The sequence below is a fragment of the Bacilli bacterium genome, from assembly GCA_035326105.1.
Lineage (GTDB): Bacteria > Bacillota_I > Bacilli_A > RFN20 > CAG-826 > UBA7706.
This window is the reverse complement of record DAOKYO010000002.1, coordinates 1-57,671: the sequence shown is the minus strand read 5'-3', so window position 1 is coordinate 57,671 and position 57,671 is coordinate 1. Positions and strand designations below refer to the sequence as shown.

Genomic DNA, 57,671 nt, shown 5'->3' with positions numbered 1-57,671 from the left:
TTGAACAAAATATCGTTGCATCAGCGCAAAAGCTCCTCTTCGGCATCCTTAACGCCGGATGCAAATAAAAAATATAATCCAAAACCAATGTTTACGCAATAAACAATTCCCATCACAATGAGAATATATAGCCACGCGGGATGATCTTGTGTTTGGTAGACAATTCCTAATACCGAGAGACCGACAATAAATAAAAGCGAACCTAAAAGCCATATCGTTCCCTTGATTTTATTTCCTAAATAAAAGAAACCTGCGCCCGTCCAGCCCGCCAAGCAAAATAAGAGACAGGTGGTCTTTCTCGTTCGCATCCGATATAACTCGTACTCGGGTAAAACCGGATCAAGTCGAGTCGTAAAGTCATCGCCAATTTCCTTCGATAATCCGCCGGGATATGAGATGCCACAATGAGGGCAAATACGCGCATCATCATTAATTTCCCCTCCGCAGTTTCGACATTTTGACATACGTAATCTCCTTGCCTTTAATTATATCAACAAATATCGATAAGTGAAAAAAAAGTAAGGGAATAAATCCCTTACCATTTAAATTTCTTTTTAAACCTTTCAAAGAAACTCTCATCTCCGCTATCGGCATTTTTTAACTGCTCCAACAGGTCTTTCTGTTTCTTGCTGAGGTTGGTCGGAGTTTTGACTTCCAATTCAACATATTGGTCGCCAACCGAACCGCGCAGATCCTTGACCCCTTTGCCCTTCAGGCGCAGAACAGTTCCCGGCTGCGTTCCCGCAGGAATCTTCATTTTCACATCTCCGTAGACAGTCGGAACATCAATTTCCGTTCCTAAAGCGGCCTCCATGAAACTGAGGGGTACTTTAAGATGGATATTGCTTCCATCCCGGACAAAGAACTCGTGCTCGGCAACGACCACCTCGATGAAAAGATCACCATTAGTCCCGCCGTTTAATCCGCGGTTACCCTTACCCGGAATTCGGATTTGTTGACCGTTATTGATTCCGGCCGGAATCTTCACCTTCAAATCCGTCTTAACACGGGAATAACCGCTGCCGCCGCAAACATGACACTTGGTGGTAACTTCTTTACCCGTGCCACCGCAGGTCGGGCAGGGGGATTGCGTTTCCATCGTCCCTAAAATTGTCTGACGTTGACTACGAACATAACCACTGCCACCGCAGGTATGGCAAGTATGGATATCACTCGGGCTATCGGCTCCCGTTCCATGGCAATGCGCGCATGGTTCATCGTAGGTTACCTTCAAAGTAATATCCTTACCATTGATAGCATCCATAAAAGATATCTTCACCCGCGTTAAAGAGTCATCGCCCCTTTGGGGACCATTGGCTGAGCGAGTTCGCCGCGAAGACCCGCCACCAAAGAAGGAACTAAAAATATCTCCGAGATCGACATCTTGGAAACCACCGCTAAATCCGCCGCCGAATCCTCCATTAAAAGGATTTTGACCTGCGGTTTGATCGAAAGCAGCATGACCAAAACGATCGTAAGCGGCCCGTTTTTGATCGTCTTTTAAAACATCATAGGCCTCTTGTACTTCTTTAAACTTTTCTTCCGCTCCCGCCTCTTTATTAACATCTGGATGATATTTTTTGGCAAGTTTTCGATAGGCTTGGCGAATTTCGTCAGCCGAAGCTGTCTTACTTACGCCTAACACCTCATAATAATCACGCTTTTCAGCCATATCGTCCTTCCTTTCCAGCAAGGGCTGAGGGTTAACTCCCCTCAGCCCGAAAAATTAATTCAATCGTTTACTTTTTCTTGTCTTCAGTAAAGTCGGCATCGACGACATCATCGCCCTTACTATCAGAATTATCTTTACCGCCCGAGGCGTTTTCTTCCGGCTTACCGCCTTGATCGGCTTGCATTTGCGCCATCATTTCGGCTGCCTTTTCCAATTCGTTAATCTTGCTGCGCAATGTATCCATATCGTTAGCATCAAGTGCCTTCTTCAATTCATCGCGGAGCTTTTCCGTTTCTTCTTTTTGCTTAGCATCCATCGAAGCGCCTTTTTCTTTAAGCCCTTCATCAATCGAGTTGATGAAACTTTCGGCTTTGTTCTTGAGTTCGACTTCTTCTTTCCGCTTTTCATCGGCATCCTTGTTTGCTTCGGCTTCCTTCACCATCCGATCAATCTCATCCTTGCTCAAACCGGATGATCCGGTAATAGTGATTTGTTGTTCCTTAGCCGTATCAAGATCCTTTGCCGTCACCTTAACAATACCATTGACATCAATGGAGAAAGTAACTTCAATACGGGGTTGACCACGGCGAGCCGGTTTAATTCCATCCAGCCGGAAATGACCTAGAAGTTTATTGTCCCGAGCCATCGGTCTTTCGCCCTGGTAGACCATAATATCAACACTGGGTTGATTATCGGCCGCCGTGGAGAAGATTTGGCTCTTCGTTGTCGGAATGGTTGTATTCCGCTGGATGAGCGGAGTCATAACTTCACCCATCGTCTCGATACCTAAGGTCAATGGCGTAACGTCGAGAAGGACTACGTCCTTGACATCGCCACTGACAATACCGCCTTGTACTGAGGCGCCAATTGAAACAGCTTCATCCGGATTAATTGAGAGGTTAGGATTCTTGCCCGTTAATTGTTTGACAAGTTCTTGAACTGCCGGCATCCGAATGGAACCGCCGATTAAGAGGACTTCATCAAGATCGCTGGCGCTCATTTTGGCGTCGGCCAGGGCTCTACGAACCGGCTCTTCCGTCCGCCGGAGTAAATCCTTCGTCATCTCCTGGAATTTTGCTCTCGTCAGCGTTGTTTCAAAACTGATTGGTCCGTCTTTTCCCATCCCGATAAAGGGGAGAGAAATCGTCGTTGATAATTGCGCGCTTAATTCAATTTTTGCTTTTTCGGCCGCGTCCCGGAAACGTTGGATAGCCATCTTATCGTTAAGATCAACGCCATATTGTGAACGAATCTGATCATGAATCCAATCCGCCACCACTTTATCCCAGTCATCGCCGCCTAAACGGTTGTCGCCTGAAGTAGCAATAACTTCAAATGTACCATCGCCAATCTCCAAGATAGAAACATCAAACGTGCCTCCACCTAAGTCAAAAACCAGAATTTTTTCTTCTTTTTTATTTTCTAATCCATAGGCCAAACTGGCAGCTGTCGGTTCGTTGATAATCCGAACGACATCAAGCCCGGCAATTTGACCGGCGTCTTTGGTGGCCTGCCGTTGGGCATCGTTAAAATATGCCGGAACGGTAATAACTGCTTTTGAAACTTTCTGACCAAGATTTTCCTCGGCGTACTTTTTCATATAGGCTAAAACTTTAGCCGAAATTTCCTGCGGGGTGAAGTCTTTATTTAAGCAGCTGACGCGGACTTTTTCATTGGTTCCCATCTTCCGCTTAATACTCATAACCGTGTCCGGATTAGTAATGGCCTGCCGTTTAGCCGCATCCCCGACAATTTCCTCGCCATTGCTCTTAAAAGCAACCACCGATGGAGTCGTGTTGTGTCCCTCGGGGTTGGGAATAACTTTTACTGAACCGTCGGCTTGCATATAACTAACGACGGAATTGGTTGTTCCTAAGTCAATACCTAAAATAATTTCCTTTGCCATAATAAATAATCTCCTTTTTTAATTAAGATTTTGCTCTTCTTTCTTTTCTTGTTTATTTTCATCTGCTTGTTCGGTTGGTTGAACGACCTTCTCTTTTGAAACTCGAACTTGAGCCGGTCGAACTAACCGATCAACCAAAATGTAACCATTTGTAAAGACGTGTACCACCTGATTGGGCGGGAGATCATCATGCTCTTCCGTATCCACTGCATGCATTTTACGCTCATCAAATTGATCGCCAATTTTCGGCGCAATCTCCTTAACTCCTTCCGAATCAAGAACCTCGACCATCTGCCGATAGATATATTGGAAGCCCGTCAAATAATTCTTTAAAACCGGATCGGCAACTTCCTTACCCAAAACCATATGGAAATTGTCGAGTATCGGCAGAAGTTTGTCGACAAATCCCATCGCCCGATACTTAATGAACTCCCGTTGGTCTTTTTCATATTGCTTGCGAAGATTCTCGGTATCGGCAAAAGCCAAATAGTACTTATTCTTCCACTCTTCAATTTGCTTTTCCAACTCCCCGACTTGTTCCTCGAATGTCGGCTTTTTCTCTTCTTTCGGATTTGATGCGGCCTCCGCATCTTGCTTTGGATTCAAATTTTTGTCTTGCTTCTCTTTCACAGTCACTCATCCTCACTTTCACTGTCGAAATCTTCAAAATAATCTTCAAGTTCTTTGACAACATACTCCAAGGTCGAAACTATTCGATCATAGTCCATTCGAGTTGGCCCCATGACCGCTATCGTTCCCGGCTGATGACCAGGAATCCGAACTTTAGCGGTTACAACCGATATGTCTTTGTCCTCATCGGCATCGCCAATTTTAACGCTGACTTGATCTTTACTAGACAAGAGTTCGGACAGTTGTTTCTTATTGTCAAGTAACGAGATTAGACGTTTTAACTTGTCGGCATCATTCTTGTATTCCGGCTGATTAAGCAGCGATGATTTGCCATACATTGATAAGCGATCTTGAGCGAACCGCAAAAACGCATCCGCAAAAGCCTGATATATTACTGTGTGCTCAATCACATAATCGCTCACCATCGGCTTTAGACTGTCCATTTTATCGATAACATCCGAAATCGGTGTCCCGGTTAAACGATCATTGAGAATTACAAGGCATTTTTTGACTTCATCGACATTAGTTTTTTCAGGAATAACGAAGGTTTTATTCTCCACATACCCCTGGTCAGTAACAAATATCGCGGTAGCCGTATTCGCATTAATCGGAATAATTTGAATTGAAAGCAGTTTTTCTTCACTGGCATTCGGCCCTAAAACCACGCTTGCTAAATTGGTCATATGCGCCAAAATTTCGCAACTTGATTTTATAACTTCTTCCGCCGTGGCCGTTTTTTCCTCTAGCACCGTCTGAATCTGCATTTTGACGCTTTCCTCAACCGAATGACCGCGAAGGTGATCGACATAATAGCGATATCCCTTAGAAGAAGGTACCCGTCCAGAAGAAGTGTGGGTTTTCTCAAGAAAACCATCGCTCTCTAGCATATTCATCTCATTGCGAATCGTCGCTGACGAATAGGAAAGATCATACTCATCCAACAGAGTTTGACTCCCAACCGGAGTGGCAGTTTTTATAAAGTATTCAACAATGTACTTCAGAATCAATTCACGTCTTGAAAGATCCATAATTCCACTCCTTTAGCACTCGCATTTTCAAAGTGCTAACTATATTATAAACATTCACTTAGCACTGTCAACAACAAAGTGCTAAAAACTATAAAATTGTTATTAATGACAATAATACGTAGTTTAGCTTTTCCGTTCCCTCATCGGTCGCAAAAAGACGATTATCATCGATAACTACTAACTTATTGCTTATTAAGTTATCTAGTGGCTTGGCAAATTTTTCCAGAAAATCAAAGCAAAAAAGCTGCTGAAATTCATCCAGCGAGAAGCCTTTTTGTAGACGTAAATTAGTTAGCAAATAGTATTCAATTTCATCCTTTGAAGTAATCATTTCTACCTCGTCCAAGTATGCACCGCTTAAATACTTTTTAAAATTTCGCGTGTTTTGATAACGGCTATTATCAACGTAACCGGATGCGCCTAACCCTACCCCGTAATAATGTTGATTACGCCAATAAGCAAGATTGTGCCGGCTATAGTATCCCTCTTTAGCAAAATTACTCACTTCGTACCGTTCATATCCATTTGCGCGCAAAAAAGAGGTGGCAAGGCGGTAAAAGGATAATGAATCATCCTCGCTTATTTCCTTCACTTGGCGATAGCTAAATAACGTCCCCGGATTTACCGTCAGTGAGTAAAGCGAAACATGCGGGGGAGACAGGGCAATCACCTTTTGTAAATCGCGCCAAAAAGAATCCGGCGTTTGCTCGGGTAACCCATAGATCAAATCTAAACTGAAATTTGTAAAACCGATATCTTTTATAAGTTTTAAAGCCGTTAATGCGTCTTCTCCGGTATGCTTTCGGTCACATGCTTTAAGAACATTGTCATCAAAAGACTGGACACCGACGGAAAGGCGATTAATCCCCTTCGTTTTAAATAATTCCAATTTTGACAAATCCGTATTTTCAACATTCAATTCAATTGTCTTTTCATCAGCAAAAGCCATATATGGGGCCAAAATAACAAAAAGGCGCTCCAATTGTTTCAAATTAAGCGCACTCGGAGTCCCACCGCCAATATAAACTGTCCTAATATCGCCCGGATTAATCGCCCGGGCGACGATTTCTTGCTTTAGGGCCGAAAGATAATCCTCCACCCAGGCAGAGTTATAAATCATCTTTGTAAAATCACAGTAGCCACAGATATGTTCACAAAAAGGAATATGCACATATAACGCATGTGCTGAGTTAGACATCTTTATTTATTCCTCGTCACTATTGTCGTCTTTTTTCTTTTCTTCCTTGTACTCGACTAGAACCCGATCGAGCTCTTCTTGAACTTGTTTCGCTTCATCAGTCGGCTTGATATCATCCCGAAAGGCGGGAACCTTTTTTCGGATAATATAGACCAAAAGAGCAATCAATCCAAAGAATAGCAGCAGGATTAATAATACAAACAGCGAATTGTCGAGAATGGAATAAACTGTATAATTCATAATTACCTCATTAACGCCGCGGAATCGGCGTATAAATAAACTTGTTTTTTAATTGCTCCTTGCGATAGTATCCGTTCATCGCCAGATGATCCATCGCGGTACGGGCCGTCTCATAAGCGCATTTTAGAAGCCGCTTATACTGAGCAATCGTATAAAACTTTCCTATCGTGCAATGACGAGCATAGAAGGAAGCCTCACCGCGTTTCAAATTGGGATCGAGTTCCAACAGATGTTGCTCAAGTTTTTGCGCATCACTTTCATCGAGGCCGACCGGCAGGTGCTCCAGAGCCAGTCGAACATCATTTTCTATTCCGCTATGCTCGGTAAGTCGCTCGGTAAAATTAATGTCGTCCCGATTAATAAACCGCTCACGGGGAAGAATAGATGCCTGGTCTTGCGAAGGCAAGGCAACATCATCCCGCGCTTGATTATGCACTTCTATAGATAATTCGTCAACTGCATAACTTTCATCAGCCACCATTTGCCGTTCATCTTTTAAAATGAATGTCGATAATGAAGCGATAATTTCATCGAAAATCGGATTTAGCAAAGAAATTACATAAGTCAAATCGCCATTTTTCTTTGTCTGTAAAGAAGCCTCTTCAAATTTGGCTTTATAAGCACCAAAAACCTTTTCGAGATTAATGAGGCTCGCGATATCATCAAATTCTTCACTGGCTAAAACCATTTTTCCTAAAATAACCGCCATTATTTCAGAATGATAGGAAAAAGGCGCAATATAGGACGAATAAAAAATTGCCGTCGCCAGTTTGATCATCACCGGTTGCGAACCATCGGATAAAAGGGCAAAAAGGCCCTCCATCATATCCTCAATTCTCGTTGTCGGCGCGTGAATATAGATGCGATTAACTTGGGCTTGCTCCCGTGAATCGGCAATTTCATCTTTTCGATAAAAAGTCGAACTGGGTTGACTGCCATCTAAAATAAAAAATAAATTAGCAAAGAAAGAGGCCGATGGTAAAAGGGAGCCTTGTTTCTGAATTTCATCAATAACCGAGTTGTAGCGTAAAAGAATTAAATCTTCACTTTTAAGCGTCGATATATTGTTTTCCGCTATTAAGTATAGGAGGTTGACATCCGTTTTTAATCCATAAGCCATGGCAACTTGAGATAAAATATCGACTTTAGCCATCTGCCGAAAACGGGAATATGCTTCAATGGAGCGCCCCAAACGCGATGTTCTGCGCGCAAGGGAAGTTAAACGCAAAGTGATACGATTCATATCGTCAACAAGACGAGGCGTTAAAACTACTTTTATCGGCTCTCTTGTAACCATACGTAAAGGGAGCTCATGCGTATATGGAGCCCGATAGTTTATTATTTTTTCCCACACTCCATCGACAAGAGTTGTATTAAGTTCACGTTGAACTTCACTTTTACTAGCGTAAATCTCATCGGTGAAATGGCTCGCCATTTTATCATTGTCCATGAGCCATAACCTCTTATTTATCTTAACAAATGAAACTCAAAAAATAAATTGGAACCGTAATTTGTTAGTTATTTTTCATCGTCGAGGGAAAGAACACTCATAAACGCCTCTTGAGGAAGCTCAACTGAACCGACCGCTTTCATGCGCTTTTTGCCGGCTTTTTGCTTTTCAAGCAACTTCTTTTTGCGGCTGATGTCACCCCCATAACATTTGGCCAAAACATCCTTCCGCACCGCCTTAACATCCGCCCGAGCAATAATTTTATTGTTGATGGCAGCTTGGATTGGAACCTCAAATAACTGCCGAGGAATAATGTCCTTCAACTTGCTAACTATCGCTAATCCCCGCCGGTAAGCATCCGGCTTATATACGACCACCGAAAGAGCATCGACAATTTCGCCGTTCAGCAATATGTCCATTTTGACCAGATTGGCGGCATGGTAGCCAGCAAGATGGTAATCGAAACTAGCATATCCTTTCGAATAGCTTTTAAGTTTATCAAAGAAATTATAAATAATCTCACTGAGCGGCAGTTCATAATGCAATATCATCCGTGTTTCATCAAAGTAATCGAGATTCAGATAGGTTCCTCTCCGTTCTTGGCAGAGTTCCATAATCGGCCCGACGTAGTCTTTGGGAGTCATTATTTCCGCTTCGACAAACGGTTCTTCAATTGACTTAATGGTCGTAGGATCGGGATAATCAAAAGGATTATCCAAGCGAATTTGCGTGCCGTCACTTAGATTGATGTGATAAATGACACTGGGAGCGGTTAAAATCAGATTTAAACCATATTCCCGTTCCAGCCGTTCTTGAATAACGTCCATATGCAGTAATCCAAGGAAACCGCAGCGAAAACCAAAACCAAGAGCTTGGGACGCTTCCGGCTCATAACGGAGACTTGAATCGTTAAGACTCAGTTTCTCAAGAGCATCTTTTAAATCCGCATAATTTTTACTATCGACGGGATAAAGTCCGCAATATACCATCGGATTAATCTCCCGATATCCCGGTAAGGCTACACTGGCTTTGTTATTAGCCAAAGTAATGGTATCACCGGTATGAATATCGTGAATATCCTTAATTTGCGCGCAGATATATCCTACTTCGCCAGCGTATAGTTCATCTTGCCTTATTTCACTTGGCGCCCGATAGCCAACTTCCGTTACCAAATATTCTTTTTCATTGGACATCAATTGAATTTGATCGCCAACTTTTACCATACCTTCCTTAATTCTAACTAATACCACCACGCCTCGATATGAGTCATAGTAACTATCAAAAATCAAGGCTTGGAGGGGCTTGGCTTTATTACCATTCGGACAAGGAATCTGCGTAACGATAGCTTCCAAAACTTGCTCGACATTCAATCCTGTCTTTGCCGAAATAGGAATAGCCTCACTACCGTCCAGTCCGATTCTTTTTTCAATTTCATCCCGCGCCAAATCGACATTTGCACTGGGCAAATCTATCTTGTTAATTACTGGTAAAATCGCCAGATCGTTATCGATGGCCAAATACACATTAGCTAAAGTTTGAGCTTCAACTCCCTGCGTGGCATCGACGACCAAAATGGCGCCTTCACAGGCAGCAAGCGAACGCGATACTTCATAAGTAAAATCAACATGCCCAGGAGTATCAATGAGATTGAAAAGATAATCCTCGCCATTTTGCGCATGGTAAATAAGGCTTACCGCATTTAACTTAATGGTAATGCCCCGTTCACGCTCAAGATCCATATTGTCCAATATTTGCTCTTTCATCAGTCGTTTTTCAACGGTACCGGTCATTTCAATGAGCCGATCAGCCAAAGTTGACTTTCCGTGATCAATGTGGGCAATTATTGAAAAGTTTCGAATGTGTTGGTTATCAAAATTCATCAAAGCGCTCCTAACTATTGGCTGGTAAATTATACCAAATTTGCACTAAATTCGTTAATCTATTTTCCAAAAATCCGCACAAATATTCTTAACATCGTCGGGGCTAGTAACGACTTCATAGTCATCCCATTCGGTTTTAAACAGGTGCCGATATCGCTCTTGGAGATAACGCTCATCCAAAAGCAAGGCGATCCCGCGATCATTTTCACTTCTGATAAGGCGACCAACGGCCTGCATAACCCGATTCATACCCGGATTAACATAACTATATTCAAAGCCAGAGATTTCTTTTTCGTCATAGAATTTTCTAATTAGATTCCGTTCAAAAGAAATCTGGGGCAAGCCAACACCCACGATTACAACTCCAATTAAGCGGTCATCGACGAGATCGATACCCTCACTAAATGCCCCGCCTAAAACGGCAAGTCCGATGCGTGTTTTTTGTGGTTTAGGAACAAATTTTGAAAGAAAAACTTCCTGCTCGTCACGGCTCATTTCCTTATCCTGGGCCATTAAAATAAAATCGTCTTTCTCCTTGAGATCATCCAAAAAAGGTTTTACGTTATTTAAGTATTCATAAGAAGGAAAAAAACAGATGTAATTACCAATTTGCTTTGAGTATAAAGCTTGAATATAGTCGGCAATCAATCCATAACTAGTATCCCTTTTGCGATATGTAGTCCGAACATCGGGAGCAATTAATAATCGCCGATTTTTACGTGGAAAGGGATTAGGCAAAATTAAACGAGGGGAATCTTTGCTTCCTCCAAGCAGATTAACATAGTAATCAATCGGTGAAAGAGTAGCTGAAAAGATTACCGAGCCAAAAACATTTCCAAGACAATTTCTAATTAAGTTGCTTGGATTTAAGTTGTAGTTTTTAAGAATTAAATTACTTTTCCCTTGTTTATAGATGAATAGACGAAATTCACTTGAGTAGTAATCCCAAATTTTCATAAAGCGATTGACATTAAAAAACAATTCCTTGAAAGGTTCATCGGCAAACTGAACATGATTTTTCATTACATCTTGACCCGCCAACAGAAACAAATTTAAATTGTTTAGTAGAGGGCTTGGAATCGTATCGATAACTGTCGGTGAATCATTATCGGCAATTAAACCATTTAGATCACGCAGGTTTTTTATAAGTCGGCGAAGTGCCGTTTTAATGTGCGGATGAGCGAGTTTTCGCAAGTGTTTTTGCATACTGATAAACTGCTCCAGGCTTAATTCCGAACTATACATATCGCGTACTCGCTCAATTAAATTATGGGCTTCGTCAATCAATGCAAAATAGGAACTACCTCCGGTCTCAAAGTATCTTCTTAAATAGACGAGTGGATCAAACAAATAGTTGTAGTCGCAAATGATGACGTCACAAAATAGGGATAAATCAAGCTGAAACTCAAAAGGACAAATTTCATTTTCTAACGCCAATTTTATAATTGTTTCCTTTGAAAAATCATCTTCGTGCAAAAGAGCATTTAAAAGGGCATCTTGAATTTTATTGTAGTAGTTGCGGGCGTAAGGACATTCATCTGGATTGCATCCCTTTCCGGGGTTAAAACATATGCGGTCCTTGGCGGTTATGACAATTGGGAAAACATCCGCACCGCTTTTTTTAAGTATCTCCATTGCCCCATGAGCAGAATCCTGGCCACTTGTCTTGGCTGTTAAATAAAATATCTTGTTTATTTTTTCGCGAGCAAATGCGGATATCGCCGGATATAGGGTAGACATTGTTTTACCGATTCCCGTTGGTGCTTCGGCATAAAGCACTCCTCCCTGGGCAGTCATCGCGTAGGTATATTGGGCAAGTTTTTTCTGTCCTTTTCGAAATGATGAAAAGGGGAAATGAAAATTTTGCATGCTGGCATTACGACTTATCTCATGACGATAAACCGTGTTGTAGAAATTCAAATAGCGACTAATCAATGTCGCGACAAAGTCTTCCAAATCATGAGTCGAAAAACTATATTCCTTAATTTTCTGCTCATCGGTAGTCTGGTGTATGTAGGTTAGCCGTATTTTTACCCGATCGATTTTCCGCTCGTGAGCAAGCATCAAGGCATAACATTGGGCCTGACCTAGATGCCATTTCTCATTTTCGCGATGGAACTCATCAATGTCAACTACAGTCGATTTTATCTCATCGATAATATACTCATCGTCGGTAACAATGATGCCATCCGCTCTTCCCTCTAAGGTAAGATTATATTCATCAACAAGAAATGTTTCCCGTAAAAAATATTCAGATAAATACTCATTGCCCTGACGGCTCTGGTAAAAGGCATGGAGACGAACTCCCTCGCTCATGGAGGCCTTATTAAAAACCCGCGTATCAATACTGCCGCTACGTAGCAAAAAATCAACCAACTGATGGACCGACAGCGTCAATTCTTTCTTCATTCTATTTTAAAACTGTTCCTTTGAATTGAGGTTCACCATTTACGAAATCCCGAAAACCGACAATTTTCTTTCCCGGTTTTTGCAGTTTCAAAAGATTAATCTGACCATCCGCCAGTTGAAGAATAACGCCATTTTTATCAGCGGAAACAATTGTTCCCGGTAAAGCTTCTATGGCTTCGCTATAGTCTTCCGCCTCAAATATTTTTATCATCTGATTATCATCACGATATAGGTAAGCTCCAGGTTCCGCACTTAAAGCGCGAATCCAGCCGATAATCTTTGCTTTAGGCAAAGAAAGATCCAGGTGCTCTTGCTCTTTCTTTATCAGTCCCGCATAGGTAACCAGTCGATCGTCTTGTTCCTCTTTGACTAATTTGCCGGCGATATACAAAGGTAGCTTATCAAGGGCCAATTTAAGCGCGGCTAAAGCCATTTTTTGCGAAAGCGACGAATAGTTATCTTCTGGACTTATCGGGACGACTATTTTGCCGAACATGGCGCCGGCATCCATCTTATCAATCATCTCCATGAGCGTTATTCCCGTTTCTTTTTCACCATTGATTAAAGCATATTGCATCGGAGCCGCCCCCCGATACTTCGGCAGTAATGAACCGTGAAGATTTATCGCCCCTAACGGGGGAATATCAAGCAGTTGCTGGGGAATGATTTGACCATAGGCAAAGCAAAGAATAAGATCCGGATGCAAATTCTTAACAAATTCGTAATCAAGACGAATTTTTAATGGTTGAAAAACCGGTATGCCAAACTCTTCTGCCACAACTTTTGTCGGCACAAGTTCAATTTTCTTTCCCCGACCAATCGGTTTATCCGGTTGAGCGACCACCCCAACAATATTATAACCGGCCAAAATCAATCCCCGTAAAACATGAGCGCTAATTTCGGGGGTTCCTAGATATAAAATTCGGGTTTTATTGCTTTGCATATCGATTGATCCTCACTTCTTTATTTATTATACAATAGCCGTGATTATAAATTGAAAAAAACCGCGTTTTTTTGATTGCGCTAATAAGGAAAAAGTTGTTGCCGTTATATTACTATTTTGCTATAATGCAAAGCGTATCGAAAGAGGTGAAGACAATGGCAAATATTAAATCCCAAATTAAACGGGTTGGAACCAATGAAAAAGCGCGCTTAAGAAATGTTAACTATAAAACACAAATTAAGACCGCAAGCAAAAAAGTTGTTTCCGCGGTTAATGCTGGCGACAAAGTTTTAGCACAAAATGAACTCAATGCTGCCAATCGCTTGATTGATAAGTCAGTCAGCAAGGGCATTACCCATTACCGGACAGCTGCTCGGCAAAAGAGTCACTTGGCTGGTCTCGTCAATTCAATAAACTAACCGGAATCATCCGGTTTTTTTATTGCCTCTTTAACATGATTCGATCAGAAAAAAATCAAAACCTTCTTTCGCATCGATTTTTCCACTCTTAATTTTATAATCCAGCATAAACAAGTGATCGAGAATATTAAGTACGTCTTTGCTCGTCCGGCGGCCAAGATCTTTTATAATCATTTTTAAACGATAAGGATGGAGTTTTAGATCACTGGCGATTTGACTTTCCGGAATATTGTTTTCTTTTTGATAAGCGACTAAAGAAAACAAGCGCAACTGGTTGGCTAAAGTCGAAATTAAAACAACTGGTTGTAAGTTTTGCATCATCAAATCTTCAACCAGTTCAAGCGCCGGCTTTAATTTTTTTTGCAAAAGATATCCGGTTAAAAGATAACTCTTCTCCTCTAATGGCCGCGGAACAAGGGCCTCCACATCTTCCAAACGAACGTGGGATGTATAGGTGGAAAGTTTATTTGCCTCATTAACAAAACTGGATACGTTGTTACTTACCCGTTGCAAAAGTTCTTCACGGGCATCATCATCAATTATCGCCCCATTTTTTTCAAAGGTGCGGCGAACAAGTTCCGGCCAAGTGGCTGAGGTTATCGTCTGCAGTTCCAACACTTTTACATTTTTGGGTAAAATGGCAATCAGGGGATTTTTTTTATTTATCGATTCACCTAATACCGTAAAAATCAAATTATTTATCGAAGCCTCATCGGCAAAGAAACTTTTAAATCGGTCTAAAACATCAGCATCTATTTTCTTTGCGTCCTTTAAAAAATCAGCATTGCTATAAACAATGACTTTTTGCTCACCGGTTAACGAGTTGGTTTCGAGTTCATCCAAAAGTTGCTCCAGCGATGTGTCGCCGGCATCAAGTTGCGAATAATTAAAACTATTCGGCTCTTTAATAAGCGAAATCATCGTTTTTTTAACTGTATTACGAATCAGAAGTGGCTCTTTACCAAAGATTATATAAATCATATTTTTATTATATCAAATGGTGTCTCTATACGAAATAAATTGTTCCTTCTTTGTCGGTTCGCCGAACTTCAATTTCGTACTCCGTAAGTATATCTAAGACGCTTTGATGCGGATGTCCGTAGGAATTTTTTCCTACGGATATAACCGCCTGATTGGGTTGAATTTGCTCGATAAATGATCTCCCCGTTGAGGTGTTACTCCCATGATGGCCAATTTTTATTACATCGCATTGAAGCAAAGGATTTTCTTGGATAATATAATCTTCAATCGCCATCGGAGCATCCCCCATAAAAAGCCATTTTTTGCTCATAAACTCCATATAGATTACTAGTGATTGCTCGTTATCGTCTTCGCCTTCAAAGATGTTTAAATTATGCAATATGATATCACTAAAAGTAATCGGAAATTGATTTCTGCCGGAATAAATATTTTCAATTAAGAAATTGCTTTGTAGCGAATTCAAAGCCCCATTATGATCAAAATCATTATGCGTAATAATCACCGCATTGATTTTTTTAACTCCCTGGCGACGGAAAAATGGAATCAGTACTTCTTGGGCAATATCCATCCTCGTTGAACCCCCCGTATCAATCAGCAGCGCCTGATTTTTTATTCGTAATAAAATGGCATCTCCCTGACCAACATTTATAAAGTAGACTCCGTTTTTAAAGCTGTTATTGATTGATAAAAACGGCGAAATAACGCTGATACTATAGATGACAATAGCCAGTTTTTTGCCGATATTTAATTTTAAGTCATGGGTAATTTCTAAAAGCAAAAATGAAGCATAATAGAGCACTCGATGCCAAAAATTAATCGTCCCAAAAACATTAAACTTATCAATCGGGGCTATAAAAGTGAACAAAGAAGCCAATATCTGACATAGCATTTCAAAAACTAAGCCAAACGGTGGTAGCAAAACTGTCATTGCTCCCATTAAATACAGAACGTTTGTGTAGCCCAGTAAAAGTAATTGAAGAAAAGGGGCTAAAAGGTTTATACTTCCCTGCGTTTTAAGTAAAAACGGAAGCATAACAAGAAAATATTTGATCCCTCGTTTTACTTTTTCTTGCATGTCTAAAGCCTTATTATGAAAACATAATCCGTTTGTTAAGCGTAAACTAAATGGCAGATAAAACTTGGCTTGCAAAGCCAAAAATGGGTCGAGACTTAGCCATATCACTCCTTCTAAACATATTTTTCTTAATCGGTTTATCTTTGCTTTTGCATAAAGAGTATGAGTCAGTATTATTTTTAAAAGAAGTCGCCAAAATGCAAATTGAGTAGGGTTTAAGACAAAAAGAACCGCAATTATTGTTAAGGATAGAATATAGCCAATTTTTTTGTTTTTAAAGATAAATTGAAATATACGTTGATAGCCGTAAAAGGCAAACGTAATATGAACTCCGCTATCGGTAATAAGTGACAGAATATTCCATTTATTGGCCTGAGCGATAAGGGAAGACGAATAATCTTTTTCCTTAAATATTAAAGATGAAAAAATTACTTTGGTTGAATCATAATTAAAAATTTCCAACCATTTTTCTTTAGGAAACCGTAACGCAAACAAGGGATCTATCAAAACTTCCTTTTTCCCTATATAGCTTTTTATTACTCCTTTTTGATTTAAATATACTTCAAAATCAAATTGACTTTCCAGGTGGTAGAAATCTAGTTCGCTAACCGCTTCGGGTAAATACACGATTTGTCCGATTCTTAAATTATTATCATTAGAGGAATATAAACGCTGAAAAGGAGTGACGATAATCACATAACTATCCCTGCTATCTAAAACTATTCCACAGGGAAATATTAGGTGGTCTAGATTGTTAAGAGTATAAATGAACGCATAGCCCAAGATGACTATTAGGTAAAATGTGTATACCCTTTTTAAAACTGCGTAATTAATTTTCTTTAAAGAAATAAAAATAACAATAATCAGCAGCCAGCACCAACGCGGATCACTGACCGCATTGACGGTCGTAAATATTAAAAGCAATAGGCAAAGAAAATCCATTACTGAAGAACGATGTAATTACGAATTTTGGTATAGGTTGAGGTTCCTACTCCTGACACGTTCATCACATCTTCTAAGTAAGTAAATATACCTTTGTCTTCGCGATGTTTTATTATCGCTTGCGATATAGTAGAGCCGATTCCATTTATCGTTTGCAAGGCATCCGCTTTATCGGAATTAATGTTCACTTTAATTATCGGTGAATCGTTACAAACGTCATTTTCATCATAAAGTGAGCCGATAAAATAAGTCATTCCCCCGATCAGCTTTGTGTCTAAAAAATAAGTCCTCTCATCCGTATTTGTGGTCGGTCCCCCCGCCGCCAAAATCAAGTCGTCCATCGTTGATCCCTTTTGTAGAACATAGGCTCCCGGCTTAGTGATAGCCCCGGCAACCGTGATTGTATAATAATTGGCATCGCTTAACTGAGAAGTCGCGCTGATATTATTTGCGACATTCGGATCTATTTTCGTCATTACAAAAAGCGACACAATCGTTATTAACAGCACTACAATAAGAATTTTGCCCATAAAAAAACCTCCTACTAGTAAATAGGAGGTTCTTCTTCATTTTGGCGACTAGTCGCCGATTTTAATTTTTAAAATTTCAACATTATATGGCGGCTCGGTTTTAACGACACAAACATCGCCGACACCCTTGCCTAAAATCGCTTCGCCTAAGGGACAGGTTGTCGAGATTGATCCCTCTAAAGGTTTGGCTTCAATCGTTCCCACCAACTTATAAATATATTGAGCATTTTCACTTTGATCCAAAATGGTGACCGTGCAGCCCAGGGACACGATGTCATTGTTGGTCGATGATTCTACAACGGTGGAATTAGCTAAAATATTCTCAATTTGTTGAATTCGACCTTCAACTTCAGCCTGCCGGGAACGGGCGGCATCATAATCGGCATTTTCACTCAAGTCGCCTTGGGCTCTAGCCGCGCCAAGATCCTCGATGACCTGTGGACGATCCGTATTAATTAAGCGACTTAATTCGTTTTGTAATTTCTCTAAACCCTCTTGGGTGAGTGTAAACTTTTGATTTTCCATAGTAATACCTGCCTTTTTGCACGCACGTATTATAGCAAAATTGCCGGACATAATCCAGCACAATATTTTATGGAAAAAAAACACTTTTTTGTTATAATGTGTCGGGAGGCGGAAATGGAAAAATTAACGCGGATAAAAACCCTTTTTTTTACTTTCTTAAAAATCGGATTATTTACTTTTGGCGGAGGATACGCCATGATCCCTCTTATTCAAAGTGAGATTACCGAACGTCATAAATGGATGACCACTGAAGATATATTTAATATTATCGTTATCGCCGAATCTACTCCCGGGCCGATTTCCGTTAACAGTGCTACCTATGTCGGCTATAAAGTCGCCGGCTTTTGGGGATCGTTATTTGCCACATTAGGATTAATAACGCCTTCCTTTATTATCATCTATGCTATTTCACTATTTTTAGATAAATTTTTGGCAATCACCATTGTCAACAACGCTTTCCTTGGCATTCAGGCCGCGGTGGCGATTTTAATTATTGACGCCGGTATATCTTTAGGCAAAAAAATGCAGCGAAACTTTTTTTCAATTATTCTTTTGCTGGTGGCTTTTAGCGCCCAGATTTTGATTAATGTTTTTGAATGGAACTTCTCTTCCATTTATTTTATTATCATCGGCCTGACTTTGGGCTTACTTTTTTACGGATTGATAAATAACACGAAACGAGGTGTTATTTAATGGGTATAATTTTAAAAATGCTAGATATTTTCTGGACTTTTTTTAAGATTGGTCTATTCACTTTCGGCGGTGGCTATGCCATGATTCCACTAATGCAAAGCGAGGTCATCAGCAAGGGATGGATGGGCTACGAGGAAGTCGTGCGCTTTATTGCGATTAGCGAGTCAACTCCGGGACCATTTGCCATTAATATGGCCACTTTTATCGGTTCCAGTCAGCTGGGAATTCTTGGAAGTTTAACCGCTACATTTGCCGTTGTTTTACCATCGTTTTTAATTATTCTCGTTATCGCTTCAATTTTTAAGAGCTTTGAAAAAAACCGCTACGTTCAGGCGGCTATTAAGGGAGTTCAACCCACCATTGTTGCGCTTATAGTTTCAACCGGCGTCATCCTGGTAATCAAGAATATATTCCCCTTATTTCCGCATATTTCCTCCGATTTTGACCGCATATCTTTGGTTTTAATGTTTGATGCCGGACTTATATACTGGGGGCATAAAATTGTCTTTAAAAAGAAATTATCGCCGATTATATTAATCGTTATCGCGGCCGCGCTAGGAATAATCGCTTATGCGTAAAAAAACGATTCGTTATTGATGCGAATCGGTTTTTATTTTATTTACTTCAATTGTGGATCTTCGTTATACGTGTTTAAAATCTCATTAGCTTCATTGAACTCATCGTCGTTGAGTTCCATGTCTAAGGTTCCATCATCCTCATAACGAGCAATCATGATCTCTTCCGGACTTGCTGGGTCAAAGAATAAAACGTAACTTGCTCCTCTTTCCTCATTATCGTAAGTAAAGAGAATTTCAAAGCGATATTCATTGCCATCCTCATCAGTAAGCGTCAACTCTTTTTCAGAATTTTCAACTTTTGGTTCCATCGTTCTTTTCCTCTCTTTGAGCCAAATAGGTCTCTAATATAACTTTGGCTGCCCACATATCAACCAATTCTTTTTGCTTCGCTTTATTATAGCCTAAAGCACTGAGCCTTTCATAGGCTTCAATTGTGGAAAGACGCTCATCCACGAACTTAATTTGCGTTAATGGGAAAAATGCGCCCAATAGTAGCTTAAACTTTTCAACAGCCTCCACGCGGGGGCCTTTGCGATCATCCATATTTAGGGGATAGCCAACAATTATTGATTCCACATTCTCTTCTTGAAGTATTTGCTCAATTCGTTTAGCTGCCGTTACATAATCATTGGAATTAAACCGAACGGTTTCCATTCCAAGCACAAACTTTTGGTCGCTAGAAGTAATCGCGATGCCAAGTGTTTTGGTTCCAAGATCAAGTCCGATTATTTTCTTGCTCATTTAATTAAACTTTCAAGGTAGGGCAAAACTTTGTCCTGTTTGGAAGCATCTTTAGCGGCGCCACTCGCTAAATCCGCGCGACCTCCACCTGATCCCCCTAAAATTGATGTTAATTCGCGTATGATCTTTCCAGCCTCAATCCCCATTTTTATGACCGGAGCTGAACAGTAAGCAACCAAAGGATATTTTCCGTCTTTATCGCCCAGTAAAACAATAATTGCTTGCTCATATTGGGATTTAAGACCGTCAATTACCTTGAGAAGACCTTCCCGATCATAACCTTTGACATAACTAAAAAGGACATTCACTTGGTTTTTGGTAATAAAGCTGGATTTTAAATCGTTGCTTAGGGCTGCAGCTAAGCGATCTTTAAGAACTATTGATTCCTGCTTAAGCGCATCCTTTTCTTTTTTCAATGAGTCGATGGCAAGAAGAATATCCCCGAACGAATTAACTTTCAATTCGCGAGAAATCTCCGATAATAAGTTCTTTCTCTCAATAACTAAGTCATATGCTTTGGCACCAGTTACCGCTTCAATTCGTCTGATTCCGCTCGCGATTGATTTTTCACTAACAATCAGAAAAAGGCCGATTTCAGATGTGTTGGCAACATGCGTGCCTCCGCAGAATTCTTTACTCATATCGCCAAAGCAAACCACGCGGACGACATCGCCATATTTTTCGTCAAAAAGCGATTTGGCCTGAAGTTTCTTGGCTTCGTCAATCGGAAGCACCTTTGTTTCTTGCGTGAGGGATTCGCCGATCAACTCATTTACCCGGGCCTCTATCTTTTCCAGTTGAAATGAAGACAAGGCCTCATTGGCATTAAAATCAAACCGCAGATAGTCCGGTCCGACAAAACTTCCCGCCTGATGAGTATCCTCACCGACAAATTCACTCAACGCGGTATCTAAAAGATGCGTAGCCGAGTGATTGCGCATAATGTCCCGGCGCCGGATGAGGTCTAAAGAAATAAGCAATTCATCGCCGACGTGAATGCTTCCTGAATTCAGCACAACGTGATGTAAATGCTGATGATTGGGAGCTTTTTTAACTTCGCTTACTTCCGCATCCACCTCGTTATTGCTCAGGCGCCCGGTATCAGAAACCTGTCCGCCACTCTCCGCGTAAAAATTGGTTTTATCAAGAATAAGGTCGCCCTCTTCGTCGATCGCATCAACTTTTTTCCCATTGACAAAAGCCGCCACCACCTTGGCCTTCAGGGGCTCAAGTGAGTCGTAAAGAAATTCACTGCTCACTTGGCAGCTCATTAAATCGGCAGATTGAATCGCCATGCTCTGTCCGCCACTTCTTGCTTCCCGAGCGCGATTTTTTTGTTCTTCCAATAATTCATTAAAACGTTTGATATCTACTGGGCATTGTTGTTCCAAGGCAATTTCCACCGTCAAATCAATAGGAAAGCCATAGGTATCATATAGTTTAAACGCATCGTCACCGGAAAGGGCAGTTCCCGGCACAAGCATATTCCTCAGCATTAGCTCTCCGCTGTTGAGAGTTTTAATAAATTTTTCTTCTTCGGCTTTAATTAATTTGCTGACCCGCTCCTCTTCTTTAACCAAATAGGGATAAAAGTCCTTGAAGTTATTGACGACAACATGAACTAAAAGGTAAAGAAAAGGTTGATTGATATTTATTTTCCGTCCATAGCGCATAGCTCTTCTTAATAGTCGGCGTAAAACATATCCCCGGCCTTCATTAGAAAAAGTCGCTCCATCCGCTAAAGCGAAAGTACAGGCTCTAATATGGTCGGCGATAACGCGGTAAGCCATCAAGTTAGCGCCCTCATATGGCTGCTTACTGATTTTCATCGTTTCCTGGATGATAGGAAGAAATAGATCGGTTTCAAAATTGGTCGGCGTCTCCTGTAAAACACAGGCAATTCGTTCTAGACCCGCGCCGGTATCGATATTTTTCTTGGGAAGTTCTTTATAGTCGGCTCGGTTCACGCCTTCAACGGCATTGTATTGACTAAAGACAATCCCCCAAATTTCGATGTAACGATCATTCTCCTCGTCGTTTTTTAAAAGTTCAATTCCGCGATGGAGGGGATCATATTTTTCACCGCGATCGAAGAACACTTCGGTGTTGGGTCCGCAGGGCCCTTCCCCAATTTGCCAAAAATTGCCTTCTAAAGGAATAAGGTGATCCTCTTTTACGCCTACTTTTCGCCAGAGATTATATGTGTCTTTATCCGTCGGTAAATAGGTAAAATAAACTTTATCCTTGGGGAGGGCAAAGTATTCCTCGCTCGTTAAAATTTCATAGGCCCAAGGAATGACCGATTCACGAAAATAGTCACCGATGGAAAAATTGCCGAGCATTTCAAAAAAAGTATGATGGCGAGCTGTCTTCCCAACATTTTCAATATCGTTGGTCCGGATTGACTTTTGGACGTTGGTAATTCGGTGGTTAGCCGGTATTACCGATCCGTCAAAATATTTTTTCAACGCCGCCACACCTGAATTAATCCATAGAAGAGTGGGATCATTATGGGGAATCAAAGATGCGCCGGGCTCAATTGCATGTCCGTGTTTCTTAAAAAAATCGAGCCACATTAATCGAATTTCATTACCTGTTAATTTTTTCATATTAAATCTCCTTAAAACATAAAAAAAGGTACGCTAAGGAACGAAAATCCGCGGTACCATCCTTATTCATTGCTGTACAATGCTCTTAATTTTCCTTAACGCGGATTAACGGAGAGTATTGGTCTCATCAGGAAAGTGGCGCGTTTTCTCGTCTGCTTTTTCACCTGACAAGCAGTCGCTAAAATGAGATAACTTAGCAATCCTATCGATTTCGCTATGATTATAGCATAAACAAAATAAAAAGAATATTTTTTCAAGTTACTAGACGATATGTTTCCAAATTTATCGGTCTTAGAATATTTTGCCTAAGAAGACAGACATACGAGTGAAGTCGCGTAACGTCAAAATGAGATCACTTTTATCAACCGCAAATAATATAGGTACGGAGTTCTTACCACTGCTTTTTCTATGGTTCCTCACACTAGATTTAAAACGCCATTATTAAGCCACTTTTATTCGTTTTCCAAAATTTAAAATAATTGAAAATTGGAAAGTAGTTTGCTTACCAATGTAAGTGGACATAATTAGTATGATTTGGAAAACATATTTATTCATGAACAGAATTATATGATTTCAATAGTCGGATAAGTTCTGTCTTTAATAAGTCGACCATATTGGATAACTCTGTTTTCGTTGGTTTTTGCTTTCATCAAACAATTCCTCTTTAGGCAACCACCATACTGGGCCCGGGATATTGATATCCCCTTTTCTACGTGGGAAAATATGAAAATGTACATGTGGATCTCCGTTGCCTAACAATTCAATATTCATTTTCGTAGCTTTGAAAGCATTTTGACAGGCTTTAGCAACGATAGAGACCTCCTCTAAATATTTCACTTTGAAATCTCTTTTTAAATGATGCAGTTCAGCAACATGTTCTTTACATAAGAATAATGTATATCCTTTGAACCTTTGGTGATCTCCAATAACAACATAACCCGTCTCTAATTCATAAACAAAAAACGGATTTTTGTTCTGCTTTATCAAATCTATTCTTTTACATATCAGGCACATATTGCGAATGCTCTCTTATATCTCTTGTATTGGTATTAAAAATCTGAATCACCATTTAACCATCTTGCTATATCTATTACTTCAACACCTTTCAGACTAAATGATTCTTGTCTGGTACGAGCAATAATTACTTTTTTGTAAGCATCTTTTATCTGCAAAAGAGATTTTGTTTCTTTTTCTTCAGGTGGAACATGCAAAAGAACCCCTTCTTGAGGTGGATGGTTCAAAAATTCTATCACTAATGTTAAAAAAGTAATTATTACTAATATCTTTAAGAAAATGTAATTTACTTTAAAAATTCACAAATTAATTTAAATGTAAATTTTAAGATGCAAACCAAATTAGATTTACGCTTTTATTGGGTTATTCTTTGTAAGAGATCGGCTAAAAACCCCATCTGAAACATAATAAATACCACAATTAACACGAGAATGATAAAGCAAAAATAACTCCGGGCGAAGTTTCTACGAGCGATATAAGAAGAATCAAGAGCAAAGATAATAAGCGCAATAAACCCAACCAGCGGAATAGAAAACAATATCTGATAACCAAAGTATCCCCAAGAACTCATCGGCCTATATTTTTCACTGTATTCCATATTAACCCCTTTTGATTTTATTATAGCCTGTATTCTGGTATTTTCAAAATGCTGTTACTGTTAATCCTTTTTCGCTATTTACAGGATACGCTTATCATCCCGATAAACTTCGTCAATAATGCCACCGCCCAGACAAATATCTCCATCGTAGAAAACCGCGGCTTGGCCAGGAGTAACCGCTTTGACCGGCGAAGCATATAGCACTTTCACCGTATCGCTGTCGACAAATTCCAATTTGACTTTTTGATCAGGCTGCCGATAGCGGAATTTTGCGCCATAAGTTTTTTCTTCCGTAGGAGCGCCACTTATCCAATTTAAGTTTCGAACCAAGCAATAGTCGCTAAAAAGGTGTGCATCGTTACTACCACTGGCCACCAGCAGATAATTCTTCTTTACGTCTTTACCGACGACCGTCCATCCTATGGCATCCTGCCCGCTTATCCCGCCGATACCCAGGCCTTTTCTTTGGCCGATAGTATAATAGAGAACTCCGTCGTGAACACCAACTTTTTTGCCGGTATTAATGTCGATAATATCTCCCTTTTTCGCCGGTAAATAATTCATCAGAAATTCCTTAAAACGGCGCTCGCCGATAAAGCAAACACCGGTTGAGTCTTTCTTGTCCATCACCGATTTTAAATCCAATTCGTGGGCGATTGTCCGCACCGCGGGTTTACTGATATTTCCTAACGGGAAAAGACAACTTGCCACCTGTTCTTGCGAAATTTGCGAAAGAAAATAACTTTGATCCTTATTCAGATCTTCCGCTTTTAAAAGAAAAACTTTATTATCACGATTTTCCCGTTTGGCATAATGCCCCATGGCGATAAAATCGAATCCCTTCCTCTTGGCAAAATTTAAGAAAGCATCAAATTTAATATATTTATTACAAAAAATATCCGGATTAGGAGTTCGGCCTTTTTCATATTCGGAAAGAAAATAGGCAAAAACATCATTCCAGTACTCTTCGATAAAATCGACTCTTAAAAGTTCAATTCCCAGTTTGTCGGCCACTGCTTTCGCATCGTCATAATCGCTTTCCTGCGGACATTGCTGATCGGTAATTGTCGGGTTGCCTAAAATATCGTTATTAGCCATCGCATCCCAGTTACGCATGAAACCGCCGACAACTTGATAGCCTTCCTTTTTCAGCAAGTAGGCAGCGACCGCGCTATCAACGCCACCGCTAAGACCAATTAATACGCGCGTGTCTTTTTTATTCATCAACCAAATCCTCACTATCCAGGATCAGGGTAAAGGGTCCATCATTCACTAATGTCACCTTCATGTCCGCTCCATAAATACCCGTGGCAATTCTACCACACTTGTCCTCGATGAAGCCATTAAAAAGATTATAGAGGACTTGACCCCTTTCATAGGGAGCCGAGTCGGTAAAAGATGGCCTTCTTCCATGACGGACGTCTCCATAAAGCGTAAACTGGGATACGCTCAATATTTCGCCACCGATGTCCGATAATGACTTATTGGTCTTGCCATTTTCATCCGGAAATACTCGTAATGTAAGCAATTTATCAGCCATTTTTTTAACAATTGCATTATTGTCATTAAGGGAAAAGCCGACAAGCAAAAGCCAGCCCCGGGCGATTTTTCCCGTGACTTTTCCTTCGACTTCAACTTTGGCATCCAGCACATTTTGCAGTATAATTCTCATTTTTTCACCTTGTTTTATTATAGTGTTTATGAGCATAAATTGGTATACTTTATCCGGAGGTAATTATGCTCGCACCACTTGCACATCGTCTACGTCCGACCAAACTTTCTGAAATTATCGGGCAAAAGCACCTCGTCGGCGAAGGAGGCTTTCTTTATGAGGCCCTTCAAAATCATCTTTTGGTATCAATCATCTTTTTTGGCCCACCCGGGTCAGGTAAGACCACTATTGCCGAAGCCTTTGCCAAAGAGATGAATGTTCATTATAAAAAATTAAACGCCGTGACTTCGACTAAGAAAGATATCGAGCTGGCCATCGAAGAGGCGAAGCTATACCCCGAAGCCATTCTTATCGTCGATGAGGTTCATCGTTTAAACAAAGATAAACAGGATCTCTTACTTCCTTACATTGAAGAGGGAACTATTTTTCTATTGGGAATGACCACGGCCAATCCATATATTGCCATCAACCCCGCGATTCGTTCTCGCTGTCACCTTTTGGAGGTAAAGCCCTTAAGCCGCGAGGATATTATTATCGGTATCAATCGGGCCTTATCTTCATTTAACGGCCTGGACAATCATATTGCGATGGATGATGAGGCGAAGAAATTATTAGCCACCCTCGCGGGGGGTGATTTACGTTTTGCCTACAATTATTTAGAGGTCTTATCCTTAAGTAAAAACCAAAGCATCTCAACAAATGACATAAAGAGTGTCGTCCGCGTTCCAAACTATCTCATGGATCAAAACGAGGAGGAGCATTACGATTCCGTTTCCGCCCTGCAAAAGAGCATCCGCGGAAGTGATGTTGATGCCGCTCTATATTATCTTGCTCGGCTTTGTGCCGCTAACGACTTGGAATCGATTGAGAGACGGCTATTGGTTACCGCCTATGAAGATATCGGATTAGCCAATCCTCAGGCGGTGGAACGCTGTGCAACTGCCCTTGAGAGTGCCCGCAAGGTTGGGTTTCCCGAAGCGATAATACCTTTAGGCTTTACTGTTTGCGACCTCGCCCTGTCGCCAAAGTCAAAGGCGGCAGCATCTTCCATTCAATCAGCGATGGACTATGCAAAAGATCATCAATTAAGCGTTCTTGATTACTTAAAATTAACTCCGGTAAATGCGCAGGAAATTGATAAGTACCCCTATGATCGCCCTGATCTATGGGAAAAGATGCAATATCTTCCTGAACTGATTAAGGAAATGCAGTTTTACCAGGAATCAAATGCTTCTCAATATGAGAAAGTTTTAAATGCCAATTACCATCGGCTCAAGAGGAATACCCGCACCAGCGATTTGGCCTTTCTTAAATCAAAAAAGCCCCGTGAATAGCAAAAAGGAACCTAGCCGATATTGACCGGCTGGTTCCTTTTTAAATACTTATTTACTCGATTATCTCATAGACAATCGGCCGGGGAGTAACTTCGTCTTTTTGAAGTTTAAACGCCCGTTGGATGTCCATAATAACCGGCTGATAGCTAGCCGCGTCTACATCGGTATATATATCAGCCAATTTATCGCCCTTAGAAACTTTAGCTCCGACCTTTTTGTCAACGATGATTCCGGCCGCAGGGTCGATTACGTCATCTTTCGTTGCCCGCCCGGCGCCAAGTTGCATCGCGGCCACCCCGATCTCCAGACAATCGATTCGGCCGACATATCCATCCGCATCCGCATAAACTTCCTCATGGTGTTTTGCAACAACAAATTGGCTGGGATTATCAATGTACGATACATCTCCGCCCTGTGATTTGACCATCGCCTTGAATTTGTTGAGTGCGCTTCCGTCTTTAATTTTTGCGCTTGCAAGCGCCTCACCTTCCGCTAAGGTTGAAACCACTTTTCCCTGGACCAAAATCACGCCCGCTGCCTTGACACACAAGGTAACGAAATCATCCGGACCATGTCCGTTTAGCGTATCAATCGCTTCTTTTACCTCAAGATTATTTCCGACCGCGCGGCCGAGAGGCTGATCCATATCCGTTAAAATCGCTCTTGTATCCCGTTTTACACCATCGCCAATTTCCACCATTGTTCGCGCCAGTTTACGCGCGTCTCCAATGGTCTTCATAAAAGCGCCACTGCCGAATTTTACATCCAAAAGAATTGTATCCGCACCGCTTGCTAGTTTCTTGCTCATGATGGAGGAGGCAATTAAGGGGATACTTTCAACCGTTCCCGTCACGTCGCGAAGAGCATATAGTTTTTTATCCGCCGGAACTAAATCGGCTGTTTGGCCGATAATCGCAATGCCAATATCATTTACTTGCTTGATAAAGCGTTCGATGGGAAGTGAAATACTCATGCCGGGAATGGATTCTAACTTGTCCAATGTCCCGCCGGTATGACCCAAGCCACGACCGCTCATTTTTGCCAGTCGAACGCCGCAGCTGGCAACGATTGGTCCCACGACCATGCTAGTTTTGTCGCCCACTCCGCCCGTGGAATGCTTATCGACTTTCACCCCTTTAATTTGCGAAAGATCAACCACATCGCCCGAGTACATCATCGCCTTGGTCAAAGCGACCGTCTCATCTTTATTCATCCCCTGAAAAACGATCGCCATCGCTAATGCGCTCGCCTGGTAATCAGGAATTGTTCCTTTCGTATATCCTTCGACAAAAAAATTGATTTCCTGTTCACTAAGAACGCCTCCGTCACGCTTCTTGGTGATAATATCTGCCATTCTCATAATTTAAAACTCCTTGGTTATATTATATAATAAAAAAGTCTATTTAGTTGGCTATTTTATTTTTTTCTTAAAAAAAGAGGCTTTTTCATGAACATTGAAGAATACATTAAAACTATTTTCCCAATTGATATTGCCACCCCTTTAATTGAATCTTTATCTAAACCGGCAATGCACGCCGCTCTTCTTAATCCAAGAAAGATGTCCGATGAGCATTTTTTAGAGTTGTTTCCTTCAGCCAAAATCCATCCGCTGGTGCCTCACGCCTTTATATATGATCCTTTAGTGTACGATTTAGGCAAGACCATCTATCACGATGCCGGGGCATTTTATCTTCAAGATCCGAGCGCGATGAGCGTAGCCAATTTTTTTCATTATGAACCCAATGACATCGTCTTGGATTTTGCGGCTGCTCCCGGAGGAAAAACCATCCAGGCCGCCATGCGACTTAACGATAACGGCATTGTTATAAGTAATGATATCGATGGACTTCGAGCGCTCACACTTTCAAAAAACGTTGAACGCATGGGTTTGGGAAATGTCATCGTTACAAATAACGATTTTCAAAAAACCGACTTTAAAGATCTTTTATTTGATAAGGTATTTCTTGATGCCCCCTGCTCGGGAAGCGGCATGCTCCGCAAAAGCCAAGCGATGCGCGACGATTGGTCGTTAGCAAAAGTTTTACGGTTCGCGGAGATTCAGAAGAAACTGATAATCCGCGCGTTTGATCTTCTTAAACCGGGAGGAAAACTTTTATATTCCACTTGTTCCTTTTCCTATGAGGAAAATGAAGCGATTGTCGAGCATCTTCTGAATCAAAGATCAGCCATCATCCTTCCTTTAACCACCGAAGAGTATGTTTATCATTCGCCAAAAATAAACGAGGCACTTTATTTTCTTCCCGCCATTTTTCCTGGGGAAGGTCAATTTGTTGCTTGTCTTCAAAAACCAAATGAAAGTTCGGAAAGCCATTTTGCGCCTCCTGAGTGTTATTCGTTTTTTAATTATTCATTAAAAGGGCAACTGTTAAAAAGAAATGACGGATTTTATCTTTTAAATCCCGCATTGGAAATTAATAAGGGCTTTAATGTATTACGTTCAGGAGTAAAAGTAGCAGTTGCTCATGGTGACCATCTACTGCCTGATCATCATCTTGCGCATTATTTAGGCTTTGAAAATAGTATCAATCTTACCATGGAAGAAATGAAAAAGTATCGCCATGGCGATACTTTGCACCGAGAAATAGCTAACGGCTTCCATGTCGTAAGTTATGATCATATCAACCTTGGCTGGGTAAAGGCCGTTGATGGTATTCTCAAAAATCACTATCCGAAAGGGTTAAGACACTAATCGTTAATTAATTCTTTTTGACGTTTGGTGAGAAAAGCCGAAATACGATTATTTTCCTTCGCGCGAATATCATCAACCATCGATTGCATAAGCGCTTGGAATTTTTTGCTCAGTCCGACGCTGCCCAACTTTTCACTGGATGGTAAGTAGGGGGGCATAATTAAGACTTCAATTGGAAAAACTTTCCAATTGGTGGATAAGAGTAAGGCAAATTGGGTTCCGATAATAGCCACCGGAACAATTTCGACATCCAAAACTTCCGGTACTTTGAAGGCCCCGGGTTTAAACATCCCCAAGGATGCCGAATATTTGCGGTTGCGCGTCCCTTCGGGGAAAATAATAACCGTGCGCCCCCCTTGAAGAAATTTCTTGACCATCGACATCGCTTTTACTTCCTGCTTTAAATCTTCCCGATTGAGAAAAACAGCATCAATGGATTGGAGAATACGCCCGATAAACGGCATCTTTCTTGCCTCTTTTTTTGCAACAAACAAGAGGGGTTTGTCGGTGATTGCCATGATAACAATCGGATCAAGAAAACCAAAGTGATTGACGATAATATACTGTGGTTTTTGCCGACGGATATATCCCAATCCCTGATGGTGAACATCCAATCGAATATCTTTGACAAATTGCAGGCACAACTTATGCGCTTTCGCATATCTTTGTGAAAGCGAATACCGTTCGGGGTGACGGGAGTAAGCAAAAATCCAGGCAAAGTATGCCCAAATTAATTTCGGTACAAAGACAAACACTAAACGTAGGTATTTCCACATAACTTGCCCCTATAATTCAAAATCATCTTCGTGACGAAGCCCTACAATTATAACACTGAGGGGCGGAATCATTACGCGCCGAACGAAAGTTTCTAATTTTCCCGCGACATAGCCCGAACTGGAAAAAATAATTTTGGCGTAATTTTTTAGTTCGTAAAAGATGTTTTCCTTGCTCGGATTGATAAAAACCGAAAATTGCTTATAGGCACCTTGGGATGGAAGTTTCACGTAATCAATTAAAAGTCCTCCCGAGGGCAAATCTTCAAATTCAATCATATTTTCAATATGACTGGGCTGATCTTCCCGTAAAAAGTCGCAATCCTTGCGTAACTTAGTCAATTCATAGAAATAATTGGCCATTTCAAGGCGATCGTCCAATTTAACATAGGCAAATTGATTAACTTTATCCCCACTTTTATAAGAGTTAAAATCACCAAATTTACTGAGTCCAATTTCTTGACCTTGATGAAAGAAAGGCACCCCAAAAGCAATCATATTAATTGCATTGATTAATTTTATTCGTTGAAGAATATCCCGTTCGCTATCCTCGGGGGTGGCGATTACCAACTTATCAAAAAGCGTGCTGTTATCGTGGCATTCAACATAGTTGACCGACTGATGGGGAAATTGAAATTTGGGTTTAAACACTAAGTCCAAGGAGCTGCCTACATAGGCAAACTTAAAACCCAATCGATACTCTTCTGCTCCCGATAAATAGCCCTTATCCGCCAGATGATCATCCGCTGTCGGACCCTTGACAATATCGCGAAAAGAATCATTAAAAAAAGCATATCCAGGTAAAAGGTGCGCGTTTTCCATCGTCGCCCGTTCGTTATTAGAAAGCGCAGTCGGCATGTTCCAGCCTTCGCCATAAAGCATAAATCCAGCTTTAAGTTTGCGCGTTTCGTCTTCGATAATTTTCATCGTTGCAATGTCCAATATTCCCATCAAATCAAAGCGATAACCATCAATTCCATAAAAGGTTATCCAGTGACGGACAGCCTGAAGAATCAAATGTCGAACCATCGGTCGCTCGCTGGCTAAATCGTTACCGCAAAACGACCCGTTTGAAAGTTTGCCATCCTCTTGCCGGCGAAAATAAAAATTTGGAACAACGCGCTCAAAAACGCTGGTTGCCGATTCATAAACATGATTAAAAACCACATCCATATTGACTCTGATTCCCGCCTGATGAAAAGCGGAGACCATTGTTCTTACCTCTTTAATTCGCGTATAAGGATCGCTCGGATTGGTGGATAATGAGCCTTCAGGAACGAGGTATTGCGCCGGATCATATCCCCAATTATATGCCGCTCGCGGATTGGTTTCATCCACAGTGGCAAAATCGTATATCGGCATCAGCTGCAAATGGGTGATACCCAGGGAGACTAGATAATCTATTCCCACCTTATTGCCTTGCCGAGTTTTGGCTCGATGTTCAATTAGACCACGATAGGTTCCTTTACTTCGGATAGTCGTCGTCTTATCAATTGTCATATCGCGAACACTGGCTTCATAGATAATAGCATCATTATAGTTACTAAAAGGCGGTAGTTTGTCCTCATAAAGCGGCGTTTTAATCCGAGTTAAATTTACCACGGCCGAGCGATGGCCATTTTCCGTTGAAGCGATGGCATACGGATCGGTAGCCATAACTATCTGCCCGGAGTTAACAATCGAAAAATAATATCTTGCACCATCGAGATTTTTATCGATACGCGCCCGAAAAACACCTTTTTCTTCGCGCTGCATTATCTGCCGATACTCATGCGCGTGCAGTTCATACACCACCTCGACTTGCGAGGCGAGCGGCGCCCATAACTGAAAAGTGGTTGCCTTAGGTGTATAGATAAACCCCAGCGGTTCAGGATAATAAAATCTCTCGTCAAAGTCGGCAAATTCGGTAGCTTTAGTCACATCGAGAGCGGTCCGTCCGAAGTTAGCACTTATGATATCGTAGGCGTGGCCTAATTCCAAAGGCTCATCAAGCCGTATATCGTAAGCATAATTATTAAACTGCACCGTCACTTTTTCAATATTGGAAAGTTTTCTCGTAGTCCCATCCGTCACCATCGTAAAACTGGGGTTATCGAGTTTCGACAGGTGGGCATAAATGAGCACGCGAATTAAATCCGGTTCAAGTAATTTGGCTTTAAAAATACAATCCGACATAATTATTTTCCTTCTTCGATATTGACGATAGCAATGGCAATTCCTCCATCGTGACTAATCGAAATATTCTCATAGATTCCCTTTTCAAAATAAATATAAGGCCGTCCGTTGTCAAAGTATAGTATTTCGATTTTACTAAATGCAACTTGATGCTCAAATCGGTTGGCCTTTAGGAAGGCTTCCTTGGCAGCGAAGTGGCCCGCGACAAACTCGAGGCTGTTTTTTCTTCGCTTATACTCATCAAGTTCATTCGCACTTAAGACCCGGGCAATCAAATCCGGTTTATCCTTAAACCTCTGAATGGAAACAATATCGATACCAACGCTCATATTAATAATCTCCGCGGTCAATTTTTGTTTCCTCAATTGATTGAGGATTACGTTTTATAACCAAAGAACCCCGGGCTGAATTCGATTCTGAACTGTCGTCCACAATCCCTTCGCTTTGCAATTTCCGAAAAATTCTCATCGCCCGAGGAAAGCCGAAGTTAAATGTTCGTTGAATTTTGGATATCGAAGTGTACTCTTGACTCATAACCCATTTTTTAACTTCAAAATAGGCATCATCGTGATCGGTTCCCTCGCCCTCAAAACTTGGTCCCATCGCACTATGATCGGTAAGGTCGAAGAAATTATCGTCATACTCGGTTTTAAATTGATGTTTTAAATAATCAACAACCCGCCGAATCTCCCGACCATCGATGAAAGCTCCTTGAACGCGAACAAAACCACTGCGGGAAATTTGCGGGCAATCAATCAGCATATCGCCGTTTCCTAGCAGCTGTTCGGCTCCACCTTCGTTTAAAATCGTGGTTGAATCAACGGTTGATGCCATCATCAAGGCCACCCGAACAGGAAGGTTGGCTTTTATTACACCGGTAATAACATTAACTGAAGGGCGCTGCGTGGAAATAACTAAGTGAATTCCCGCCGCGCGGGATTTTTGCGCCAGTCGGACGATTGGAGTGGCAATGTCCTTGGCTCCTTCGACTAAATCCGCATATTCATCGATGACAACGACAATTTTAGGCATCGGCGGCAGCCCATTGCCAATCGCATAGTCATTGTATTGGCTGATTTTCGATGCCCCGGCTTCTTCAAATCGCAAGTAGCGATCTTCCATTTCTCCCACCAGGCGCGACATGGCCGTCTTAGCTTCGGCATAATCGGATATTATCGGGCAAAAAAGATGGGGCATATCCCGATAGCGAGCCATTTCCACGCGCTTGGGATCGATTATAATTAGACGTAATTCATCCGGGGTATTGCGCATTATCAAACTCATGATGAGCGAATGCATAAAAATTGATTTTCCGCTGCCGGTTGAACCGGAAACCAAAAGGTGAGGAAACTCCTCTAAAGAGGCCATTACCACTTCACCCGAAATATTTTTTCCAAACGGAAAAACCAGTTTGCTGGCAAGTTCATCCGGTAGAGATTCAAAGCATTCGCGAAAACTGACCAGGGATGTCTTGCCATTAGCGATTTCCAATCCGGAAGTCGACTTTCCCGGAACTATCGTCTCAAAACGAGCGGGTATCCCTCCCAGCCGAATCGAAATATCCGGAATAACTTTTGACACCTGACTGACGGAGACATCAGGATTCATTTTGATGTCATAGCGGGTGACCGCCGGACCGATGGTATAGGAAACAGCCGAGGCGCCAACATTTAAGTTGTTAAAAGTCTGATTAATGATATTCACTCGCTTATCGGCCAAATCCTGGTTTTCCTGCGAGTTAAGATTATCATGATGCTCTTCGAGCAAAGCGGAATCGGGTAGTTTCCCGCCGAGTAAGGGAGCAAAGTCGTTATCATTTTGATAGTTCATTTTCTCAACCGGAACGGTTACGCGTTCACTGGTTTTATTTTCGGGATTGGGAATGGAAAAAACGCTGACTTCCTCTTCTTGTAGCGGCAACACCTCTTCCCGGGAAGCGCTTGTTGATTCGATACGCTCGGTGTTTTCACTCTTTATGTCCTCAAAATTAACTTCATCTGAAATGGCGGATTTGAGAGTCAAAACTTTTCTTTCACTTTCTATATCAAAGGTATCTTCTTCAACGAAAACCGCCTTCTGCATACTGCCAAGGGCAACATTGGATAGCAGATTATGATCTTTTGTCAGCGGTCTATTTTTACTGACGTCGTCTTCATTGCCCTGACTAATCTGCTGTAGATTTTCCAAATTTCCGGCTTCGGAGAAAAAGTTTTTCTTTTTCCGTTTACTCGTCAGTGAAATCCTCATTTTAGCGACCAATCGGCGCAAAAGCGACCAAAAAACAATCATCAAGCCGATGAAGGCCAAAACACTTAAGGCTACCAAGGTCCAAACTTCTTTTAATCCGATATATAATCCAAAATAGATGACGTTGCCGAAAACACCGCCGCCATGAAAGGCAAATGATAACGGAGTGGCCATCGATTCTTGAATAGCTACCCCAAGATATGCAGTTTGATCGATAAAGATATTTTTAAATGCAAATTCAGCCGGATCTCTTTTTTCTAAATAAGCCATAAAGCCGGACAAAGCAAGCAAAATTAATATAAGTCCGATTGTGACTGAGGCTCTGAGCGGAAAGTGTCTTTCCCGAATAAAAATAAGGCGGACCCCCACAATAAATAACAACAATACCGGAATCACATATAGGGTTCCAAAAGCCCAGGTTAATGCATAGGTCAGAAATGCCCCTACCCATTGGTTAAGAATTATCAGTAAGCCAAAAAGGGCAAGCATTATGCCCCCAGGGACATCAATACGTGCCGATCGGTTCTTTTTAGTGGTTGATTCAGTACTTTTACTCATAGATAAGTCCACCTATCGGTATATGTTAATTATACCTAGAAGTGGAATTTGAATAAACCCAAACTTTCATTTAAATTCAGTCAACTACCGAAATCAAGGGCAAAATCATCGGACTGCGTCTTGTCTCGCGCCACACAAAGCGTTTTGCGCGCTCACTTATATCTTCCGCGCACTTATCGGCATTAAAAGAGCCCTTCTTCAAGAAGTCATTTACACTTGTAACCAAAAGCTTTGTGAGTTCATTAATAATGGCGTCATTCTCGCGAACAAAAACAAATCCGCGCATCTGAATATCTGGTCCGGCAACAATTTTAGCAGTGGCTTTTGAAACCGCAATTCCCATGACAATTACGCCGTCATCCGAGAGGATGGTCCGATCGTCAAGGACGGTGGATGTCGTATCCCCGACGCCCGTGCCATCGATATATAAATCGCCGGTGGGAACCACTTCGTCCCCGGCCGCGTAAAGTCGAGCCTTACCATCGGTAAATTTGATGGTCATGCCGTTATCCAAAAGAAAAATATTGTTGTGCGAAAGTTGAACATCCATTCCAACCGCCAGTTTGGCATTGGCCATTAGTTGTTTATATTCACCTTTAACCGGAATGTAATACTGGGGTTTAAGAAGCGAAATCATCATTTTTAAGTCTTCTTCACTCGCGTGCATCGGCGACATCATCTTCCGATTAATCTCGTAAACTTTGACGCCCGTTTGATATAGGCAATCAATCGCATCCGTAGCCAGCAGTTCAAAGTTAGGAGCGGGAGGAGCGGCAACGATGAAGGTGTCTTCCGGATTTAAGACAATCCGTTTATCTTCATTTTCTCCATTGGCCAAAGCTTCGATTTCCCGATATAAATCGTCACCTTGTGCCATCATTAAAATAACCATGTCATTTTTCCGGACGCGTAATAAATCATCCGGGGAAACAAGATTAATTTGCGGAATCTTAAGCATGCCGATTGAATTAAACCGAGCAAAATAATCACGAACGTACTCATCGTATAAGTAGAGCTTCTTATGGTGCTTTTTAACCATATCGATGATCTCTTCAAGATGATAAGTTGACTGATTGTAAAGCGAGATGAAAATCCGTCCCTGCGAATCTTGAAAAGGGGCAGTTATATGGGGTGTCAGGCGATGATTGGGAGAAGTATAACCGGCCTTTTCCGCTCCTTCGCTCTCGCTTAGTAAAGCCAGAATCGGCCGCTCGGCAATCTTTGCCAACGCATTCAAATCATGCCGGTAATGGGGGTTGGCATTATATTCCACCAAGAAATCCCCACTATAAACAACGTAGCCCTGCTCGGTTTTAATCGCCACCCCGCTGCTGAGCATCATCGCATGGCAGGTCTGAAAGAAACGGACAGTTCTATTGGCAATGGTAATGCGCGAAGATGGTTCAATCTCGACAAAGTTATATTTAATGTCCATCACCCGGCGCTTCGTAAAGCCTTCAATCATCATAATTGTCGCCTTGGAGGCGTAGATCGGTGCCGGGATATCCTTGTACATATAAGGTAAAGCGCCGATTAAATCGTCGTGGCCGTGAGTGATAATATATGCCCGAACACGATCCTTGTTTTTCAACAAATAATCATAATTAGCGATAATAAAATCAATTCCCGGCTTTGATGAGTCGGGATATTTTGCTCCGGCTTCAATAATAAAAATATCATTTCCCGCTTCGAGGACATAAAGATTTTTGCCATCTTCATCCAGCCCCCCTAAAGCGAAAATTCGTACGGTTTCAGTCATAAAAAACTCCTCCTTCTAACCTAAGGAAATCTTGCCAATCAATAAAGATAAAAATATTTCCAAGTCATTATAACCTATAAACATCCTTTTACAACTAAAAGGTTACTCTAAAATTGTCTTTGTCGCAACTATATTGCAATCAGTTCCGAGGACTTGATGTACCAGTTCATCGCCAACGTGAACCGGGGGATGAATTTTTATCGTCTTTAAAAGATTCATCAAAGGAAAAATCAGGTCTTTGGCAATCGGTCTATCGGTAGTCACGGATAAGCGTCTTTCCTTGCTCTCAACCATCGTGACCGTCGTTGCCACAAAGCGAACGGGGTGAGAAATTTCTTCCAAGGCATACTTTTCTCCGCGCGGACAGGCATTGCCGGTGACTTTTAAATCATCGTCAACTATCAAATGACATCCGCGGGGACAATTGATACAGATAAGTTGCCGTTGCATTAAGCTGCCACCTCCACCTTTAATTCATGACCCATCACTAAATCTTCTTTTTTTAATTTTATCATTTCCATTTCACTGGGAATAGCATATGGCTTAAAAACTTTTTTTATTTCCCTGCCATCAACGGAAACGAGAATTTTAATTTTTTCTAATGGTTTTTGGGGACGATATTTTAAAACGACGCCCTCTTCGTCAAGATCGCTGTAGCGAATAATTTGCGGAACTACGTAGCCGATGTTATTCCCCGCCACAACCCGGATGAAATCGCCGCCATCCTTGAGCTCATGCCGCAGGTACTTAACCGCACTTCTCCCAGCTAAAGCGCCTTCTTGGCTGACAAAATCAACCACATCGTGGACATGAAGACAATTCCCGCAACTGAAAACTCCGGCCATGCCGGTTTGAAGGTGCTCGTCGACCACCGCTCCCCGCGTTTTGCTGGCAAGAATATGAAGATTGTCCAACAGTTCATTTGAAGGAATAAGACCGATTGATAATAATAGCGTATCCACATCAAAGTGTTTGTCAGTTCCTTCAATAAACTGAAAGTTTCGATCAACTTGGGCAATTGTTATGCCGCTTAGATTACCATTTAAAGATTGAACATCCCTGATGGTATGACTTAAAAAGAGCGGAATGTTAAAGTCTTCCAGGCACTGCACCATGTTCCTTGGTAAGCCGTTGCTATAAGGCATAATTTCAGCCACTCCCAGGACTTGAGCGCCTTCTAAAGTCATTCTTCGCGCCATTATAAGGCCAATATCTCCGCTGCCTAAAATAAAAATGCGCTTGCCGACTGAATAGCCACGAATGTTGATGTATTCCTGGGCTTGTCCAGCGGTTAATATTCCCCGGGGCCGATCACCCGGCAAAAGAATTGCTCCCGCATTGCGTTCATAACAGCCAGTAGCAAGAATAATCGCACCGGCTTCTATCATGGAAAGTCCTGCCGATGAGGCGATGGTGACAATCTTGGCCGGCGAGATTTCCAAAACATTCGTTTCAAGTCGGTATTCAATTTTTCTATCTTCCACCATCTGTATATAACGGCTGGCGTACTCCGGACCGGTAAGTTGTTCGTTAAAAGTGGAAAGACCAAAGCCCGTGTGGATGCATTGATTGAGAATTCCGCCCAAATGACTTCCGCGCTCAATAATTAATATTGATTTTATGCCTAAGTCAAATGCCGCAACCGCCGCGCTTAAACCAGCCGATCCGCCCCCGATTATCACTAAATCCCGCTTTTCCATTATTTTCCGTTCTCCTTGCTATCTTCAATTAAAACCGGTGTTCCCTGCTCATCATAGTCGACATCAGTGGGATCAATTTTATAAAAATCAGCCAGAATAGATATCACCCGCGTCTGGCAAAAACCGCCCTGACAGCGGCCGAATCCGGCCCGGGTCCGCTTTTTTATGGCTTTAATCGAGTGGGGCGGGCAACTGCGATTTAAAGTTTGCAAAATCTCACCGCGGGAAATCTTTTCACAATTGCAAATAATATCGCCAAATTCCGGATGTTCGGAAATTAATTTTTTCCGCGACTCAAAATCCATATTCAAAGGATGAATATATGGCTTGATGCTCCGACCAGCCAATTCATTCTTAACCAATGGGATTTGCTTGCCAATGATTTCATCGACCACATACTTGGCAATCGCCGGTGAAGAAGCTAAACCCGGAGATTCAATTCCCGCAACGTTGATAAAATGACGATCAACCGCTGATTCGGAAATGATAAAATCGTGGGTTGACGGTGTAGCCCTTAACCCGCTGAAAGTGCGGATAACTTGGTTAAAAGGAATTGAGGGAATAAGTTGCGTGGCGCTCGCGCGTACCGCTTTTAAAGTAGCCATATCGGTTGCAAGCGAAGAGCGAGTGTCAACAAATTCGCTGCTGGGTCCCACCAGATAGTTTCCCGATGTAGTTGGAGTAATCAGAATACCCTTTCCCTTGTCGGTGGGAAGCGGGAAGATGACATGATTTACAAATCCAAATCCGAAATGGTCGAGAACGTAATACTCGCCCTTGCGCGGATTTATTTTAAAGGAATTATCGCCGATCATCATTGCGATTTTATCGCTATAAATGCCCGCGGCGTTTACGATGTATTTCGTGTTTATTTGGGAGCCGTTTTTAAAGTCAACAGAAAACCCTTCGTTAGTTTTTTTTATTCCGATGACCTCGCTATTTAAAAATAAATTCACCCCATTATCAACGGCGTTTTCCACTGCGTGAACACATAATTGAAAAGGATTGACAATGCCGGCAGTCGGAGCCAATAATCCACCTTTGACCGTTGGATTAACGTTGGGTTCCATCTGCCGAACCTCATCCCCGCTCAGTAAAGTCACAGGAACCTTATTTTCTTTTGCCCGATCGACTAATTGGCGAATTACCAGCCATTGCTCATCTTCCATTGCCAGTGTCAATGAGCCAATGCGGCCGAAGTTTACATCTAACTCCGTGCTCAGTTGATCGAACATGGCATTGCCTTCGACATTCAATTTGGCTTTTAAAGAGTTTGGTTCGGGATCATATCCGCTGTGAACGATAGCCGAGTTAGCCATCGTCGTCGCGTTTCCGACATCACTATCCTTGTCAATCAACGCCACTTTCAATTGATAAAATGAAAGCTCGCGAGCAATGAGCGCCCCAACCACACCGGCTCCGATTATTGTAATGTCGTACATATTTACTACCTCGTTAATATTGTATCGCGATATTGCTGAATTTGCTAAAAAAAGGTAGGAATTTTACCTCCTACCTTTTAAATACCTTACTTAGTCGCGCCGATGTCCAAATTTCTTAAATCCTTTGCGCGGTCCGGAATTTTCTTCCTTAGCAACCGGTTCAACGTAATCGGCCGGTTTCTCGGTAAATTCACGGTGACTAACCTTGACTTTGCCTTTTTCGTCAATTTCGGTAACGATAACTTTCAGTTTTTGACCGATCTTAACTACGTCGCGTGGGTTTTCGGTTCGTGTCCAGGCCAGACGTGAAACATGGCATAAGCCATCCACTTCTCCAAAGAGATTCACAAAGCACCCGTAATCTTCAACCCGATTGACGACTCCTTCATATACTTCGCCAACCTTGGCTACCCGAACAATATTATCAATCATTGCCCGTGCTTTCTTGATTGTTTCCCGATTCATATGATAAATCGTCACCCGACCATCATCCTCGATATCAATCTTACAGTTATCGCATTGAGCGATAATGTCATTGATGACTTTTCCACCCGTCCCGATAACTTCTCTGATTTTATCTGGGTCGATGGTAAAGGTCTCCATCTTAGGGGCATACTCGGCCACATCTTCGCGGGGTTCGCTGATTGCTCCCATTTGCACAGCCCGAATTTCGGCCCGGGCTTTATGAGCTTGTGCTAGAGCTTCACGTAAGATTTCCTTAGTGACACCTTTAATTTTGATATCCATCTGAAGGGCGGTGATACCCTTCGGTGTTCCCGCCACTTTAAAGTCCATATCGCCAAAGTGATCTTCCAAACCTTGAATATCGGTAAGGATGGTATAGGGATGCTTCCCGTCCAACGGACCGCTGGTAATAAGTCCCATAGCAATTCCGGTAACCATATCCTTTATCGGAACGCCGGCCGCCATAAGCGCCATTGAAGCGGCACAGATACTCGCTTGGGACGAGGAGCCGTTACTTTCCAATACTTCGCTCACTACTCTAATGGTATAAGGGAATGATTCTTCGCTTGGAATGACATAACTCAAAGCTCTTTCGCCTAAATGTCCGTGGCCGATTTCTCTACGTCCAGGACTACCTACCTTTTTAATATCGCCAACACTAAATGGCGGAAAATTATATTGATGCATAAAACGGCGGGAAGTCTCGTCCGTTAAATCATCAATTAGTTGTTCATCGGATTTAGCTCCAAGAGTTACAATCGACAAAACTTGTGTTTGGCCACGTGTAAACAGAGCTGAACCATGCACGCGCGGAAGAATATCCACTTGGGCATTTAGTGGTCGAACCTCATCAACTTTCCGACCATCAGGGCGGATTTTTTCTTCGGTGATAAGCCGGCGCACTTCGTTAGCAATCATCGTTTCGTAAATGGCTTTGACATCAGAGACTACTTTGCCCTTATTTTCGGAAGGAATATCTTCCCGGGCGGTGTATTCTGCAACGATTTCTTCGCCTAACTTATCGATTGCCTTCTGCCGTTCAAGTTTATCAAAAATGCTAACCGCTGCTTTTAAATCACTATAGGCGCGAGTATGCATTTCCTCTACCAAGGATTCCTCAGGAAGGAAGAGTTTAATTTCTCTTTTTTCCTTACCGACCTCAGCGATAATTTCTTTTTGCCATTGGCAAAGTTTCTTAATGGCCTCATGACCAAACATCAAGGCGTCAAGCATCGTATCTTCATCTAATTCCATCGATCCGGCTTCAACCATGTTGATGGCTTCTTCAGTACCGGCAACCGTCAAATCTAAATCGCTTACCAAACGCTCTTCGGTGTTGGGATTAATTACAAATTTTCCATCGACGCGGCCAACATTGACACCGGCAATCGGACCGTCAAAAGGAATATTTGAAATTCCCAGCGCCAGGGATGAGCCTAGCATCGCGGCCATTTCCGATGGCGCATCGGGATCCGCGCTTAAAACGGTGTTGATAATTTGGACTTCATTACGGAATCCATCGGAGAACATCGGACGAATGGGTCGATCAATCATTCTCGCGGTTAATGTAGCATGTTCGCTTCCCCGACCTTCTCTTCTTAGAAAAGATCCCGGAATACGACCCGCCGCGTATTGTTTTTCCATATACTCGACAGTCAGCGGGAAAAAATCTCCCTCTTTTGGCTTATCGGAGCAACAAACCGTACTTAAAACGGTGGAATCATTATAACGAATCAAAGCCGCGCCATCTGCCTGCTTTGCTAATTCGCCAATTTCCGCCTTAAACAGTTTGCCTTCGAATTCCAATTCAAAAACTTTTTTTGGCATTTAAAAATTCTCTCTCTTTCATTTTTTACTTTAATAGTATATCACAACTAGAAAATGGTAATGAAGAAAAATGAGCAAAGAAAAGGGGAAGTTTTTCTTCCCCTAAATTTGATTTATGCCGAAATTTCAGCCAATTTTTACCATCTGCGTAAGAACATCAACCATTTTCTGCATCTGATTGAGTGAGGCAAATTCATATCGGCCGTGCATATTGAATCCTCCGGTGCCTAGATTAGGTGTCAGCATTCCACGATACGATAACTCCGCACCATCAGTTCCTCCCCGTATTGGAACATAAGATAGGGGTAATCCTAATGCGTGATAAGCCGCTTCAAGATGATGAAGAGCAGCTGGATCCTTTTTAAGCAATGGTCCCATATTCCGGTAACCTTTCTTAACCATCAAATCTACTGTACCTTGGCCATATTTTTCATTTAACTTAGCAGCCGCATTTTGGAAATCCCGCATCTGCTTCTCAAGTTTCTCCATATCATGATTACGAATAATATATTCGACCACGGTCTTGTTAACTCCGCCTTCAATTGCGGTGACATGATTAAAACCTTGGTAACCCTCAGTTTTGGCTGGAACATCTTCCGTCGGTAAAAGAGCGTTAAATTCCATAGCCACCAAGATTGAATTGACCATCTTGTCTTTAGCATCTCCGGGGTGAATGGATTTTCCAGCAATAGTAACCACCGCGCTCGCGGCATTAAAGTTCTCGTAATTTGCAAACTCGATATCGCTACCATCAATCGTGTAGGCATAATCAGCCCCCATCCGCGCCAAATCGAAATTTTCCACTCCACGTCCAATCTCTTCATCGGGGGTAAAAGCAATAGCAATCGGGCCATGAATTGGCGCATCTTGGTGCGCCAAGCTTTCCACCAACGTCATTATAATGGCGACTCCAGCCTTGTCATCCGCGCCAAGAAGGGTCGTTCCGTCGGTTACAACTAAATCATCACCCACCACGCGTTTTAAAGCCGGAAAATGCTCGGGATCCATAATGATGTTCTGCGCCTGATTAAGGGTTATGGCCTTGCCATCATAATTATTGATTACCCGGGCTTTAACGTCTTTTCCGCTCATTTCCAGGGCGGTATCAACATGCGCAATAAAACCGATAGTGGGGACAATCTCTTTCGTGCTATTGGAAGGGATATGGGCATAGAGAACTCCATGCGAAGAAAGTTCGACATCTTTTACTCCTAAAACGATAAGCTCTTCTTTAAGCGCTTTTAAAAGCGCCCATTGCTTATCGGTAGAAGGGCTGCTAGTTGAATGATCATTACTTTGCGTGTCAAAAGTTGTGTAGTGAATAAAACGTTCTTTTATTGTCATAATTAGCTCCTTTTAAAAATTGATTGATAAATAAAATACCGCTCAAAGCGAGCGGTATCTATTTCCATTACTTACGAAGATTGAGTTGTTCAATCAACTTAAGATAGGCATCGCGGTTGGTGCGGGCAAGATAATTCAATAATGACCGACGTTTTCCAACTTTTGTTAGAAGACCGCGCTTGCTGTTAAAATCATGGATGTTGGTCTTCATGTGCTCGGTGAGCGCTTGAATTTCCGCGGTAAGAAGGGCAATTTGGACTTGGGCTGAACCCGTATCCTTACCATCTTTACCAAACTTCTTGACGATTTCAGCAGTTGCTTCTTTGCTTAACATAAGCTTTTCCTCCTTGTTTAACTACTTTGCTTACCCAGCGGCTGGCGTCGGAGACACGCAAGTCAACGGATAAGTTGCACTTATAATATATAGATTGAATCACAAATAATCAAGTAATAAATCTAGTAAAGGCCGTTAACAAAGTTGGAGGCATAAGCCTTTGCCTTTACAAGATCATCCGCCGTTGGATTTAGGCGCACTTTAAAGCCGTCATCAATGGTCTTCATTTTAAGCTGCTTGGCGCGAGTAAGCAGATTGCCAACCGCCTCTCCACTCCAGCCGTATGAACCAAAGGCCCCGGCAATTTTATTCATCATAACAAAGGGATTAAGTTCGTTCATCAAATCATAAACAGGGCGAATAACGTCAGCCACGATCGTCGGTGAGCCAAATAAAACACCATCCGCATCTTCAATATCAGCGACCATATCGGCGGTCGCTGAATCAACGATGTCATACATTTTGAATTCGACATCATACTCTTTTATTGTTTCAGCCATCGCCTCGGCAATAAGTTTAGTGTATCCATAATTCGAGCAATAAACCATCGTTACTTTCTTCCGTAGACGCACTGGTTGCTCCGCCCATTTTTGGTATAAATTTTGGGCGTTTCTAATTGCTTCTGGACTATCCAAATATGGACCATGTGAATTAAGGATATAATCGATTTTTAGATTTTTAATTTTGGCTAGTCCAACCCGAACAAAGGGCTTAAAGGGCGACATAATTGCATCGAAATATACTTTAAATGATTCTGCATATTCCTTCTTTTGGGCGATAGCGGATAATGCCATCGGCTCAACGCAGATGTGGGCACCAAAGAAATCGCAGGTAAAAAGATACTTTTGCTTTTCGATATAGGTGAAAATCGTATCTGGCCAGTGAAGATTCGGGGCGACGATAAATTCCAAGGTATCATCTCCAATAGTAATTTTCTCCCCATCTTTAATAACGTGAGCATTAAAGGGATGATTGACTATTTCCCGTAAATTGGCCATTGCTAGAGGCGAACCATAAATTTGAATGTTGGGATTTATTTTTAAAAGTTCAGCAATCGCCGAACTATGATCTGGCTCCGTATGCTGAACCACCATAGTGGAAATCTTTTCAATCGCCACGACCTCTTTAATGTTGCCTAACCACTCTTCTTCAAAACCAAGCTTACTGCCATCAATGAGCGCATATTCGCCATTTGACTCAAAAATATAGGAGTTGTAGGTAGAACCATATTTTGTTTCCATGACGATGTCAAACCGCCGTAGGTGCGGATCATGTGAACCTACCCAAAATAAATTACTGCTAATTTTTTCACTTGCCATAATATTCTCCTTTTGACAATTGCCATTTTACCATTGTAATCTTTATTTTTCTAAAGAAACGCTAATGGAAAGCGCCCGAACTTTTTCCACGTCTTCCGCCATCGCCCGTTTCAATTCGGAAATAGATGCAAACTTCACTTCATCCCGGAGTCGTCTGACAAAATATAGACCGATATTTTGCGTATAAACCACCGAATGAAAGTCAAGAATAAACACTTCAATTTGGGAATCGGTTGTTTCCATTATGGTGGGGTGGGTACCGATATTAGCTGCGCCCCAGTAAAGTTGCCCTTGATATAGAACCCGAACCGCATATACTCCGTTTTTGGGAACAACATAATTAGCCAACAAATCAAGGTTGGCTGTTGGGAAGCCGAAGCCTTTTCCATTGCCAAAGCCATGCTTTACTTTGCCATAGATGATATACTCACGGCCAAGCAGTTGATTAGCTTTTTCAATTTCGCCCGTGTCGAGATACTTCTTGATTAGGCTGGAGGAAATTTTATTGCCTTCCGCATCTAGAATCGGTTTCACAACCAGAGTTTTAAAAGCGGATTTAAAATCATCCCTTAAATTAGAAATGCCACCCTGCGCTCCCCGACCAAAATGAAAATCTTCCCCACATATGACATAGGTAGCGCCTAAAGCGATTATGACATTTTTAACAAAATCATCCGCTTCCATATCACGTATTTCTAACGTAAAATCAATAACAAATAGATAGTCGACCCCCATCTCATCAAGTAAATGCAACCGATCATCAATGGAAGTTAATTGTCGATTTCTTCTTGTGGCAAGAAGATCATTTGAGTTAGCAAAAGTAATAATCCCTACTGGCTGACCCGTTTTTTTCGCTTCCGTAATTAACGCTAAATGACCGACATGAAGCCCATCAAAATAGCCAAGACAAAGGGCTAAACCACCACTTATACGTTCAACATTTTGCAAATCAACATTTATTCTTTTTATCATAATAAACCTCGGCGACATTTATATATTTTTTCCTCGTCATTCCAGTAATAGATGGCTAATGGTAAATTATCATCAACCATTAAAAGCAACGGCGCTTGTTGCTCAATTTGTAAATAGCGGCCATGTATAACTAACTCCTTTTGCTCACTATTTACATTCAGCCGGGGCATATCAATCAGCGCTTCCATACTGGAATGAGCATCCGTTAAAGTAATGTTTTCAACATCTTTCGCCGCGCTTACCAAGAAAGAACCAATCTTTGTTCGGCGAAGAGCAGTAAGGTAACCAAGCGTATTTAAACTTTGGGCGATATCAGCTCCAAGAGTACGAACATAAGTTCCGCTTGAGCAAGTAACCATAAAATTTATTACTGGGGGAACATAGGAAATCAACTTTAAGTCATATACTTCCACTTCGCGAGTTTTCATTGTAATGGTTTCTCCCGCTCGATATCGTTTATAGGCGGGAACCCCATCGATCTTTATTGCACTCGTGGTCGGCGGAATTTGCTTTATCTTTCCAATATAATCCTTAAATACTTGTTCAATATCCTCTTTGGTCAATGGAGGTATTTCTTTAAAAACCGTCTCCGGAGTTTCTAAATCAAGCGTGGCGGTTGTCGCTCCCAATTTTAAACTGGCTACGTATGTCTTGCTAAATCCTTCCATAAAGGGAAGAATTTTAGTAGATGGGCCGACGGTAATGATCAAAAGACCCGTGGCAAAAGGATCTAAAGTTCCGGTATGACCGATTTTTTTGGTATGCAAAATATGACTTAGACGATTCACGCAGTCGCGTGAAGTCCAGTCCACTCGCTTGTCGACCAAATAAATTCCGTTCATAAATAATCGCCTTTTCTAACCCGGGTATATTATAATATAAAACGGTCGTGAGGAAATGATTAATGGAAGAAATTCGCAAAATATTAGCTGCTGTCCGCTTGGCGGATGAAAGATTTAATTTAATTGAGAGCGGCGATAGAATCGCCGTCGGAATAAGCGGAGGTAAGGACTCCTTGCTTCTTGCTTATGCTTTAAACCTATATACTCGCTTTTCAAAAAAGCAATTTTCCATCATTGGAATAACCTTAAATCTTGGCTTTCCCGGTTTTGAAGGCGATTATTTAAAAGATTATTTTCAATCCCAAAACATTGAATACCATATCGAAGATGCGAGTACCGTTTACCCGATATTGGCTATCCAACAGGAAAGAATGGGAATTAATCATTTGCCATGTTCAATCTGCTCCCGCATGAAGAAAGCCGCGATGAATAAAGCGGCGCAAAAGTACGGATGTAATAAGGTCGCCTTTGCTCATCATGCTGATGATGCGATTGAAACCCTGTTTTTAAACGAAATAAATGGGGGGCGAGTTGCCACTTTCGCTCCCAAAATGCGCCTTGAACGTGAAGATATTACCTTTATTCGCCCCTTTATTTTGACTTTTGAAAAGAGCATTATTAAGGCTGCCAATCAACTTCATCTTCCCGTTCGTCCCTCTTCGTGTCCTGCTGATAAGCATACTGAACGCGAGGAAATAAAACAGGTGCTTAAAGGTTTATATGATAAATATAGTCAGTGCCATACTAATTTTTTAACGATGATTACTAATGCTTCAAAATTTGATCTTTGGTTTGATGAACTCAATTATCAAACCCGAAAGAGTGGCTTGATTGTTAAACCAGTAAATTCCATCGAAGATAAAACGGCGGTGCTCTACATTCGTATGAAGGTTTTCGTTGAAGAGCAAAATTGCCCTCTGGATGAAGAAATTACCCCTGAAGAAAACTCGGCTAACTATTTTTTACTCGTCTATAAAGGAGTGAATGTAGGAACTATCCGCTATTACATCGATAACGGCTATTATCATATTGGCCGTTTTGCCATTTTATCGGCGTATCGTAAGATGGGCCTAGGACGCATTTTATTTCAATGGCTAGAAGAGTACTTATATCGAAACAATGGGAAAATAACCATTGCTTTTAATGGACAGGCCTATCTAAAGGATTTTTATGAATCCCTTGGCTATACAACCGATGGTAAAATTGTTATGGATGCCGGTATTAAGCATTATCATTTTGAGCGGACGATTGATAAACTACCTGCCTCCTGTTTTCTACCCAATGAAGAATAAAAAAGCCGCTTTAAGCGGCTTATAAAGTTATTTAAAGCACTCGAAAAAAAGGAAAATGGTGCTTATAATACTTTACAATTCAAAATATATTGTTATTTTATACTATTGTCAATTTAAAATAGTGTAAATGTCACCATATTTATATTATATAGGTGTGGAAATAATACTTAGAAAAATTCGCGAACAGCGACAACGAGCCGGATTAACGCAAGAACAAGTTGGAAATCATCTTGGACTAGCAAAAGAAACTTACCGTAATATCGAAAACGGGAAGATTCGTTTAAAATTGGATGATTTTATTTCTATTTGCCAATTACTTCATCTCCCATACGCTAGTGTGCTAGAAAGCGATGAACAAACCATAACGATTACAAAGGCAGATTTTATTGTCATTCAAAACGCGTTTAAAGTTATCGAAAGAATTGCGGAAACGAATGATTTAAAAAATACTAGCAATCCTTTGCCCAAAAATGAATATGAACTATCCGATTCAATAGATGATGAAGAGAAATGATTCTTTAGTTGGCTGAATCTTTTTTCTTGCTTGGTTTGCTGATTTTTGCCAGTAAGAATAAATAGAATCCAAATAGCAAGAGGAACCCCGCCGTACAGATCCAAAGCCAGGTGGTGTTGATATAAACAAGTCCGACCGCTAATAGCAAAGGACCGCCGAATATAATTGCTGTTCCAGAGCCGTTTACTAAATCATTTGCTGTCTCGGTCTTAAACTGAGGATCAACTTCTCGTAAAAGGGCAATTCCGGTTGAAGCCGTTCCGGTCAACATTCCATAAAAACCAAAGAAGGCTGGTAGATAATAACTGGGAAAAGTCTTCTTACAAATATACTTCAAATAAACAAAAGTCACGATTGCCCCGATGATTCCAAGCGATAGAAGGGCAACTACAACGCCGACATCATTTAATTTTTGAATGTCGATTGCCATAATCGAGCTGACGATCATAAAGTCGAAAGCCGTTCCACTAATTCGGTTTAGCATATAATCATTCGTATACTTACGGTGCATAATTTTTCTTTTTCGCAATTGACGAATAATTAATTTGGCGACCATCGCTATTGCCATCGCAAACAGGAAGTTAAATCCCCAGATTAGCGATTTGACATTGTTGACCAAAAAAGCAATATTACTCCAATCGATTAAAGAGGAAAGGCCAAAAATGACCAGAAAGGTAAATAAATAGAGCATTAAGACCAAGCTGATTTGGATGGTGAATTTATCGATAGACTCGGCTAACGGAATCTCGTCGACACCTTCGACATCATCAGTCGTAGTCGCGGCCATTTTTTCGTTTCGGCTGATTTTAAGCCGCCCTTTCCGAATAAGATAGTTCATGTAGATAATTCCCGGGATGCAGGCCACGACAAATCCGAGGGTTGATATTGATAGCCCAAAGTCTTGACCGATTGAGAAAAGTCCACCATTTATTTCGGAAAATATCTTCCCGGTATTTCCCGCTTGGCCGGGGCCCTGACCAAAGCCAAGTGCCAGGAGCACTCCGGAAAAGGCTCCATTACTCATCACTGAATTTTTGAAGATTGCGGCAATAAATATGGTAATAAGTAAACCGACAAAAGCCTGAAGAAGATAGGTGGAAACGATTACGAGTCCCGATTTAACCGCTTCTTTTTTGCCGTTTATCTTGGCATCGCTCTTATTGTCCTTTAATCCCATGGCAATAAAGCCGATGGCAATCGCGTGATAAGTTACAAAATTCATAAAATTATTGGTTCCCGAAAGAATTGAGTAATCAAAAGCCGATTTCGATATCCAATCGACCAAATATTTGATTCCTAGTCCCAGAAAGCCACCGATTACGGCCGTCGGTATAACATAGCGATTAAGAAAACGAATTTTGCGCCGTAAAACGTTGGCCAAGAGAAGGATTAAAGCAATTATGCCCAAGTATACAAAATCGCCCCAATAGAAGTCATAGTCCCAAACATTCGGTATGGTGCTCGTCATTAAGGTCAATAAATTCATTTTTCACTTCTCCTTTAATAAATTTATAGCGATGGACAAAAACTTGAAGCGTAACTAAGAACTGATAGGCACTCACGGAAGCGGGAAATTTAATCATCGTTGTGTTGCGACCATGAATATAGAGGATGAGTCCTCCCTTTTGCTGAACGGCCATGCTAACCAACTCGTGATAGCCGACTTTGAAGGACTGATCTTTATGCTTACTAATAACATCGATACCCTCATGGCTGACCGTGATTTGAACCTGTCCATGGTATTTTCTTCGCTTTTTTAATATTTCGACCCAAAGACCCGTAGCCTTCAATTTAAAATCGGCGTTGGTAGCCAAAAAATGCTGATAATTATCCTTGACCAACTGATCGACTTCAATCAAAGTTTGCTTACCATATTCTTTAGAAACCAAATATCCGTGTTCATCATAATGCGCGGTAAAACCGCATTCGTCACAAATAAAATCATCATAACCGTGAACGGTATTGACACTATGACAGTGCGGACACGCAAAAATCAGGCGCTCAAGATGTTCGCTCATGTGCTTAGTTTTAAACGAAAGGGGTGGGTTCTCCTTATACGGATTGGCATCAATGCGTTCATAAATTATTTTATTAAGCTCATCCAAGGACAGTGCGTTATACTCATCGGGATTCATTTGCGAGTAAAATTCTCCCCATGAGCGGCCTTTTCTTCGTTTAGTTGCCCAACGGGGATCCGATTGGGAAACACCATGAAAACGGAAGAAAAGAAGAGGGACATTGAGCGATTTAACTAACTTACCAATCGCAAAGGGCATTGAAGCCAATCCACCAGTAAATGTCACATTGCCCTCAACAAAAATACCCACGGTTCCTTTTTCCTTCAAAACCTTCTTAATCGTCATAATCGTCGATATGTCGGGTAGAGATTTACTTTTAGGAATTGGAGCAAAGCAAAACTCTAAAAGTCGACTGATAAGTCCATGGCCAAAAATTATTTCAGAAGCCACATAATAAATAGGAATGTCAGTGCTGGTGGCGAGCAAAATCGGGTCGAGAGCCGAAGTATGATTAGAGACAATAATATAGGGTCCCTTTCCCTTTAGGTGATAGTGTTTACTATGAAAGTTTGCATGAAGGCGAAAAATCCAAGCTAAAAGAATACGCGCTAAACCATAGAAAAAACGATGACGAAATTTTACCACATGCTTAGTTTGGCTACGTTTACTTTTCATTGTTTTCAATCGGTTTTACGAAGCATGCCCGCGTTTTGTGTCGAACATGCTCAAAACGGCTCCATAGTGATTGGACCTCTTCATTCGTAACTAATTCCGGTCCCGTCTCACAATACTTTACTTTGTTCTTGACTGCATTATTAATGGCAGCGGCAAATACCATCGTCATAACTCCGCTATTCTTTAATTCTGGTTCAGTGGCTACTAAAAGCATATCGAGAATTTTCTCTTTTTTTATTGCTCTTAAGAAAGAAATCCATCCGAGAGGAAAAAGATGACCTTTATGGCGCTTTAAAGCAAACACCGGGGTTGGAATCATAAGGCCAAAGGCGACGACCTTATTATTGCTGTCGACGACAATTTGCATATAGTCAAGATTGATAAGAGGAATGTATTGATCTGCTAAATGATACATTTGTCCTTCATCAATTGGTACATAGCCATATAGATTCGCATATGCGCGATTGACAAGCGAAAGAACCTCAACAATATAGGGTTTAACGGCTTTCTTGCTTTTACGTTTGAATTGGACGATGTGAAAATCGTACTTTTTAGCCGTATAATCAGCAATTTTCTGCAGTTTCAAATCAGGTTTATCTGGAATAAAAACCCGGTATTCATTCCACTTGGCATCTTCGATAAAACCCAATTGCTTAAGGTGCTCATAATAGTAGGGAAAATGATAAAATGTTGCAAACATATTGTGCTCTTCAAAGCCATAGGTAAGCAAACCTTCCTTATCTTGATCGCTATATCCGAGCGGACCCGCAATTTCCGTCATTCCGTTTTGAAGGCCAAAATCCTCAACTGCTTTTATTAACGCCTTGGTCACTTCAATATCGTCAATCATATCAATCCGATTAAAACGGATGCGTTTTTGATGATACTTTTCATTGCTAAAGTGATTTAAGATGGCACAGATTCTGCCGACAATCTTCCCCTCGCGATAAGCTAAAAATAACTTAAAATCACAATAGGAGGCAGCCGGATTTTTTCCAGGCATCAAATTGGAGATTTCATCCTCATAAATATAGGGGGTAAAATACTTGTTTCCTTTATATAATTTGACGGGAAAGTCAATAAATTTTTTTAGTAAACGGCCATTATTGACCACTTTGATCTCAATCATATTTCTATCTCTTTTCAAAATTATTTATACCCTTATTGTCTATTCTTTTTAAAATATTAGCAAGATTTTCCGCAAGAGAAATCCGAATTATTTTTTGGGCCAAAATTCCCGGGACCGTTTTATCAATACTATCAGTGGTAATTATTTTTTTGATAAACGGGTTACCCAAGTGTTTTTGATAATCACCGGAAAAGACGCCATGCGTGGCCACAACATACATATCGAGTGCCCCGCGCTTTCTCAATTCTTCCGCCACTAATTCCGTTGTTCCACCAGTATCAATAATATCATCCAGCATAATCGCATGCCGGTTGATAACCTCACCCGTAAAATCAATCAAACGCACTTTATTGGCCTGGGGACGCCGTTTGCTCAATTGCGATATTGGATATTCTGGAAATGCCTTTAAAAAAGTCGATAACCGTTTAGTGGCTCCGCCATCAGGAATCACAAAAACCGTATTCTGGGGATGAAAATGATTTTCCGTCAAAAACTTCTTTATTGGCATTAAAAAGACATCGCTAAAATCAACATTATAAAAACTATCTTTTGCCCCCTGTTCACTTGCGTGAATATCATAAGTTATAATACTGCTTATATGGGCGGATTTTAACATTTCAATCAACATATCGACTGCTGGTGTTGATACTTCCTTGCCTTTAACTTCCTGTCGCGCAAAACCAAAATAAGGAATAATAGCTACTATATCGTTAACGCCATTTGTCCATAAGCTATTGGCTAAAAAAGACAATTCAAAAAAATGGCGTTCAACTGGGTAGGACATTGATTGCACAATCACTGCCTTTGAAGAAAGATTGCTCCCCCGAGCTGAAATTACAAATTCATGGTCGGAGAAACTAAACATTCTAATTTTTCCAATGGCGAAATCGGTAAATTGAGCGAGGGCTGCAAGCAACTTTTTATTCGCGGAAATTCCAAAAATAGTCTGCATAATTTATTCTCCAATAATACAAGTATTCTATCATACTTTTCTTTGTAAAAGAAAAACAAAGAATATTTGTTTGCAAGCGCTTTCTAGAGTAAATAAATCTTTTATTCATCAATCTTCTTCCAATAAAGAAAATTGAATGTATAATTATGCCGTTTATGAAAACAAAAACTCTTTTTCAGTCGGTAGATTTAACTGTTGGAACACCTTGGAAGGTTATTCTTCGCTTTGCGATACCAATTTTTATAAGTATCATTTTTCAAAATATTTACTCGATGGTGGATGCGATGATTGTCGGCCATTACTTACCGCTTCAATTTGCCGGGGTAAGTGATACAAATAGTCTGGTATTTATTATTCTTCAGTTTGCCTTTGGCTGTACCGCCGGCTTCAGTGTTATAACTGGACGCAATTTTGGTCGTAAAGACTACCCCGCATTTAGACGTTCTTTTGCTAATATGATCACCATATCTTTAATAATTTCTTTAATCTTAACTCTTATAGCGACCGTTTTTGCTGACGATCTTCTCGAAATCATTAATGTAACTCCCGAGAATGATTTGGTTACTTATAAAGCTGCGAGCACCTATTTAAGTGTCATATATATCGGGCTAATTACAATGGTTTTTTATAATCTCATCGTCAGCGTTCTTCGTAGTATTGGCGATAGTATTACCCCACTGTTCTTTTTGATATTATCCAGCATTATCAATATCGGGCTCGACTTCCTTTTCGTAACCACATTTAAGGGGCCGGATGCTAAAGTGGCCGGAGCGGCAATTGCCACCGTTATATCACAAGCTATCAGCGCTATTATGTGCTTCGTGTATTCCTTTAAGAAATATGAATTTTTGCGATTAAAACGAAGCGACTTTTCCTTGAAGGCAAAAGAGATTAAAGAGTTGCTTATTCAGGGATTGCCTCTTGCCTTTCAATTTTCAATATTAGCTATCGGTTTGATTATTCTTCAGGGAGCGATTAATACGTTCGACATTGGAAAACTTATCCCCGGAACAAATACCCCGGCTCACTATGCTCAAGATGGTTATGGAGCGGCCGGAAAAATGGATAATTTTCTTTTGTCGCCCTTCGCCGCTTTAGGTACGGCAATGCTTTCTTTTACCGCCCAGAATTATGGTGCCAATAACATTAAACGCATTAAACAAGGACTGAATCAGGCTTTTTTAATTGTCGGTGTCACCTATGTAATTATCAATATTATGAGCCTACTTTTGTCAATGGATGGTTTTTTCTTATATATATTTATAAATGAATCGAATATTTATCCGGAAACTATCTATTATGCCACTACTTATATGCATGTAGCCTTACCATCTTCTCTTTTCTTAGGAGTACTATTTGTTTCGCGAAATACCATTCAAGGCTTGGGAAAATCATTATATCCATTTCTGGCTGGCGTTATGGAACTAATTGCTCGTATCTTAATATGCCTATATATTCCTTATCTCATTAGCCCTACCAATTTAGTCAGCAACTCGGCATTTGTCGGCATTTGTTTCGCCGACCCATTAGCTTGGTTTGCGGCTATCATTGTTCTTTTATATGGAGTAATTAAATTTGTGTACTTAATCAAAGATAAAAAAAACAATCATCAAAACGAATTGGTCAATAAAGCAAATTAATTGTGTTCATTATTAACTTTTATTCCTATTATGTTTATTTTTCAAAGTTCTAATTAAAATAGTAATCCCATTTGCTTTGATAACTATTTATAACATTAACTTCGGCGGCAAACGCATTGCTATATGATTCATCTAGCCTAAAATTAGCTATTAAATAATCGCTATCATCGATAACAAAAAATTGATCGGTAATAATGATGTTATCAAACAAACAATTAAATGAAGAATCAATTAATAAGATATCGGCCTCAAGCCATTTGGGCTTCTTTATTTCATAAGAAAAAGAAATTTGAATTTGCGTTTGATTATCCCTGTTAATTACAGCCGAATTATATGTCACAATCTGGTTATTATTAATCGTTACCTTGGAATTTAGCAAGCAATGTACAAAATATGCCAGACCTAATGAAGCAATCAGTAAAATATTTACCGCAAATAACAAGCAAAATGTCTTTTTCTTCAAGATATTATTTATCATGATATTAGTGGTTTATATGCATATATACATAAAAAATAATGTTCTTTATTGCAATGCAAAATTTGCGGTTATATTTTCCGGACTGGTTACACTACTCCCCGATCCATTACCTAGTTGGCCAAAACTATCACTTCCCCAGGCAAACACTTTTCCCAGGGATGTCACGGCAAAGGAATGGTAAGAGCCGGCTGAAACACCAACCACAGTTTCATTCGTGGTCAGTCCCGCGAAGTTGGCGGTTATATCTTCCGGACTAACTACATTTGAACTACTCTCCGATCCATTGCCGGTTTGGCCATTATTATCCCCTCCCCAGGCAAACACTTTTCCCAGGGATGTCACGGCAAGGGAATGCATAGCGCCGGCTGAAACACTAACCACAGTTTCATTCGTAGTCAGTCCCGTGAAGTTGGCGGTTATATCTTGCGGACTGGTTATACTACTACTCCCCGATCCATTGCCTAGTTGTTCAGAACTATCTTGTCCCCAGGCAAACACTTTTCCTAGGGATGTCACGGCAAGGGAATGCATAGAGCCGGCTGAAACACCAACCACAGTTTCATTCGTGGTCAGTCCCGCGAAGTTGGCGGTTATATCTTGCGGACTGGTTACATCTGAACTACTCCCCGATCCATTACCCAGTTGGCCATTATTATCCCTTCCCCAGGCAAACACTTTTCCTAGGGATGTCACGGCAAGGGAATGGAAATCGCCGACTGCAAAACCAACCACAGTTTCATTCGTGGCTAGTCCCGTGAAGTTGGCGGTTATATCTTGCGGACTAACTACATTTGAACTCCCCGACGATCCATTACCGATTTGGCCAAAGTAATTATATCCCCAGGAAAACACTTTTCCTAGGGATGTCACGGCAAGGGAATGGGCATAGCCGGCTGCAACACTAACCACTTCTATAGTATCCCACTCGGGGATTGATGAATCAATTTCTCCGAAATTACTGGTGCTTCCAGTTCCTGTAAAAGCAAAATCCGCATAGGAAACGCTGACTCCACTGAGAATGGCAAGAACTGATATTAAAAGAGATTTTAGTGCTTTTTTCATATTTGCGATATTAACGTTAGACAAACACTACTTCCATTATCAACGTCATGAAAAGCCATTTTTGAGTAATGAAAAATTAAACAAAGTAATCATTTCTTTCTTGACAAATTAGAATTTTGTAAATATGTCGGCCACATAATAGGAAAACTGTAACTATTGTTCAATCGGATTAATGCATATTAAAGAATTTGATACTTCCGACTGGTAAGTTTAATGGCATGCCTGCTTATTCGTTAAAATATAACAATGTGATAGCAGCGTTTATTTTTAGAGGAATTGCACCAAAGTTTTTATAAGTGATTCATAAATCTTTCAGCAATTATTTTAAGATTTAAGCGATGTTGTTGGCACCTATTTTTATTTCTAAGAAAAATCTT

General features: G+C 41.1%; 53 protein-coding genes (1 of these 53 running past the window's edge). 8 read left to right on the top strand and 45 right to left on the bottom strand.

All coding sequences use genetic code 11. The features are described 5' to 3' along the window. From PKC96_04545 to fmt, 12 genes are all read right to left on the bottom strand, one after another. Positions 1 to 21 carry the start of an RsmE family RNA methyltransferase gene (locus PKC96_04545; GenBank protein ID HMM00592.1) on the bottom strand. It extends 708 nt beyond the left edge of the window, so the window shows 21 of its 729 coding nt (coding positions 1–21); it begins with the start codon at positions 19 to 21; its stop codon lies beyond the left edge, outside the window. After that, positions 21 to 464, bottom strand: coding sequence for a hypothetical protein (locus PKC96_04540; GenBank protein ID HMM00591.1), 444 nt, complete (start codon positions 462 to 464; stop codon positions 21 to 23). The genes PKC96_04545 and PKC96_04540 overlap by 1 nt, the downstream gene beginning before the upstream one ends. 71 nt (positions 465 to 535) lie before the next feature. After that, positions 536 to 1,672 carry a molecular chaperone DnaJ gene (gene dnaJ / locus PKC96_04535; protein HMM00590.1) on the bottom strand — a complete coding sequence of 379 codons (1,137 nt, stop codon included), beginning with the start codon at positions 1,670 to 1,672 and terminating at the stop codon, positions 536 to 538. 67 nt (positions 1,673 to 1,739) lie between these two features. Then, positions 1,740 to 3,578, bottom strand: a complete 1,839-nt coding sequence (dnaK, locus tag PKC96_04530; GenBank protein ID HMM00589.1) for a molecular chaperone DnaK — start codon at positions 3,576 to 3,578, stop codon at positions 1,740 to 1,742. Positions 3,579 to 3,596: 18 nt separating this feature from the next. Next, a complete protein-coding gene (locus tag PKC96_04525) occupies positions 3,597 to 4,208 on the bottom strand; it encodes a nucleotide exchange factor GrpE (protein ID HMM00588.1) in 612 nt (203 codons plus the stop codon). Positions 4,209 to 4,210: 2 nt separating this feature from the next. Next, on the bottom strand, positions 4,211 to 5,236 hold the full coding sequence (gene hrcA / locus PKC96_04520) for a heat-inducible transcriptional repressor HrcA (protein HMM00587.1): 1,026 nt from the start codon (positions 5,234 to 5,236) through the stop codon (positions 4,211 to 4,213). Positions 5,237 to 5,324: 88 nt separating this feature from the next. After that, entirely contained in the window at positions 5,325 to 6,434 is a 1,110-nt protein-coding gene (hemW, locus tag PKC96_04515; protein HMM00586.1) for a radical SAM family heme chaperone HemW, read from the bottom strand. A 6-nt stretch (positions 6,435 to 6,440) separates the two neighbouring features. Next, on the bottom strand, positions 6,441 to 6,674 hold the full coding sequence (locus PKC96_04510; protein ID HMM00585.1) for a hypothetical protein: 234 nt from the start codon (positions 6,672 to 6,674) through the stop codon (positions 6,441 to 6,443). Positions 6,675 to 6,684: 10 nt separating this feature from the next. After that, positions 6,685 to 8,124: a hypothetical protein gene (locus PKC96_04505; protein HMM00584.1), complete on the bottom strand. Its 1,440-nt coding sequence runs from the start codon at positions 8,122 to 8,124 to the stop codon at positions 6,685 to 6,687. Between the two features lie 68 nt (positions 8,125 to 8,192). Then, on the bottom strand, positions 8,193 to 10,004 hold the full coding sequence (gene lepA / locus PKC96_04500) for a translation elongation factor 4 (protein HMM00583.1): 1,812 nt from the start codon (positions 10,002 to 10,004) through the stop codon (positions 8,193 to 8,195). A gap of 54 nt (positions 10,005 to 10,058) precedes the next feature. Beyond that, complete coding sequence (locus PKC96_04495) at positions 10,059 to 12,413, bottom strand: helicase C-terminal domain-containing protein (protein ID HMM00582.1); 2,355 nt, start codon at positions 12,411 to 12,413, stop codon at positions 10,059 to 10,061. Position 12,414: 1 nt separating this feature from the next. Further along, positions 12,415 to 13,356, bottom strand: a complete 942-nt coding sequence (fmt, locus tag PKC96_04490; protein ID HMM00581.1) for a methionyl-tRNA formyltransferase — start codon at positions 13,354 to 13,356, stop codon at positions 12,415 to 12,417. 155 nt (positions 13,357 to 13,511) lie between these two features. On the opposite strand from fmt, the gene rpsT reads away from it, so the two are divergent. After that, entirely contained in the window at positions 13,512 to 13,775 is a 264-nt protein-coding gene (gene rpsT, locus PKC96_04485) for a 30S ribosomal protein S20 (GenBank protein HMM00580.1), read from the top strand. Positions 13,776 to 13,805: 30 nt separating this feature from the next. Here rpsT and holA read toward each other — a convergent pair whose 3' ends face one another. Genes holA through greA form a run of 4 tightly spaced genes read right to left on the bottom strand, consistent with a single transcriptional unit; the run spans position 13,806 to position 17,828 of the window. Further along, positions 13,806 to 14,756 carry a DNA polymerase III subunit delta gene (gene holA / locus PKC96_04480; protein ID HMM00579.1) on the bottom strand — a complete coding sequence of 317 codons (951 nt, stop codon included), beginning with the start codon at positions 14,754 to 14,756 and terminating at the stop codon, positions 13,806 to 13,808. 25 nt (positions 14,757 to 14,781) lie between these two features. Continuing rightward, positions 14,782 to 16,773 (bottom strand): MBL fold metallo-hydrolase, encoded by a 1,992-nt coding sequence (locus tag PKC96_04475; GenBank protein ID HMM00578.1) that lies wholly within the window; start codon positions 16,771 to 16,773, stop codon positions 14,782 to 14,784. Next, on the bottom strand, positions 16,773 to 17,303 hold the full coding sequence (locus PKC96_04470; GenBank protein HMM00577.1) for a helix-hairpin-helix domain-containing protein: 531 nt from the start codon (positions 17,301 to 17,303) through the stop codon (positions 16,773 to 16,775). The genes PKC96_04475 and PKC96_04470 overlap by 1 nt, the downstream gene beginning before the upstream one ends. Positions 17,304 to 17,351: 48 nt before the next feature. Further along, positions 17,352 to 17,828 (bottom strand): transcription elongation factor GreA, encoded by a 477-nt coding sequence (gene greA, locus PKC96_04465; protein ID HMM00576.1) that lies wholly within the window; start codon positions 17,826 to 17,828, stop codon positions 17,352 to 17,354. Between the two features lie 114 nt (positions 17,829 to 17,942). Between greA and PKC96_04460 the strand changes: the two genes are divergently transcribed. After that, a complete protein-coding gene (locus PKC96_04460) occupies positions 17,943 to 18,521 on the top strand; it encodes a chromate transporter (protein HMM00575.1) in 579 nt (192 codons plus the stop codon). After that, positions 18,521 to 19,099, top strand: a complete 579-nt coding sequence (locus PKC96_04455; protein HMM00574.1) for a chromate transporter — start codon at positions 18,521 to 18,523, stop codon at positions 19,097 to 19,099. Before PKC96_04460 ends, PKC96_04455 begins: the two co-directional genes overlap by 1 nt. Positions 19,100 to 19,140: 41 nt before the next feature. On the opposite strand, the gene PKC96_04450 is transcribed toward PKC96_04455, so the two are convergent. From PKC96_04450 to dtd, 8 genes are all read right to left on the bottom strand, one after another. Next, a complete protein-coding gene (locus tag PKC96_04450) occupies positions 19,141 to 19,407 on the bottom strand; it encodes a DUF1292 domain-containing protein (protein ID HMM00573.1) in 267 nt (88 codons plus the stop codon). After that, complete coding sequence (gene ruvX / locus PKC96_04445; protein ID HMM00572.1) at positions 19,391 to 19,840, bottom strand: Holliday junction resolvase RuvX; 450 nt, start codon at positions 19,838 to 19,840, stop codon at positions 19,391 to 19,393. The genes PKC96_04450 and ruvX overlap by 17 nt, the downstream gene beginning before the upstream one ends. Further along, entirely contained in the window at positions 19,837 to 22,449 is a 2,613-nt protein-coding gene (gene alaS, locus PKC96_04440) for an alanine--tRNA ligase (protein ID HMM00571.1), read from the bottom strand. Before alaS ends, ruvX begins: the two co-directional genes overlap by 4 nt. A 597-nt stretch (positions 22,450 to 23,046) precedes the next feature. Further along, complete coding sequence (locus tag PKC96_04435) at positions 23,047 to 23,463, bottom strand: HIT family protein (GenBank protein ID HMM00570.1); 417 nt, start codon at positions 23,461 to 23,463, stop codon at positions 23,047 to 23,049. Between the two features lie 35 nt (positions 23,464 to 23,498). Beyond that, on the bottom strand, positions 23,499 to 23,690 hold the full coding sequence (locus PKC96_04430) for a hypothetical protein (protein ID HMM00569.1): 192 nt from the start codon (positions 23,688 to 23,690) through the stop codon (positions 23,499 to 23,501). Positions 23,691 to 23,818: 128 nt separating this feature from the next. Further along, the gene (locus PKC96_04425; protein ID HMM00568.1) at positions 23,819 to 24,061 is read right to left on the bottom strand and encodes an ABC transporter permease; all 243 of its coding nucleotides are present in this window, start codon (positions 24,059 to 24,061) and stop codon (positions 23,819 to 23,821) included. Positions 24,062 to 24,139: 78 nt separating this feature from the next. After that, positions 24,140 to 25,285 carry a tRNA 2-thiouridine(34) synthase MnmA gene (gene mnmA / locus PKC96_04420; GenBank protein HMM00567.1) on the bottom strand — a complete coding sequence of 382 codons (1,146 nt, stop codon included), beginning with the start codon at positions 25,283 to 25,285 and terminating at the stop codon, positions 24,140 to 24,142. After that, the gene (dtd, locus tag PKC96_04415; GenBank protein HMM00566.1) at positions 25,278 to 25,733 is read right to left on the bottom strand and encodes a D-aminoacyl-tRNA deacylase; all 456 of its coding nucleotides are present in this window, start codon (positions 25,731 to 25,733) and stop codon (positions 25,278 to 25,280) included. The genes mnmA and dtd overlap by 8 nt, the downstream gene beginning before the upstream one ends. Positions 25,734 to 25,798: 65 nt before the next feature. Here dtd and PKC96_04410 point away from each other — a divergent pair, with 65 nt between their 5' ends. After that, complete coding sequence (locus PKC96_04410) at positions 25,799 to 27,067, top strand: replication-associated recombination protein A (protein HMM00565.1); 1,269 nt, start codon at positions 25,799 to 25,801, stop codon at positions 27,065 to 27,067. Between the two features lie 52 nt (positions 27,068 to 27,119). On the opposite strand, the gene PKC96_04405 is transcribed toward PKC96_04410, so the two are convergent. Beyond that, positions 27,120 to 28,427, bottom strand: a complete 1,308-nt coding sequence (locus tag PKC96_04405; GenBank protein HMM00564.1) for a pyrimidine-nucleoside phosphorylase — start codon at positions 28,425 to 28,427, stop codon at positions 27,120 to 27,122. Positions 28,428 to 28,514: 87 nt separating this feature from the next. Here PKC96_04405 and PKC96_04400 point away from each other — a divergent pair, with 87 nt between their 5' ends. Further along, a complete protein-coding gene (locus tag PKC96_04400) occupies positions 28,515 to 29,777 on the top strand; it encodes a methyltransferase domain-containing protein (protein HMM00563.1) in 1,263 nt (420 codons plus the stop codon). On the opposite strand, the gene PKC96_04395 is transcribed toward PKC96_04400, so the two are convergent. The 14 genes from PKC96_04395 to truB all read right to left on the bottom strand — a co-directional run bounded on the left by PKC96_04395 (position 29,774) and on the right by truB (position 47,534). Beyond that, the gene (locus PKC96_04395) at positions 29,774 to 30,553 is read right to left on the bottom strand and encodes a lysophospholipid acyltransferase family protein (protein HMM00562.1); all 780 of its coding nucleotides are present in this window, start codon (positions 30,551 to 30,553) and stop codon (positions 29,774 to 29,776) included. The genes PKC96_04400 and PKC96_04395 overlap by 4 nt on opposite strands. Before the next feature lie 9 nt (positions 30,554 to 30,562). Continuing rightward, positions 30,563 to 32,725, bottom strand: a complete 2,163-nt coding sequence (gene pulA, locus PKC96_04390; GenBank protein ID HMM00561.1) for a type I pullulanase — start codon at positions 32,723 to 32,725, stop codon at positions 30,563 to 30,565. Between the two features lie 2 nt (positions 32,726 to 32,727). Beyond that, positions 32,728 to 33,054 (bottom strand): holo-ACP synthase, encoded by a 327-nt coding sequence (locus PKC96_04385; GenBank protein HMM00560.1) that lies wholly within the window; start codon positions 33,052 to 33,054, stop codon positions 32,728 to 32,730. Between the two features lies 1 nt (position 33,055). Beyond that, positions 33,056 to 35,530 (bottom strand): DNA translocase FtsK, encoded by a 2,475-nt coding sequence (locus PKC96_04380; protein ID HMM00559.1) that lies wholly within the window; start codon positions 35,528 to 35,530, stop codon positions 33,056 to 33,058. A gap of 76 nt (positions 35,531 to 35,606) precedes the next feature. Continuing rightward, complete coding sequence (locus PKC96_04375) at positions 35,607 to 37,289, bottom strand: ribonuclease J (protein HMM00558.1); 1,683 nt, start codon at positions 37,287 to 37,289, stop codon at positions 35,607 to 35,609. A 102-nt stretch (positions 37,290 to 37,391) separates the two neighbouring features. Further along, a complete protein-coding gene (locus PKC96_04370; protein ID HMM00557.1) occupies positions 37,392 to 37,739 on the bottom strand; it encodes a DUF1667 domain-containing protein in 348 nt (115 codons plus the stop codon). Beyond that, positions 37,739 to 38,989 (bottom strand): FAD-dependent oxidoreductase, encoded by a 1,251-nt coding sequence (locus tag PKC96_04365; protein ID HMM00556.1) that lies wholly within the window; start codon positions 38,987 to 38,989, stop codon positions 37,739 to 37,741. Before PKC96_04365 ends, PKC96_04370 begins: the two co-directional genes overlap by 1 nt. Continuing rightward, on the bottom strand, positions 38,989 to 40,431 hold the full coding sequence (locus tag PKC96_04360) for an NAD(P)/FAD-dependent oxidoreductase (GenBank protein ID HMM00555.1): 1,443 nt from the start codon (positions 40,429 to 40,431) through the stop codon (positions 38,989 to 38,991). The genes PKC96_04365 and PKC96_04360 overlap by 1 nt, the downstream gene beginning before the upstream one ends. A gap of 90 nt (positions 40,432 to 40,521) precedes the next feature. After that, complete coding sequence (locus PKC96_04355) at positions 40,522 to 42,723, bottom strand: polyribonucleotide nucleotidyltransferase (GenBank protein HMM00554.1); 2,202 nt, start codon at positions 42,721 to 42,723, stop codon at positions 40,522 to 40,524. Positions 42,724 to 42,849: 126 nt separating this feature from the next. Further along, positions 42,850 to 44,067, bottom strand: a complete 1,218-nt coding sequence (gene pepT / locus PKC96_04350; GenBank protein HMM00553.1) for a peptidase T — start codon at positions 44,065 to 44,067, stop codon at positions 42,850 to 42,852. Between the two features lie 67 nt (positions 44,068 to 44,134). Beyond that, positions 44,135 to 44,401, bottom strand: a complete 267-nt coding sequence (gene rpsO / locus PKC96_04345; GenBank protein ID HMM00552.1) for a 30S ribosomal protein S15 — start codon at positions 44,399 to 44,401, stop codon at positions 44,135 to 44,137. A gap of 122 nt (positions 44,402 to 44,523) precedes the next feature. Beyond that, positions 44,524 to 45,720, bottom strand: a complete 1,197-nt coding sequence (locus PKC96_04340; GenBank protein ID HMM00551.1) for an FprA family A-type flavoprotein — start codon at positions 45,718 to 45,720, stop codon at positions 44,524 to 44,526. A 42-nt stretch (positions 45,721 to 45,762) separates the two neighbouring features. Then, positions 45,763 to 46,692: a bifunctional riboflavin kinase/FAD synthetase gene (locus PKC96_04335; GenBank protein ID HMM00550.1), complete on the bottom strand. Its 930-nt coding sequence runs from the start codon at positions 46,690 to 46,692 to the stop codon at positions 45,763 to 45,765. After that, positions 46,689 to 47,534: a tRNA pseudouridine(55) synthase TruB gene (gene truB / locus PKC96_04330; protein HMM00549.1), complete on the bottom strand. Its 846-nt coding sequence runs from the start codon at positions 47,532 to 47,534 to the stop codon at positions 46,689 to 46,691. The genes PKC96_04335 and truB overlap by 4 nt, the downstream gene beginning before the upstream one ends. A gap of 62 nt (positions 47,535 to 47,596) precedes the next feature. Here truB and PKC96_04325 point away from each other — a divergent pair, with 62 nt between their 5' ends. Together PKC96_04325 and PKC96_04320 are read left to right on the top strand one after the other, a co-directional pair. Further along, complete coding sequence (locus PKC96_04325; protein HMM00548.1) at positions 47,597 to 48,826, top strand: GNAT family N-acetyltransferase; 1,230 nt, start codon at positions 47,597 to 47,599, stop codon at positions 48,824 to 48,826. Between the two features lie 127 nt (positions 48,827 to 48,953). Then, a complete protein-coding gene (locus PKC96_04320) occupies positions 48,954 to 49,340 on the top strand; it encodes a helix-turn-helix transcriptional regulator (GenBank protein HMM00547.1) in 387 nt (128 codons plus the stop codon). 4 nt (positions 49,341 to 49,344) lie between these two features. On the opposite strand, the gene PKC96_04315 is transcribed toward PKC96_04320, so the two are convergent. Genes PKC96_04315 through prs form a run of 4 tightly spaced genes read right to left on the bottom strand, consistent with a single transcriptional unit; the run spans position 49,345 to position 54,114 of the window. Continuing rightward, positions 49,345 to 50,826 (bottom strand): hypothetical protein, encoded by a 1,482-nt coding sequence (locus PKC96_04315; GenBank protein ID HMM00546.1) that lies wholly within the window; start codon positions 50,824 to 50,826, stop codon positions 49,345 to 49,347. Beyond that, on the bottom strand, positions 50,774 to 52,033 hold the full coding sequence (locus PKC96_04310; GenBank protein HMM00545.1) for a 1-acyl-sn-glycerol-3-phosphate acyltransferase: 1,260 nt from the start codon (positions 52,031 to 52,033) through the stop codon (positions 50,774 to 50,776). The genes PKC96_04315 and PKC96_04310 overlap by 53 nt, the downstream gene beginning before the upstream one ends. Beyond that, positions 52,023 to 53,162, bottom strand: coding sequence for a hypothetical protein (locus tag PKC96_04305; GenBank protein ID HMM00544.1), 1,140 nt, complete (start codon positions 53,160 to 53,162; stop codon positions 52,023 to 52,025). The genes PKC96_04310 and PKC96_04305 overlap by 11 nt, the downstream gene beginning before the upstream one ends. 4 nt (positions 53,163 to 53,166) lie before the next feature. Continuing rightward, positions 53,167 to 54,114 (bottom strand): ribose-phosphate diphosphokinase, encoded by a 948-nt coding sequence (prs, locus tag PKC96_04300; GenBank protein ID HMM00543.1) that lies wholly within the window; start codon positions 54,112 to 54,114, stop codon positions 53,167 to 53,169. A 155-nt stretch (positions 54,115 to 54,269) separates the two neighbouring features. Between prs and PKC96_04295 the strand changes: the two genes are divergently transcribed. Continuing rightward, positions 54,270 to 55,754, top strand: coding sequence for an MATE family efflux transporter (locus tag PKC96_04295; protein HMM00542.1), 1,485 nt, complete (start codon positions 54,270 to 54,272; stop codon positions 55,752 to 55,754). 49 nt (positions 55,755 to 55,803) lie between these two features. Here the strand turns inward: PKC96_04295 and PKC96_04290 are convergent, their stop codons facing one another. Together PKC96_04290 and PKC96_04285 are read right to left on the bottom strand one after the other, a co-directional pair. Then, positions 55,804 to 56,217, bottom strand: coding sequence for a hypothetical protein (locus PKC96_04290; GenBank protein ID HMM00541.1), 414 nt, complete (start codon positions 56,215 to 56,217; stop codon positions 55,804 to 55,806). 60 nt (positions 56,218 to 56,277) lie between these two features. Further along, positions 56,278 to 57,318 (bottom strand): hypothetical protein, encoded by a 1,041-nt coding sequence (locus PKC96_04285; GenBank protein ID HMM00540.1) that lies wholly within the window; start codon positions 57,316 to 57,318, stop codon positions 56,278 to 56,280. Between the last annotated feature and the right edge of the window lie 353 nt (positions 57,319 to 57,671).

Excerpts from the sequence above, each read along its gene's own strand:
- PKC96_04540 (HMM00591.1), bottom strand. The coding sequence starts at position 464 with ATGTCAAAATGTCGAAACTGCGGAGGGGAAATTAATGATGATGCGCGT.
- dnaJ (HMM00590.1), bottom strand. The coding sequence starts at position 1,672 with ATGGCTGAAAAGCGTGATTATTATGAGGTGTTAGGCGTAAGTAAGACA.
- dnaK (HMM00589.1), bottom strand. The coding sequence starts at position 3,578 with ATGGCAAAGGAAATTATTTTAGGTATTGACTTAGGAACAACCAATTCC.
- hrcA (HMM00587.1), bottom strand. The coding sequence starts at position 5,236 with ATGGATCTTTCAAGACGTGAATTGATTCTGAAGTACATTGTTGAATAC.
- hemW (HMM00586.1), bottom strand. The coding sequence starts at position 6,434 with ATGTCTAACTCAGCACATGCGTTATATGTGCATATTCCTTTTTGTGAA.
- PKC96_04510 (HMM00585.1), bottom strand. The coding sequence starts at position 6,674 with ATGAATTATACAGTTTATTCCATTCTCGACAATTCGCTGTTTGTATTA.
- PKC96_04505 (HMM00584.1), bottom strand. The coding sequence starts at position 8,124 with ATGGACAATGATAAAATGGCGAGCCATTTCACCGATGAGATTTACGCT.
- lepA (HMM00583.1), bottom strand. The coding sequence starts at position 10,004 with ATGAATTTTGATAACCAACACATTCGAAACTTTTCAATAATTGCCCAC.
- PKC96_04495 (HMM00582.1), bottom strand. The coding sequence starts at position 12,413 with ATGAAGAAAGAATTGACGCTGTCGGTCCATCAGTTGGTTGATTTTTTG.
- fmt (HMM00581.1), bottom strand. The coding sequence starts at position 13,356 with ATGCAAAGCAATAAAACCCGAATTTTATATCTAGGAACCCCCGAAATT.
- rpsT (HMM00580.1), top strand. The coding sequence starts at position 13,512 with ATGGCAAATATTAAATCCCAAATTAAACGGGTTGGAACCAATGAAAAA.
- holA (HMM00579.1), bottom strand. The coding sequence starts at position 14,756 with ATGATTTATATAATCTTTGGTAAAGAGCCACTTCTGATTCGTAATACA.
- PKC96_04475 (HMM00578.1), bottom strand. The coding sequence starts at position 16,773 with ATGGATTTTCTTTGCCTATTGCTTTTAATATTTACGACCGTCAATGCG.
- PKC96_04470 (HMM00577.1), bottom strand. The coding sequence starts at position 17,303 with ATGGGCAAAATTCTTATTGTAGTGCTGTTAATAACGATTGTGTCGCTT.
- greA (HMM00576.1), bottom strand. The coding sequence starts at position 17,828 with ATGGAAAATCAAAAGTTTACACTCACCCAAGAGGGTTTAGAGAAATTA.
- PKC96_04460 (HMM00575.1), top strand. The coding sequence starts at position 17,943 with ATGGAAAAATTAACGCGGATAAAAACCCTTTTTTTTACTTTCTTAAAA.
- PKC96_04455 (HMM00574.1), top strand. The coding sequence starts at position 18,521 with ATGGGTATAATTTTAAAAATGCTAGATATTTTCTGGACTTTTTTTAAG.
- PKC96_04450 (HMM00573.1), bottom strand. The coding sequence starts at position 19,407 with ATGGAACCAAAAGTTGAAAATTCTGAAAAAGAGTTGACGCTTACTGAT.
- ruvX (HMM00572.1), bottom strand. The coding sequence starts at position 19,840 with ATGAGCAAGAAAATAATCGGACTTGATCTTGGAACCAAAACACTTGGC.
- alaS (HMM00571.1), bottom strand. The coding sequence starts at position 22,449 with ATGAAAAAATTAACAGGTAATGAAATTCGATTAATGTGGCTCGATTTT.
- PKC96_04435 (HMM00570.1), bottom strand. The coding sequence starts at position 23,463 with ATGTGCCTGATATGTAAAAGAATAGATTTGATAAAGCAGAACAAAAAT.
- PKC96_04425 (HMM00568.1), bottom strand. The coding sequence starts at position 24,061 with ATGGAATACAGTGAAAAATATAGGCCGATGAGTTCTTGGGGATACTTT.
- mnmA (HMM00567.1), bottom strand. The coding sequence starts at position 25,285 with ATGAATAAAAAAGACACGCGCGTATTAATTGGTCTTAGCGGTGGCGTT.
- dtd (HMM00566.1), bottom strand. The coding sequence starts at position 25,733 with ATGAGAATTATACTGCAAAATGTGCTGGATGCCAAAGTTGAAGTCGAA.
- PKC96_04410 (HMM00565.1), top strand. The coding sequence starts at position 25,799 with ATGCTCGCACCACTTGCACATCGTCTACGTCCGACCAAACTTTCTGAA.
- PKC96_04405 (HMM00564.1), bottom strand. The coding sequence starts at position 28,427 with ATGAGAATGGCAGATATTATCACCAAGAAGCGTGACGGAGGCGTTCTT.
- PKC96_04400 (HMM00563.1), top strand. The coding sequence starts at position 28,515 with ATGAACATTGAAGAATACATTAAAACTATTTTCCCAATTGATATTGCC.
- PKC96_04395 (HMM00562.1), bottom strand. The coding sequence starts at position 30,553 with ATGTGGAAATACCTACGTTTAGTGTTTGTCTTTGTACCGAAATTAATT.
- pulA (HMM00561.1), bottom strand. The coding sequence starts at position 32,725 with ATGTCGGATTGTATTTTTAAAGCCAAATTACTTGAACCGGATTTAATT.
- PKC96_04385 (HMM00560.1), bottom strand. The coding sequence starts at position 33,054 with ATGAGCGTTGGTATCGATATTGTTTCCATTCAGAGGTTTAAGGATAAA.
- PKC96_04380 (HMM00559.1), bottom strand. The coding sequence starts at position 35,530 with ATGAGTAAAAGTACTGAATCAACCACTAAAAAGAACCGATCGGCACGT.
- PKC96_04375 (HMM00558.1), bottom strand. The coding sequence starts at position 37,289 with ATGACTGAAACCGTACGAATTTTCGCTTTAGGGGGGCTGGATGAAGAT.
- PKC96_04370 (HMM00557.1), bottom strand. The coding sequence starts at position 37,739 with ATGCAACGGCAACTTATCTGTATCAATTGTCCCCGCGGATGTCATTTG.
- PKC96_04365 (HMM00556.1), bottom strand. The coding sequence starts at position 38,989 with ATGGAAAAGCGGGATTTAGTGATAATCGGGGGCGGATCGGCTGGTTTA.
- PKC96_04360 (HMM00555.1), bottom strand. The coding sequence starts at position 40,431 with ATGTACGACATTACAATAATCGGAGCCGGTGTGGTTGGGGCGCTCATT.
- PKC96_04355 (HMM00554.1), bottom strand. The coding sequence starts at position 42,723 with ATGCCAAAAAAAGTTTTTGAATTGGAATTCGAAGGCAAACTGTTTAAG.
- pepT (HMM00553.1), bottom strand. The coding sequence starts at position 44,067 with ATGACAATAAAAGAACGTTTTATTCACTACACAACTTTTGACACGCAA.
- rpsO (HMM00552.1), bottom strand. The coding sequence starts at position 44,401 with ATGTTAAGCAAAGAAGCAACTGCTGAAATCGTCAAGAAGTTTGGTAAA.
- PKC96_04340 (HMM00551.1), bottom strand. The coding sequence starts at position 45,720 with ATGGCAAGTGAAAAAATTAGCAGTAATTTATTTTGGGTAGGTTCACAT.
- PKC96_04335 (HMM00550.1), bottom strand. The coding sequence starts at position 46,692 with ATGATAAAAAGAATAAATGTTGATTTGCAAAATGTTGAACGTATAAGT.
- truB (HMM00549.1), bottom strand. The coding sequence starts at position 47,534 with ATGAACGGAATTTATTTGGTCGACAAGCGAGTGGACTGGACTTCACGC.
- PKC96_04325 (HMM00548.1), top strand. The coding sequence starts at position 47,597 with ATGGAAGAAATTCGCAAAATATTAGCTGCTGTCCGCTTGGCGGATGAA.
- PKC96_04320 (HMM00547.1), top strand. The coding sequence starts at position 48,954 with ATGTCACCATATTTATATTATATAGGTGTGGAAATAATACTTAGAAAA.
- PKC96_04315 (HMM00546.1), bottom strand. The coding sequence starts at position 50,826 with ATGAATTTATTGACCTTAATGACGAGCACCATACCGAATGTTTGGGAC.
- PKC96_04310 (HMM00545.1), bottom strand. The coding sequence starts at position 52,033 with ATGAAAAGTAAACGTAGCCAAACTAAGCATGTGGTAAAATTTCGTCAT.
- PKC96_04305 (HMM00544.1), bottom strand. The coding sequence starts at position 53,162 with ATGATTGAGATCAAAGTGGTCAATAATGGCCGTTTACTAAAAAAATTT.
- prs (HMM00543.1), bottom strand. The coding sequence starts at position 54,114 with ATGCAGACTATTTTTGGAATTTCCGCGAATAAAAAGTTGCTTGCAGCC.
- PKC96_04295 (HMM00542.1), top strand. The coding sequence starts at position 54,270 with ATGAAAACAAAAACTCTTTTTCAGTCGGTAGATTTAACTGTTGGAACA.